We start from the raw sequence: 54,801 nt of genomic DNA, 5'->3' as shown, positions 1-54,801 counted from the left end.
ACCGATCGGCGTATTCACCGCGACGTTCTCGGTGCCGTCGGCGACCAGGATCTTCGCAAGGATGCCCTCGTCGACCGCCTCGACCTCCATGGTCGCCTTGTCGGTCTCGATCTCGGCGATGATGTCACCCGCCTTGACGCTGTCGCCCTCGGCTTTCAGCCACTTGGCGAGCTTGCCCTGCTCCATGGTGGGCGAAAGGGCAGGCATGAGAATGTCGATCGGCATGAACGCACCCGGAATGATTGGACGAGGCGAAAGGGGAAGGCGGTGCGGCTCCGGCCCTCAGGCCTTCGCCGGCTCCAGCAGGATGTCCGTGAACAGTTCCGACGGATCGGGCTCGGGGTCGTGCGTCGCGAATTCGGCCGCGTCGTTGACGATCTCGCGGACCTTTGCGTCGATCGCCTTGAGCTCGTCCTCGCCGACCTTGAAGTCGCGGGTCAGGCGGCCCCTCACCTGCTCGATCGGATCGTGCTCCTCGCGCATGCGCTGAACCTCGTCCTTGGAGCGGTACTTCGCCGGGTCCGACATGGAGTGGCCGCGATAGCGATAGGTCTGCATCTCGAGGATGTAGGGGCCCTTGCCGCTGCGGGCGTGTTCGATGGCGCGGGTCGCGGCGTCACGGACGGCGCGGACATCCATGCCATCGACCTGCTCGCCGGGAATGCCGAAGGAGACGCCGCGGCGGGAGAAGTCGGTCTGGGCCGAGGCGCGGCTGACGGCCGTGCCCATGGCGTAGCGGTTGTTCTCGATGATGAACACGACCGGCAGCTTCCAGAGCTGGGCCATGTTGAAGCTCTCATAGACCTGGCCCTGATTGGCCGCGCCATCGCCGAAATAGGCGAGCGAGACGCGCCCGTCCTCGCGGTACCAGTTGGCGAAGCCCAGCCCGGTGCCGAGCGAAACCTGGGCGCCGACGATGCCGTGGCCGCCGTAGAAGTTCTTCTCGCGGGAGAACATGTGCATCGAGCCGCCCTTGCCGCGCGAATAGCCGCCGCGCCGCCCGGTGAGCTCCGCCATCACGCCGCGCGATTCCATGCCGCAGGCGAGCATGTGGCCGTGGTCGCGATAGCCGGTGATGACCTGGTCGCCCTCCTTGGACGCCATCTGCATCCCCACGACGACCGCTTCCTGGCCGATATAGAGGTGGCAGAAGCCGCCGATCAGCCCCATGCCGTACATCTGGCCGGCCTTCTCCTCGAAACGCCGGATCAGCAGCATCTCGCGATAGGCGTGGAGGTCTTCCTCCTTGGTGAAGGTCGCCATGTTGCTCGGCGCGGGAGCGGCCGCCTTGTCGCCGCCGGCCTTGGCTGATCGTGCCTTGGCCGGCTTGGCGGCGGGCTTGGCTGGGGCGGGGGCTTTCGTCTTGCGCGCGGCAACGGCCATCGGCGGTCCTCCAAGGTCATTCAACCTTGGTTGTAGAGGATCGCAAAACCCTTGGCGAGGCGGCTATCTCGCATTGCAGCATCGGCCAAGCCCTTGCAAAGGCTTGTCATTTTCTACGTAACTGAAATCGAGTTAATCGATACGTCCGGGACTATTTGCCGGCAATCGGCAGGGCCTCAGCGGCCCATCAGGATGACGTCGTTCTTGTGGACGCGGCCGAGGCTCTCGCGAGCGCGTTCCTCGAGCACATCACGGTCCACCGCCTCGTCGCGCACCAGCGACAGCCGATGCTCCCAGAGCTTGCGCTCTGCGGTGAGCCCGGCGAGTTCCGCTTCCACATCGCGCAGCGAGTCGTGCAGCGTGTCGCGGGCCTCGAGGCCGCGCGAGCCGTGCTGGGCGTGGAACATGAAATAGCTCACCGCCGCGCCCGACACGAGGTAGAGCGCGAGAGTGACGAGGAAGGATCGGACGCCGCGGCGGATGACCATGCCCGCAAGCGTTAGGCCGGGTTGGTTTCCGACCGGTTAACGGGCGGGCACGATCACGCGTGCGGCCCCGTCGGGTTGGACCGGCCCGCCCTTCGCCAGCGAGGTGATCTCCCCCTCCAGCCGCCGCGCGATCGGCAGGCGGAAATGCAGCGGGTCCCAGTAGTTGTCGTCCCGCAGGGTGATCGGCGAGGGCCGGGCATAGTCGATGAGCGCCGCACCGCGGCGCTTCGCAAGCGCGGCGACAGCGTCCTTGCAGGCGGCCCAACGTTGGGCGGCAACCGAGCCCTCGCGCGGCGATGTCGCATGATGCGCCGGCGGCAGCACGAGCAGCAGCCGCGTGCCGGCCGGGAAGCGTGCCAGCGCGTCGTCGAGCCAGGCCAAGGCCGGGAAGCGCCATCCGGCTCGGGTTTCGGGCGCGACCGTCTCGGCGGGGACCAGCGGCCCAGAATCGGGCGGAGGCTCGGCACCGCCATAGAGATGCCAGCGCGCACGCGCCGCGTCATAGAGCTCTTCGGGCGGGGTGAAGACCTCGTAGCCGTCGCCGCGGATCCGCTCCGGCATCAGGCCGAGCCGGTGTGCCAACAGGCGGCCGGCGATCTCGAGCGTGGTCAGGTTCATCAACTCCGCCCAATCGCGCCAGCGGATGCCGTCATAGAGCCAGGGGGGAAAGGGCCGCGGCGTCAGGCGCTTGGCCTCGTCGGTGGCATCGGCCTCGCACCAGGTCGCGTCGATGCCCCAGAGAACCGTCCGCGGCACGGCGACCTGGCGGGCGAAGAGCCCGGCCATCTGCAGCTGCTCCCAGGGCGTGGCGGCGTTCATCGCGAGATTGGCGAAGCGTCCGCCAAGTCCCTGAGAGAGGATCGCCGGGTCGAGCAGGCGCATGGTCGAAGTGCCGAACACGGCCGAGTCGAAGCTGCCCGAGCGGACGAGCTGCGGGTACATGAAGCGCTGGTTGATATCCATGATCGGCCGCGCCGGCTGGCCGGCGGAAACGCGCAGGCCAAAGGGATCGAGGGCCGCGGCGAATCCCCAGAGCGTCAGAAGCGTCGCCAGCGCCGCCCCGAGAAACCACGCCGTCCAGCGCGTCCAGGCCGCCTCCGCCCGCGTTTCCCGCGCCTGCTCCATACCGCTTTCGTCCCGCGTCCCAGCACCATCAGGCCGCGCCGGGATGGCCGGCGCGCCGCAATGCCGCGCTTCTGGCACGGATTCCGTCGCCGGAACAATGTTGACCCGCGGGCGGGGCGTCCGTATGTCAGCGCCGGTGAGGGCGGGTAGCTCAGTGGTAGAGCACGTGACTTTTAATCATGTGGTCGAGGGTTCGATCCCCTCCCCGCTCACCACGCGCCGGGCTCTGACAGCTGCAGGCGCCTGAGGCTCAGCAGCCTCGCCCTCCCGATTTCCGCGTTCGAGAGCCCGCCAGCCGGGCGCCCCTCACCCCAGCCGCTTCGTCGGCGCGCGCTGGCCCGGTGCGACGCCGGGATGAGGCCCGCGGTAGAGCTTCCCGCGCTCGTGATAATCGCGGTAGCTCCCGAGCCCGAGCGCCGGCCAGCCGGGATCGACATAGCCGAGCAGTTCGTCGCAGCGGTGCCGCTGGCGCTCGGCGGCCGAGGTCGCGTCGGCGCACATGATCACCTGGCCACGCTGCCAGAAGGCGTCCGCCGGTGTGACCTGAGCGAGGATGAGCCCCAGCGCGACCCCGCAGCTGGCAGCCATTGATCGCGTCATGAGGTGCCCTCCTGGCCCGGCCGACGGCCGTATCGCGCCGTCCTTCACGGGCGCATCACGCCCGAAACCCTTTGAGGAAGGCTTAAGCATCGGGATCGCCGGTGCACGGGAACAAGCCCCGCGCCCGCGGGTAGACGAGAGAGCGAAGCGAAACAGGAGTCATCGCCATGCGCGTCGATGTCAGCCAGCCCACCAACCCCGGCGAGCCTCACCAGCCGAGGATCCGAATCGAATCGGTGGAAGATTACGAGCAGGCGACGCGGCGGATCGCGGCGCTCGATTCGAGCAGCTGCGGCGAGACGGAGAAGCGGGAGCGCGCGGCACTTGTCGAGGCCGTCGCCGCCTGGGACAGGCGCCACGACGACGCCTCGGGCTGGACCGATACGCCCTGAGCGCGCCTCTCCCTGCCGCGTTCGGTCAGATATCGTTGCTGGAGTTCAGTTCGCTCGGCCGCAGCCCCTCATCGATCGCATCGATCGCATTGTTCGGATCGGCCGGGCTCGTGGATGACTGGCTGATCCACTCGCGCAGGATTGCCGACAGTGCATCCGAGCGGGTCGCAGAGGGCCCCAACTCGTGGCGGTAGCGATCGAGCGCAGCCGCTTCGTCAGCCTCGAGCGCGATGGTCACGGCGGTGTCGCTCATGTCGATTGTCTCTCCGCGGCCCGCAGGGTTCGGCCATGCGGGCGCAACGCCCGGATATCGTCCTGGTTCCCGCGCAAACGGGGCCGTTAGCGACCCAATTCCTGCAAAAAGATCAAAGCGAGGATGAACCTTCGCTCCTCTCGCCGGTTGATCCCACAAGCCGCCGAGAGGCGGACCGATCTGCAACACGATCCCGAGGAGGACCTCATGTTCAAGCACCCCATCGCCGCGACCTCGCTGGCCCTGGCCCTGATGAGCGCGACGGCCATCGCCCAGACCTCCGCTCCGGCTCCGAGCGCCCCGAGCGCTGCGCCGAGCACCACCGCGCCCTCGACGGCGGCGCCCGCCGCGACCGGCACCCAGACCCTCGCCGCCCAGAATCAGGCGATGCGCGGCAACTGGCGCGCTTCGAAGCTGATGGGCGTCGACATCTACGGCCCCGACAATGAGAAGGTCGGCGATGTCACCGAAGTCCTGATCGACCAGTCCGGCAAGATCACCGGCGTCACGGTCGGCGTCGGCGGCTTCCTCGGCATCGGCACCAAGGATGTCGCGGTCAAGTTCGAGGAGGTGACCTGGAGCATGCAGCCGATGGCCTCCACCGCCTCGGGCACCGCTGCGACCGGCACCAACGCGACCGGTACGACGGCAACCGGCACCACGGCGACGGGTACGGCCGCCACCGCGCCGCGCGCGACGGGCACAGCCTCCACCACCGCGATGGACCAGATGTATCCGGACCATGGCAAGATCAACATGACCAAGGATCAGCTCAAGGCCGCCCCGGCCGTGACCTATTCCAACACCTGATCCGGCCCTCCAGCCGTCAGGCGTGAGGCCCGCCCGCGAGGGCGGGCCTTTTGCGTCAGCGCTCCGCGCCGCTCCAGTCTTCCGGCCCGGCGTCCTGCAGCTCGCGAAGGAGCGGCGGGATCGCCTCTGGCAGATCGTCGGCGACGAGTCCCACGCCCCTTGCCTCGCCCGCCCGTCCATGCAGCCAGACGGCGGCACAGGCCGCCTCGAACGCCGGCATCCCTTGAGCCAATAGCCCCGCGACCATACCGCCGAGTACATCGCCCGATCCCGCGGTCGCCAGCGCCGGGCAGCCGGTCGCGTTGATCGCGGCGCGCCCCTCCGGGGCGGCGATGACAGTGTCGGCCCCCTTCAGGACGACGACCGCACCGATCTCAGCCGCGGCGCGGCGGGCGCGATCGAGCTTCGACCCGCCACCCGAGTCGCCGAAGAGCCGGGCGAACTCGCCCTCGTGAGGCGTCAGCACGCATGGGGCGCCGCGCCGGGCGATCTGGCGCCCGGCCCGTGCGGCCGACCCCGCCAGGATCGTCAATGCGTCGGCATCGAGCACCGCGGGGACGGACGAACGCAGCACCGCCGCGACGGCTTCCCGCGCCTCACCATCCAGCCCTAGCGCCGGCCCGACCAGCACGGCCGAGAGGCGCTTTTCGGCCAGAAGTCGCTCCAGCGCTGCGCCGTCCGCCACCGCCCGCTGCATCAACGCGTCCGGTCCGCGCGCCGCATGAGCCGCCAGCGCCTCCGGCCGGCAGGCGATCGTCGCCAGCCCCGCCCCAATCCGCAAGGCGGCTCGAGCGCTGAGCCGGGGAGCGCCGACGCCCGCAAGGCCGCCTGCGACGACCAGAACGGCGCCGCGGCGGTACTTGTGCGTATCCGGCGCCAGCACCGGGAAGCTCGCGCGCCACAGACCGGGCGCGTTGCGAAAGAGCACGGCAGGCCGCTCCGGCGTGAAGACGACGTCGGCGCGGATGCCGATCTCGGCGAGGGTGACGAGGCCGCAGAGCGAGCGGCCCGGCATCAGCAGATGGCCGGGCTTGAGGCGGAAGAAGGTCACCGTCTCGGTGGCGCGGATCACGGGCCCTTCGCTCCCACCCGTATCGCCCGAGAGTCCGCTCGGCACGTCGACGGCGACGACGGGGCGGCCAGCGGCATTCACCGCCTCGACCAGCTCAGCCACCGCCCCCTCGAGCGGCCGGTTCAGCCCCGCGCCGAACAGCGCATCGACGATGAGCCCGTAATCGGCTGGCCTGACGCCGTCGATCGGCTCGATCGGCCCGGTCCAGGCCGCGGCCATCCCGGCGGCATCGCCGGAGAGCCGCTCCCGCTCGCCCGCCAGCGCGAGCGTCACCGGCCTGCCTCGCCGGGCGAGCAGGCGCGCCGCAACGAAGCCGTCGCCGCCATTGTTGCCGGGACCGCAGAGAACGAGGATTCGCGCGCCCGGCGGTGTCCGGCGATCGACCGCGTCGGCCACTGCGCGGCCGGCCCGTTCCATCAGGGCGGCGCCGGGTGTGCCGGCCGCGATGGTGAGCCGATCGGCCTCGGCCATGCCGGCGACATCGAGGAGGGCGAGATCAGAGTCGACAGCAGCGGCCATGTCGCATCTTCCCGGAGTGCCCCACGCCCCGCAAGACCTCTGCGACTGCAGATAATTGATTACCGATTGGGCATTTGCCTATTTTATTGCCCGTTTTCTGCCCCATCATCGCGCAGCCGGCTCAGCGGTGTTGCGTAGCGAGAGCGCGACGCCGATGCTATGAGCAGAGACGAAATGTCGTACGCCGACGCTGGCGATCCGGGCGGGGCTCGCGCCGGCGCATAGGTGGCGGCAATTCGGCGGAAACGGCGGGTCCCGGACCATCCGGAACCCCTTTCGGCGCAAGGAGGCCGGTCGGCGCATGAAGAAGATCGAAGCGATCATCAAGCCGTTCAAGCTGGACGAGGTGAAGGAGGCGCTTCAGGAGGTCGGCCTGCAGGGCATCACCGTTCTCGAGGCCAAGGGCTTCGGGCGGCAGAAGGGCCACACCGAGCTCTACCGCGGCGCCGAATACGTCGTCGACTTCCTGCCGAAGGTCAAAATCGAGATCGTCCTGGCCGACGAGATGGTCGACGGCGCGATCGAGGCCATTATGAAGGCCGCCCAGACCGGCCGGATCGGCGATGGCAAGATTTTTGTATCGACGGTGGAGGGGGCGATCCGCATCCGCACCGGAGAAACCGGCGCGGACGCGATCTGAGGGCTCATCCCGACCCGCAAGTTCGTCGGCCCGGCGGTCATAGGACCCCGCGGATCGCATGAGTTGAGAAACGACCATAAGAGGAATGCTGAGATGAAGAACGCCAAGGATGTCCTCAAGGCGATCAAGGACAACGACGTCAAATATGTCGACTTCCGCTTCACCGACCCGCGCGGCAAGTGGCAGCATGTGACGTTCGACGTCACGATGATCGACGAGGACATCTTCGCCGAGGGCACGATGTTCGACGGCTCCTCGATCGCCGGCTGGAAGGCGATCAACGAGTCCGACATGCTGCTGATGCCCGATCCGACGACGGCCGTGATGGATCCGTTCTTCTCGGCGGCCACGATGGTCATCACCTGCGACGTGCTCGAGCCGGCGACCGGCGAGCCCTATGGCCGCGACCCGCGCGGCATGGCCAAGAAGGCCGAGGCCTATCTGAAGTCAACCGGCATCGGCGACGCCATCTATGTCGGCCCCGAGGCCGAGTTCTTCGTCTTCGACGACGTCAAGATCGCCGCCGACCCGTACAACACGGGCTTCAAGCTCGACAACGTCGAGCTGCCGATCAACGGCATGACCGAGTACGAGGGCGGCAATCTCGGCCACCGCATCGCCACCAAGGGCGGCTACTTCCCCGTCCCGCCGCAGGACTCGGCGCAGGACATGCGCGGCGAGATGCTCGCGGCCATGGCGGCGATGGGCGTCAAGGTCGAGAAGCACCATCACGAGGTCGCTTCGGCCCAGCACGAGCTCGGCATGAAGTTCGACACGCTGACGCTGATGGCCGACCAGATGCAGGTCTACAAATACGCGATCCACAACGTCGCGCAGAGCTACGGCAAGACCGCGACCTTCATGCCGAAGCCGATCTATGGCGACAACGGCTCGGGCATGCACGTCCACCAGTCGATCTGGAAGAACGGCAAGCCGATCATGGCCGGCAACAAGTATGCCGACCTGTCGCAGGAGTGCCTCTGGTACATCGGCGGCATCATCAAGCACGCCAAGTCGCTGAACGCCTTCACCAACCCGTCGACCAACTCCTACAAGCGTCTGGTCCCGGGCTATGAGGCGCCGGTGCTGCTGGCCTATTCGGCCCGTAACCGCTCGGCCTCCTGCCGTATTCCGTGGACGACCTCGCCGAAGGCCAAGCGCGTCGAGGTCCGCTTCCCCGATCCGATGGCGAACCCCTATCTCGCCTTCGCGGCCATGCTGATGGCCGGCATCGACGGCATCGTGAACAAGATCGATCCGGGCCCGGCCATGGACAAGGATCTCTACGACCTGCCGCCGCGCGAGCTGAAGAAGATCCCGACGGTCTGCGGCTCGCTGCGCGAGGCGCTGGAGGCGCTCAAGAAGGACAACGCCTATCTCAAGGCCGGCGGCGTCTTCAACGACGACTTCATCGAGAGCTATATCGAACTGAAGATGCAGGATGTGGCGCGCTTCGAGATGACGCCGCACCCGGTCGAGTTCGCGATGTACTACTCCTACTGAGGATTTCGGCCGGCCTCCGAGGCCGGCCGCGAGCTTCCTCCCGACCGTGCGTTTCGCGGTCCACCTTTGCGGCCGGGGTGGCGACACCCCGGCCGTTTTTTGTCTCGATGCGCCAGCGGCGCAGGCTATCGCTGCGGTCAGGCGGCCGCGACCGCCGTCTGCGATGCGTCGGCAAGGGTCGCGTAAGCGGCGATGGTGCGCGCGACATGGCGCTCGACCGTCAGCGGGTCGGCCCAGTAGTGCCGGTAGGCTGCGGCTCCCATGCGGGAAACCGTCTCGTCGTCTTGCAAGCGGGAGAGCGCGGCGGCGAGGCCGTCGGCATCGCCGCCCTCGATCAGGATCCCGTCCTCGCCGTCGCGGATCCAGCCGGCCGGCCCGGTGGTGCGGGACAGCACGACCGGAACGCCGCGCGAGCGGGCCTCGGCCACGACCAGCGGCCCGGGCTCGTACCAGAGCGACGGCAGGACGAGACAACGGGCCCGTTCGATCTCCTCGAAGACGCGGTCGGCCGGCAGCCAGCCGGCGATTTCGGCGGCGGGATTGGCCTGCAGGATCTCGCTACGAAGCGGGCCTTCGCCGACGAAGCGTACCGGCATGCCCGCCTGCTGCGCCGCCCGGGCCAGGATGTCGCCGGCCTTCTCCTGGGTGAAGCGCCCCAGAAACAGCGCATGCCGGTTCGCGCCGACATCGGCCGGCGGGCGCTTCTGCGCCTCCATCATGTTCTCGACGACGATGTGACGGGCCTGGCGCGGCAGGAACGGGCGGGCGACGTCCCGGGCGAAATCGCTGACATGGATGAAGAGCGGCCGGGCCAGCGCCCTCATCGATTCGTCGGAGCGCCATTGCCGCGCGATGCGGACGAGCTTGTGGGCGTAGCTCTCGCGGTCGCAGTTCGCCGCCATGCAGCCGCCCGACATCGGTCGGCGTCCGCAGGGGCGCCCCACCTTGAAGTCGAAATAGCCGCCGGTCGGGCAGAACGAGAAATAGTCGTGCATCGTGATGGTAACGGGCAGTCCGCTGCCGCCCGCGGCTGCGATGGCCGCGGGGCTGAAGGCCTTGGTCCACTGATGCAGATGAACGATGGTACCGGGCGGCTGCTGCCTGAGCAGCGTGGTCAGGAACGCATGCGCCGCGCCGTTCCAGATGCCCTGCCGGGCGGCGGCGATGCGGCCGCCGACCTTCCAGATCTCCTCGCCCTCGAAACGTCGGACCTCGATACGAGGATGGTCGAGGCGAGGCGAAACGGGGCCGATCGCACAGGCAAAGACGATATCGACGCCGGCTTCGGCGAGGCCGCGTGCGCTCTCGATCGCCACCTTGGCCGCGCCGCCATTGACGGCACCGAAATCGCTGACAATGACGCAACGCATGGGCACAGCATCCCCTTTTGCGCGCAGGCTAGCGCGAAAAGGTTGATGGTTTGCCGTGGCCGCGCGGCTGTATTCCCGGACAGGCGGGGTCAGCGGATGCCGGGAACCAGCCTTCCGACCATGGCGGACAGCCCCGCCGAGAGCCTAGCCCGCCAGCCGGTCTGCGAAGGACCTTCGCCGGTGCCGACGACATCATGGCCGAACGCCTCGCCGGCGCAGCGCGCCGCCCGTTCCAGACCCTGCAAGGTGATCCGCGATCCCATCTGGGCCATGTCGTTCCCCCTCACCTCGGCGCCGGCGTCGTGACCGCTGACAGCGGCCGCCGGTCGTCATTGCGACAACATTGCCGCACCCTGCCTTAACGCGGCTTGAACAGGCCGGTTCCCAGCGAGGCGGCGTCGCTGTAGGACAGGGCCCAGACGCGTCCGGGGAGCCATCTGGGCTATCATCACCCCTGGCGAATCGGGGACTGCGGACCGACATGGCGGATAATGGCGATCTCTTCGGCGGCCAGCCCGATGGTGCGGCGCCTATGACCGCAGCTGCGGCGTCGAAGCCGGCGCGCGCCGCGACCGCGGCTGCCGTGCGCCAGCAGCCGGCCGCCGCCGCGCCGCCGCGCAACGGCACGCTGTCGGAGACCGGCTACGACGCCTCCGCCATCGAGGTGCTGGAGGGTCTGGAGCCGGTCCGGCGCCGGCCCGGCATGTATATCGGCGGCACAGACGAGCGCGCCCTGCACCATCTCTTCGCCGAGGTCATCGACAACGCCATGGACGAGGCGGTGGCGGGCCATGCCAGCTTCATCGATGTCGAACTGCTGGAGGACGGCTCGATCGCGGTGACCGACAATGGCCGCGGCATCCCGGTCGATCCGCACCCGAAGTTTCCCGGCAAGTCGGCGCTCGAGGTCATCATGACCACGCTCCATGCCGGCGGAAAATTCGACTCCAAGGCCTATGAGACCTCCGGCGGCCTCCACGGCGTCGGCGTCTCGGTGGTCAACGCCCTGTCGGACCGGCTCGAGGTCGAGGTCGCGCGCGGCAAGGTTCTGTATCGCCAGGTGTTCTCGCGCGGCCTGCCGCAGGGACCGCTGGAGACGGTCGGGCCCGTCGCCAACCGCCGCGGCACCCGCGTGCGCTTTCATCCCGACGCCGAGATCTTCGGCGAAGGCGCGCATTTCGTGCCGGCGCGCCTGTTCCGCATGGCCCGCTCCAAGGCCTATCTCTTCGGCGGCGTCGAGATCCGCTGGCGCTGTGCACCGTCACTGCTGAAACCGGAAGGCGATGTCGCGGCGGAGGCGGTGTTCCGCTTCCCCGGCGGCCTGCGCGACTATCTCGCCCGCGAGATCGAGGGCAAGGACCTCGTCGCCGAGCCGATCTTCGCCGGCAAGATCACCCGCGAGGGGAGCCATGGCTCGCTCGAATGGGCGGTCGCCTGGCTGGCGACGGGCGAGGACGGTTTCGCCTCCTCCTACTGCAACACCATTCCCACGCCCGAAGGCGGCACCCATGAGCAGGGCCTGCGCATCGCGCTGCTGCGCGGCCTGCGCGACCATGCCGAGCGCATCGGCCAGTCGAAGCGCATGGCGCAGGTCACCTCCGACGACGTGATGGCGACCTGCGCGGCGATGCTCTCCGTGTTCATCCGCGAGCCCGAATTCCAGGGCCAGACCAAGGACAAACTCGCGACGCTCGAGGCCGCGCGCATCGTCGAGAACGCAGTGCGCGATGCCTTCGACCACTGGCTCGCCCAGGCGCCGCAGCAGGCGCTCAAGCTGCTCGACTGGTCGGTCGACCGGGCCGAGGAGCGTCTGCGCCGCCGGCTCGAGAAGGAGGTCTCGCGCAAGACCGCGACGCGCAAGCTCAGGCTGCCCGGCAAGCTCGCCGATTGCTCCAATGCCGGCGCCGCGGGCTCCGAACTCTTCATCGTCGAGGGCGATTCCGCCGGCGGCTCCGCCAAGCAGGCGCGCAATCGCGCGACGCAGGCGATCCTGCCGCTGCGCGGCAAGATCCTCAACGTCGCCAATGCGACGCGCGAGAAGCTCAACCAGAACCAGCAGCTCGCCGATCTCATCCTGGCGCTCGGCTGCGGCATCGGCAGCCAGTTCCGCGAGGACGATCTGCGCTACGAGAAGGTCATCGTGATGACCGACGCCGATGTCGACGGCGCGCATATCGCCTCGCTGCTGGTCACCTTCTTCTGGCGCCAGATGCCGCGGCTGATCGAGAAGGGGCATCTCTATCTCTCGATCCCGCCGCTCTACCGGCTGCGCCATGGCGGCAAATCCGTCTATGCCCGCGACGACGCCCATAAGGACGAACTCTTGGCGACGGTGTTCAAGGGCAAGAAGCCCGAGATCGGCCGCTTCAAGGGTCTCGGCGAGATGATGCCCGCCGAGCTCAAGGAGACGACAATGGACCCGTCCAAGCGCATCCTGCTCAAGGTCATGGTCGACCATGAGGCGCGCGAGGAGACCTCCGACACGGTCGAGCGGCTGATGGGCAACAAGCCGGAGGCGCGCTTCCTCTTCATCCAGGAGCGTGCCGCCTTCGCCGGCGAACTGATCGACCTGTGATTTGGGCGGAGGCCCCGCGGCGCGTTGAGCCCCGCATTCCTGCCGGGTTGGCCGGCAAAGCTGTCGGGCTGCCGGGCACGCTCGCGCCGGCCATGATCCGGGCATGTCGCACGAACCGCCTTGCCCCGCCCCACCCCGAACGCCCCTGCCCCATGATCCCGACGGTCTCGCCGACCATCCTTTCCGCCACGGGGCGCTGATCCGATGGGGCCCGCTGCTTCCGCTGCATCTCGACGCGACGGCGATCTGGCGGCGCCCGGCTGGGACGACATCGGCATCTTCCACGCCATCGCCGAGAGCGGGTCGCTGGCCCTGGCTGCGGTCCGGCTCGGGCTGAGCGAGGCGACGACGGCACGCCGGCTCAAGGCCTTCGAACAGCGTCTCGGCCTGCAGCTCTTCCGCCGCGGCGCCAACCGGCTGATCCCGACGGAGGCCGGCGCGGCGCTGGCGCGTGAGGCGGAGGGTGTCGCGGCCGCGGTCGCCCGCTTCGCCAGCCGCGCCCGGGCGGAGCGCCCGGAGGCCTCGGCTCCGGTGCGGGTGACGGCGACGACCTCGATCAGCCTGTTCCTGACCAAGCATGCCGGCACGATCTCGGCCGGCGCCGGCGGCGTCGAGATCGTCATCATCAGCACGCGGCAACGTCTCGATCTCGCGCGGGGCGAGGCCGACATCGCGGTGCGGATGAGCCGCATCCCGCAGGAGCCGGGTCATTTTGGTCAGAAGGTCGGGCGCCTCGTCCAGGCGCTCTATGTCCGCCGCGATGTCGATCCCGCGCGCGCGCCGATCATCTCGGTCAGCCGCGAGACCTCCTCGCGCATCGACGAGCACATCCTCGGCTATGCGGCCGGGCGGCCGATCGCGGCCCGGGTCGGCGATTCCGCCGCGCGCTACGAGAGCGTGCGCTCGGCCGGCGCGGTCTCGATGGTCCCCTGCTTCATGGGCGACACCGACCCGCTGCTGCGGCGCCTCGAGCCGCCGCCAGACCTCACCGCCGACGAGATTTTCCTGGTGACGCACGAGGTCTCGCGGCAGCGGCCGGCGGTCGTCGCCGTGCTGGCGGCGCTGCGCCGGCTGTTCCGCGACCATCGCGCCGCGCTCGAGGGGCTAAGCCCGCCGGGCGCATGAGATCAGCCGCATTCGAGCGATCGCTGGAAGGTTTCGCTAACCCTCCCTTTACGGCTGGCGGCGCACAATCTCCGCATCGGGGCTGGGGGATGCCCCCTGATGCGGGAGGGCCCGATGCGGCTCGTCGAACTCTTCTGGAAGAACGAGCGCGGCACGCTCGTCGCCAACATCGCCAAGGCCGGCGCGGCGATCGCCTTCCTCTCCGTGCTCGCCGCCAATTTCGTCTCGAACCAGACGGCCCATTTCGACCGCGAGCGGCTGGCGCAGGTCGCCGCGGCCGCCACCGGCAACAAGAGCGACCCGATGACCACAGGCTCGCTGCGCAAGGCGGCGGAGACGAAGCTCGACCCCTGCGTCGTCCCGCGCTGATCTTCAGCCGAGCCAGGCTAGCAGTTCTGCCGTCACGGCCTCGGGCTGCTCCAGCGTCGCGAGATGGCCGCAGCCCGGCAGAATGACGAGCCGCGCCTGCGCACCGATACCTTGGGCAATCTCCGTCGCCTCGGCCGGCGGCGTAATCGCATCCTCCTCGCCCACCAGCACCAGAGTCGGCACGGCGATGGCCGAAAGGCCAGGCCGCGAGTCCGGCCGGCCCATGATGGCGCGCTGCTGACGGATGAAGCCTTCGGGCCCCACCGTCTCGGCCATGGCGCGCACCAGCAGACGCAATTCCTCGTCGGCGAGGCGCGACGGCGCCACCAGCTTCTGCCAGAGCAGCGTCGTGACGTTGTCGAAGGCGCCCTTCTCGGCGAGCGCAATCATCTGCTCACGCGGAGCATTGGTTTCCGGGGTCGGAGGCTTGGCGGTCGTGTCGAGCAGGGCAAGGCGCGTGACGCGCTGCGGCGCCTGCCGCATCACCTCGAAAGCTGCATAGCCGCCCATGGAGAGCCCGCAGAGGGCGAAGCGTTCCGGTGCCGCCGCCAGCAGGCGTCCGACCAGTGCTCCCAGGCTCTCGTCGCGATCATTGTGGGCGACCATGACCGAGCGTCCCGGCGCAAGAGCCGGCCACTGCGGAGCGTAGAGACGCGCATCGCAATTCAGTCCCGGAATGAGGACAAGCGGTTCAGTCATGGTATTCGGGCTCCTTAGGGCGCTAGTTGATTGACTTTGCCCTGCTTTTTCTGCATTGCACAGCAGTCCGAAGGCGCGCAGGCACAGACGTCGCGCCACCGTCGCGGTTGATCAGGTCATCCCGCCACGTGTCACCGACCCTTGAAGAAGCGCAATCATCGATGTCCTTTGCCGAACTCGGCCTGAGCGAAAAGGTTCTGACAGCCGTCACGACCGCAGGCTATGACACGCCCACCCCGATCCAGGCGCAGGCCATTCCGCATGTACTGGCCCGCCGCGACGTCCTCGGCATCGCCCAGACCGGTACCGGCAAGACCGCCGCCTTCACCCTGCCGATGCTGACGATCCTCGAGAACGGTCGCGCCCGGGCCCGGATGCCGCGGACTCTCATCCTCGAACCGACGCGCGAACTTGCAGCCCAGGTCGAAGAAAACTTCACCCGCTACGGCGTCAACCAGAAGCTCTCGGTCGCGCTGCTGATCGGCGGTGTCTCCTTCGGCGACCAGGACGCCAAGATCACCCGCGGCGTTGACGTGCTGATCGCGACCCCGGGCCGCCTGCTCGACCATGTCGAGCGCGGCAAGCTGCTGCTCACCGGCGTCGAGCTGCTCGTCATCGACGAGGCCGACCGCATGCTCGACATGGGCTTCATCCCGGACATCGAGCGGGTCTGCAAGCTGGTGCCCTTCACCCGGCAGACCCTGTTCTTCACCGCGACGATGCCGCCCGAGATCACGCGCATCAGCGAACAGTTCCTGCACAATCCCGTGCGCGTCGAGGTTTCGCGCCCGGCGACGGCGGCGAAGACGATCACGCAGCGGCTGATCGCCTCCAACGGCCAGGATTTCGAGAAGCGCGACACGCTGCGCAAGCTCATCAAGGAAGCCAAGGACCTGCAGAACGCGATCGTGTTCTGCAACCGCAAGCGCGATGTCGCGACGCTGCACAAGTCGCTCCAGAAGCACGGCTTCCCGGCCGTCTCGCTGCATGGCGACATGGACCAGTACGCCCGCATGGCGGCGCTGGATTCCTTCCGCACCGGCGAGAATCCGATCCTCGTGGCGAGCGACGTCGCCGCGCGCGGGCTCGACATTCCCGCCGTGAGCCACGTCTTCAACTACGACGTCCCGACCCATGCCGAGGATTATGTCCACCGCATCGGCCGTACCGGCCGCGCCGGGCGCCTCGGCGCCGCCTTCACCATCGTCACGCGCCATGACGAGAAGCTCGTTGCGGCGGTCGAGAAGCTGATCGGCCAGTCGATCACCTGGGAAGAAGGTCGCGGTCTCGACGACCTGCCGCCCGCTGCCCCGCGTGAAGACCGCCCCTCCCGCGGTGGTCGGGGCGACGAACGTCGCGGTCGTGGCGGCGAGCGTGGTCGCGGCCGCTCCGAGCGCGGCCCTCGTGCGGAACCCGAAGCCGCGCCGCGTCCGATCCGGGTCGAGCGCCCCGCCGGCGAGGAGGATGCCGCTCCGGCGCGCCGCCGCGGCGGTAGTGATGGTCCGACCCGTACCAAGATCCGCGGCGAGGCCGCCGTTGCAGCACCGGCCGCCCGCGAGGAGCGTGCGCCTCGAGAGCAGCGCGCCCCGCGCCATGCCGAGCCGCGTGCGCCCCGCGTCGAGCCGCGCCGCCGCGACGAGGATGACGGCCCCAAGGTGAAGGGGCTCGGCGACCATGTGCCGGCCTTCCTGCTGCGCCCCGTGCGCGTCGGCTGAGCGCGGGCGATCAACGGCATTTTAACCGGCCTTGCCTAAGGTCACGTCGTGAGGCGGCCAGCGGCCGTCCCACGGACGGGCGCATGCCACCGGTCAGACGGACAGGATGTCCCGCTTCGATTTGCAATCGAGGCTCTCGCGGCTCCCGCCGCGCTCTGGCCTCGCGTCCGGACCGACGAAGGCATGAGCGAGCACGCGCAGCCCCCCTCTCCGCAGGACGACCTCGCCGAGCGCGTCGTGGCGGCCATGCGCGAGCACGGATCGCCGACCTACCCCCGTGCCTTCGAGGTCTGGTACGCCCATCTCAGTGGCGAGATGCCGGCGATCAGCATGGCGATGAACGCCATCATCACCGGCAGCGAAGGCAAGGTCGGCGTCGCCGATATCGACCACCTCTATGACCGCTTCATCAGCACGGAACGTCTGGCGCGCCACGCCGAGCGCACCAGCCTGCAGGTGCTCGGCGAGATCGACGGGCTGATGGCGCTCGTCGACAAGGCGCTCGATTCCAGCGAGCGCTACCATGGACGGCTCTGCGCCATGTCCGAGGACGTGCCGCCGCCGGCCGACCGGCAGAAGCTGCGCGAATGGGTCGAGGCGCTGGTCATGTCGACGCGCGAGGAGGTCACGCGCAAGACCAAGCTGGAGGCGCAGCTGCGCGACAGCTCCAACGAGATCCGCAATCTGCGCGAGGCGCTGGAATCGACCCGGGCCGAGGCGTTGACCGACCCGCTGACCGGCCTCGCCAACCGCCGCCATTTCGAGGAGATGCTCCAGAAATCGATCGATCAGGCGACGCTGCGGCGCGAACCCTTCGCCCTCGTCATGGCCGATATCGACTTCTTCAAGCAGTTCAACGATGCCCATGGCCATCTCACGGGCGACCAGGTGCTGCGCCTGGTGGCGCGGACGATGAAGGACAAGTTCAAGGACAAGGCGATCATCACCCGCTTCGGCGGCGAGGAGTTCGCCGTGATCCTGCCGGATGCGGATCTGATCGCCGGCAAATTCGGAGCGGAGACGGTGCGGCAGGCCCTGCTGACCCGAGAACTGGTCAAGCGCTCGACCAACGAGAATCTCGGCCGCATCACGATCTCGCTCGGGGTCTCGGCCTATGCCCGCGGCGACACGGCCGCCTCGCTGACCGAACGCGCCGACCAGGCGCTGATGGCCGCCAAGCGCGCCGGCCGGAACCGCACCGTCACCGAGGACGCGATCGACTCGGCCAGCCGCGTCGCCTGAAACCGCGTCGCCGTGCTCAGGGCGCGGCGGCGGCAGCCGTCTGGGGCCTGATCTCGACCGATTCGCCGCAGCCGCAGGCCGAGACCTGGTTCGGGTTGTTGAAGACGAAGGTCGAGGAAAAGCGGTCGGTCTTGAAATCGAGCTCGGTGCCGAGCAGGAACAGCACGGCCTTGGCGTCGACGATGACCGTCGCGCCCTTCTCGGTCACGACCTCGTCGCCCTTGGCGGCCTCGCGCGCGACCTCGAAGGTGTATTCCATCCCGGCGCAGCCGCCCTTCTTCACGCCGACGCGCAGCCCGAGAGCCGGCGTGTCGGCGGCGGATTGGGCCATGATGTCGCGAATGCGCGCGGCGGCGGCATCCGTCAGCGAAACGACCTTCAGGCCGGGTATCGAAAACATCCGTCGTCCCTCCCCAATCGGGTTCAAGGCCCGATGAAGCAAGATTGCACCGCATTACATAGGGATTGGTGAAGCAAAGGTCGAGAGACGGGCGCGCAGGGCCGGCCGCCACGACCGCTGTTGCGTGCCACCGGCTGCCATGCACTGTGACGCCATCCCCTTTCTCGCTCGGCACGGCACCATCCCTCATGGACTATCGCACTCATCGCCCCGAATCGCTGCGCCGGCTCGTCCGGGAGATGATCATCGCGGCAGGATGGCCCGTGGCCGCCGCCGCCGAGACTGCCGACCATCTCGTCCTGGCCAATCTCAGCGGCCATGACAGTCATGGCGTCGGCATGCTGCCGCTCTATTTCCAGTCGCTGGCCGACGGAAACCTCTCGCCGCAGTCGCAGCCGACGACGCGGCTCGAGGTGGCACCCTTCCTGATCATCGATGCGGCTGTCGCGCTCGGCCAGCCGACCGCCCGGTCTGCGGTCGACCGCGCATCGGCCATGGCGAAGACGAGCGGCGTCGCGATCGTGAACCTGCTCGACGCCCACCATATCGGCCGCATCGGCCATTATGCCGAGGCGGCCGCCGCGCAGGGGCTGATCTCGCTGTTCTGGGTCAACGTCGCCGGGCGCCCGCCCATCGTGGCGCCGCATGGCGCGAAGGAAGCGCGCTTCGGCACCAATCCCCATGCGATCGGCATTCCAGTCCCGGGCGGCGAACCGATCATCCTCGATTTCGCCACCAGCCGCATGGCGCATGGCAAGGCGCGCGTGGCGCTGAACAAGGGCGTGCCCGTGCCGCCGGGCTTCATCATCGACGGCGAGGGCCGCCCGACGACGGAGCCCCGTCATGTCTTCCCGCATGCGCTCGCCGAGGGCGAGGCGCTGGGTGCGCTTTTGCCCTTCGGCGACCACAAGGGCGCGGGCCTCTCGCTGATCGCCGAGCTGCTCTCGGCGGGGCTGATGGGCGCGGCTCGCATCGACCAGAAGCCGGCGAAAAGCTGGATCATCAATTCGCTCTTCGGCATCCTGATCGACCCGGCCCGGCTGGAGCCGGACGAGGCGCTGCGGCGCGAGCGCATCGAGAGCTATCTCGCCTTCGTCCGGGCGGCGAAGCCGCAGGACGAGAGCCAGCCCGTGCTGACGCCGGGCGAGAGCGAGCGAGCCACCCGGATCGCCCGGGAGCGCGACGGGATCCCGCTCGACGACGAGACCTGGTCTCAGATCGTCGCGGCCGCCGCGGCCCATGGCATCGACGCAGAGCGCTATTGAAGCAGGCGGGGCCAACGATGACGCTGGATGGCTACAACGCCTTCTGTGCCGGCCTGCCGGCCACGAGCAGCGTCGTGCAATGGGGCGGCGCCCATGTCTGGAAGGTCGGGGGCAAGGTCTTCGCGATCGCCCGCACCGATGACGGCGTCGCGCTCTCGGTGACCTTCAAATGCTCCTGGGCGAGCTTCGACATCCTGAAGGAGCAGCCGGGCCTGCGCCCCGCGCCCTATCTCGCCTCGCGCGGCATGAGCTGGATCCAGCGCCTGACCGACGAGACGATGCCGGATGACGCGCTGCAGGATTATCTGCGCGAGAGCCACCGTCTGGTCGCGGCGGGGCTGACGAAGCGGGCGCGGGCGGAGCTGGGGCTCACGCCCTGACGCTCTCCGCCGTCATGGCGAGCGAAGCGACGCCATCCAGGGGGCGGCCATGCTCGACGTCGCTTGGATGGCTTCGTCGGCCGAAGGCCTCCTCGCCATGACGGCTTACAGCAGCGCCTCGCCCCGGAACACCGGCACGCAGGAGCCGCCGACGGTGGCGCGGATGCCGTCGTCGCCACGCTTGGCCGTCAGTTTCAGCAGGCTCGGGCGGCCCATCTCGACGCCCTGCGTCAGGGTGAAGCTCGCGCTGTCGCCACCGTCGAGCTTCAGCAGCAGGGCCGCCAGCGTCGCGCTGGCGCTGCCCGTCGCCGGGTCCTCCCAGGTGCCGCTGATCGGCGCGAACATGCGGGCGCGGATCGACTGGCCGTCGCGGACATAGAGAAACAGCGACAGTCGCCCTTCCAGACCGGGCGTGGCGTCGCGCAGGGCGCGGAAGGCGGTGAGATCGGGCGTGGCGCGGGCCAACGCCTCGGACGCCACCTCCGCCAGCACGAAAAAGACGCCGACCGAGGCGCGGACCGGCTTGTGCCGGCCGGTGAGCACCTGCTCGGGCTTCAGCCCGGCGCAGGCCGCGATCGCCTCGGCCGGCAGTTCGACGCCGGTCGAAAGCGGCTGCGGCGCGGCGATGGTGGCGCCGGTGATCTCGCCGGTGGCGTCACTGGCGACCTTCACCGTGACGAGGCCGGCGATCTCCTCGAAGCGCAGCACGCCGCCGCTGTCGCGGCCATGGCGGGCGAGCACGAAGGCGGTGCCGACATTGGGATGGCCGGCAAAGGGCATCTCGTGGGTGCGGGTGAAGATGCGCACCCGCGCCGTGTTGGCGGGGTCGGCCGGAGGCAGGACGAAGGTCGTCTCGCTGTAGTTCATCTCGGCGGCGAGCGACTGCATCTCGGCGTCCGACAGGCCGCGCGCATCGGTGAAGACGGCGAGCTGGTTGCCGCCGAAGCGGGTTTCCGTGAAGACGTCGACGGTCTCATAGGCATAGCGGCGCATGGTCGTCTCCCCGCCGCGAGAGATGCGGCCCTGGCGCGCTTGATGCCACCGATCGCGCCGCCGCGATAATCAAGCTCGCAGATGCGTTCGATCACCGCCGCTGATCACGGCGGCGGAACAGAGCCCCTCGCCCGCCGGTTGCTCTTCTGACAGCGGCAGAAGGACCAGCGCCATGAGCGATCGCGACCGCACCCATCACGCGACAACCCAGCACCACCCCGGCCCCGATACGCCGCGGCGTCCCGGCCAGCCCGGCGAGCAAGATCAGCACCGTCCGGGACCGAGCCCGGATTCACCCCACCAGACGGGGCCGCACGCGCCCTATGATTCCGATTCCGGCGCGGTCGCGCAGCGCATTCGTCAGGATGCGGCGGGGCAATACGGCGAAGGGACACCCGATCCCAACAAGGATGGTCTCACCAGCGCCAACCCGGTCGTCCTATCGGGGGATGGCGACGCGACCAGCGGCAACGGCCATGGTCGCAATCGGGATGGGTCGACGACCAAGCAGGAATAGCCCGACCGGCCCGATGTCGCTCGATCAGAGCAGGAAGTGGAAGCCAAAGCCAAAGATGACGAGCCCGGCCGCAACGACCTGCGCGACGAAGAGTGGCTTCAGCCTTGCCGTCTGACCGGCCTGGAAATCAGCCCGCTCCGCGCGCGACAGGCGGTCGCGTGCCTTGAATTGCTCTTCGAGCACGCGCGGATCGGAACTCGCCGCGTCACGCTCGAGATCCATCCGCACCGAGATGAAGCCGATGACGAGGCCAATGATGCCGAGGCCAAAGAAACCGACCAGCCGCAAAGCACCATAGAAAACGCCGATCGCGAGAGCCGCGAGCAGGGGAAATGCGACATAGTCCCATTTCGTGAAGCGCATGGTCGCGACTATGGCGGCCCGCTCAGGGACCGTCCAGCCTCACCACATGTCGAGCGCGACCCTCGCCTCGTCGGACATGCGCGACTGGTCCCAGGGCGGGTCGAAGGTCATGTTGACGCTGACGCCGGAGACGCCGTTCACCGTCGAGACGGCGTTCTCGACCCAGCCTGGCATCTCGCCGGCGACGGGGCAGCCCGGCGCGGTCAGCGTCATGTCGATGGCGACGTGGCGGTCGTCGGAGATATCGACGCGGTAGATCAGCCCGAGTTCGTAGATGTCGGACGGGATCTCGGGATCGTAGACCGTCTTGAGCGCGGCGATGATGTCGTCGGTCAGACGGTCGATCTCCTCCGGCGGCAGAGCCGTGCCGGCGCCCATGGTCGGGGCGTTCGGCTTGATGTCGTCTGCGACGGTGTCGGTCATGATCGCAATCCTACTCAGGCAAACAGGCTTTCGGCCTTTTGCAGGGCTTCGACGAGCCTGTCGACCTCATCCAGCGTGTTGTAAAGGCCGAAGGACGCCCGGCAGGTCGATGTCACTCCATATCGGGCCATCAGCGGCATGGTGCAATGGGTGCCGGCGCGCACCGCCACCCCCGCCCGGTCGATGACGGTGGCGACGTCATGGGCATGGGCGCCCTTCATCTCGAAGGCGACGATGGCGCCCTTGTTCTTCGCCTTGCCGAAGATGCGGATCGAGTTCATCTCGCCGAGCCGCTGCATCGCGTAGGCGCCGAGACGCGCCTCATGCGCGGCGATGTTCTCGCGGCCGAGCGCCATCATGTAGTCGAGCGCCGCGCCCAGACCGACGGCTTCGATGATCGCCGGCGTGCCGGCCTCGAAGCGGTGCGGCGGGTCGTTATAGGTCACCGTGTCTTCGGTGACGGTGACGATCATCTCGCCGCCGCCTTCATAGGGCGGCAGCTTCTCCAGCCATTCGCGCTTGCCCCAGAGGATGCCGGAGCCGGTCGGCCCATAGGTCTTGTGGCCGGTGAAGCAGTAGAAGTCGCAGCCCAGCGCCTGGACATCGACCGGCAGGTGCACGGCGCCCTGGCTGCCGTCGACGACCAGCGGGAGGCCGTGCGCGCGGCAGATCGCGGCGATCTCGGGAATCGGCAGGATGGTGCCGATCGCATTCGAGAGATGAGTCAGCGAGACGACCTTCGTCCGAGCTGAAATCAGCTTCTCGAACTCTTCGATGAGGAAGTTGCCGTCCTCGTCGACCGGCGCCCATTTGATCACGGCGCCATGGCGCTCGCGCCAGTAGTGCCAGGGCACGATGTTGGAGTGGTGCTCCAGGATCGAGAGGATGATCTCGTCGCCCTCGCCGAGCTGGAGATGGCGACCGAGCGCGGAGGCGATGGTGTTGAGCGCGCCCGTCGAGGAGCGCGTGAACACGATCTCCTCGAGATGGGCGGCGTTGAGGAAGCGGCGCGCGCTTTCGCGAGCCGCCTCATAGGCTTCGGTCGAGGCGTTGGCGAGATAGTGCAGCCCGCGATGGACGTTGGCGTAGTCCTCGCGCATCAGCCGCGACATCGCCTCGATCACCACCTCCGGCTTCTGGGCGGAGGCGGCGTTGTCGAGATAGACGAGCGGTTTGCCGTAGACCTCGCGCGACAGGATCGGGAAATCCCGGCGGATCGCCTCGATGTCGTAGGGCTTCACCGGCGCGTTCATGTCCTCAAGCCTTTCCCGGCGAAGCGGGTGCCTTGTCGGCGACCAGCTCGCCGCCATGGCCCCAATCCTCGCGCTCGATCTCCTGGATCACGATATGGGTATTCTGCGGGTTCTTTCCCAGCACGCGGACCAGCGTGTCGGTGAAGGCCTTGACGATCTCGGCCTTCTGGGCCCGCGTCGCGCCCTTGGTGATCTGCAGATTGACGTAGGGCATCAGATCGCACTCACCACGGAGGAGGCCTCGCGCGCCGCGAGCCAGGCCTCGATCTCGCCCATCACCATCTCGCGCAGCGCCTCGTCCTGCACGAACTCGACCGCCTCGCCGGCGAAGGCCTGCAGCACCAGCGCCTCGGCCTGCGGCCGCGGCAGGCCGCGCGCCATCAGGTAGAAGAGCTGCTCGCCGTCGATCTGGGCGACGGTGGCGCCGTGGCCGCAGACGACGTCGTCGGCGAAGATCTCCAGCTCGGGCTTGTTGAACATGGTCGCGCCGTCGTTCAGCAGCAGCGCGTTGCTCTTCATGCCGCCATCGGTCTTCTGGGCATGCTGGCGCACGATGACCTTGCCCTGGAAGACGCCGGTGCCCTCGCCGCCGATGATCGACTTGAACAGCTCGCGGCTGGTGCCGTGCGGCACCTCGTGATCCATCACCAGCGTGACGTCGGAATGCTCGCTGCCGCCGAGCAGGCTGACGCCGCGCAGGCCGATCTGCGTGTGCTCGCCTGCATAGCGGACGAAATGCTGCTGGCGCAGCGTGCCGGCATTCCAGACCAGTGCGAAGGATTCGAACTTCGCCTGGCCGCCGACGGTCGCCAGCAGGCTCTGGACCTGCACGGTCTCCGGCCGGTGGCGCGTGATCACGCGGACATGCTGCACGTCGCTCTCGTCGCCGGTCTCGAAGACGATGGCACCGTTGATCTGCGAGGCGGCGCTGCCGACGCTCTCGCTGATCTCGACGATCGTCGCCTTGGCACCGGCACCGGCCAGCACGACCGAGCGGTGGAAGATCGCGCGCTCCTCCTCACCCGAGGCGAGCGAGAGGATGGTCAGCGGCTGCGCCAGCTCCGTGCCGGCCTCGATCTCGACGAAGACGCCATCGCGCATCAGCGCGGTGTTGAGCATCAGCCCGGCATCGGTGCTGGCGACGCCCGGACCGGAGAGGATGCGGGCGAGGTCGTCGCGACCCGACACCAGCGCATCGGCGAGGCTGTGGACCGCAAGACCGTCCGGCAGGCCCTCCAGCGTGGAGAGTTCCGGCACGAAGACACCGTCGACCAGGACGAGCCGGACGCCGCCGGCGGGCAGCGCCGCGACGCGGGCGCGCACCGCGGCGCTGACCGTCGCGGTCTCGGCCAGCGGACGGGCCTCACGCAGCAGGCCGCGCAGATCGGTGTAGCGCCAGGTTTCCAGCCGGCGATGCGGCAGGCCGCGGACCTCGAAGCCGGCGAAGGCATCCTCGCGCAGCTTGCGGACCGGCAGGGCGCCGGGCAGCTCGGCCTTGGCAGCGGCAAACTGGGCGCTCAGCGCCTGTTCGGCCGCCGTCTTCAGCGGGGTGACGACGGACATCAGGCCGCCTCCACATAGGCCGCGTAGCCGGACTTCTCGAGTTCGAGGGCCAGCTCCTTGCCGCCGGTCTTCACGATGCGGCCCTTCGACATGACGTGGACCGTGTCGGGGACGATATGGTCGAGCAGGCGCTGGTAGTGCGTGATGACCAGGAAGCCGCGGCTCTTGTCGCGCAGCGCGTTGACGCCCTCGGCGACGATGCGCAGCGCGTCGATGTCGAGGCCGGAATCGGTCTCGTCGAGGATGCACATGGAGGGCGAGAGCAGCGCCATCTGCAGGATTTCCATGCGCTTCTTCTCGCCGCCGGAGAAGCCGACATTGAGCGGCCGGCGCAGCATGTCCTTGGCGATGCCGAGCTTGTCGGCGGCACCGTTGACGGCCTTGATGAAGTCCGGCGTCAGCAGTTCGGCCTCGCCGCGCGCCTTGCGCTGGGCGTTCATCGCAGCCTTCAGGAAGGTCATGGTGGCGACGCCGGGGATTTCCAGCGGGTACTGGAAGGCGAGGAAGATGCCGGCAGCGGCGCGGGCATCGGCCTCCATCTCCAGCACGTTCTCGCCATTGAGCAGGATCTCGCCGTCGAGGACCTCATAGTCCTCCTTGCCGGCGATGACATAGCTCAGCGTCGACTTGCCGGAGCCGTTGGGGCCCATGATGGCCGCGACCTCGCCGTCGTTCACGGTGAGGTTGAGGCCGTTGAGGATCTGCTTGTCTTCGTCGGCGATCTTGACGACGAGGTTACGAATTTCGAGCATGGTTTTCAGGTCCGGATTTCCGTCGCGTCATGCTCGGTCCTGTTCCGAGTATCCGCGACTTGAACGTTGAAGAGTGGCGAAACGGTTGGCACAAGCCCGACCGTGGCGGGTCGGTCGATGTGCTTCATTCGACCAGGTCGAGGCGCTTTTCGATCCGATCCACCCGGGATTTCAGCGCGGCAATGTCGCCGTGGTCATGCTCCTGCAGGGTCACGACACCAGCGAGATGCTGGCGCATCGCCGACATCTCTGTCTGCATGGTGCGCATGCTGTCGGCGAGCCGGGCCATGTCTGCGCGGATCGCCCGTAAATGTTCGAGCACGAGGTTTTCCACGTTCTCGTTCATCACCCCACGCTCCCCTCGAGCGAGATCGTGATCAGCTTCTGCGCCTCGACGGCGAACTCCATCGGGAGCTGCTGCAGCACCTCCTTGACGAAGCCGTTGACGATCAGCGCCACCGCCTCCTCCTCGGAGAGGCCGCGCTGCTGGCAGTAGAACATCTGGTCCTCGCCGATCTTCGAGGTGGTGGCCTCGTGCTCGAAGACGGCGGTCGCGGTCTTGGCCTCGATATAGGGGATGGTGTGGGCGCCGCACTGGTCGCCGATCAGCAGCGAGTCGCAATTGGTGAAGTTGCGCGCACCCGTCGCCTTGCGGTGGGCCGAGACCATGCCGCGATAGGTCGAGTCCGACTTGCCGGCCGCGATGCCCTTGGCGATGATCTTCGAGGTCGTGTTCTTGCCGAGATGGATCATCTTGGTGCCGGAATCGACCTGCTGGGCGCCGTTCGACACCGCGATCGAGTAGAACTCGCCGCGCGAGCCGTCGCCGCGCAGGATGCAGGACGGGTACTTCCAGGTGATCGCCGAGCCGGTCTCGACCTGCGTCCAGGAGATCTTGGAGTTCTTGCCCCGGCAATCGCCGCGCTTGGTGACGAAGTTATAGATGCCGCCCTTGCCCTCGGCATCGCCCGGATACCAGTTCTGGACGGTCGAGTACTTGATCTCGGCATCGTCGAGCGCGATCAGCTCGACCACCGCGGCATGGAGCTGGTTCTCGTCCCGCTTGGGCGCCGTGCAGCCTTCGAGATAGCTGACATAGGAGCCCTCGTCGGCGATGATCAGCGTGCGCTCGAACTGGCCGGTGTTCTGCTCGTTGATGCGGAAATAGGTCGACAGCTCCATCGGGCAGCGCACGCCCTTGGGGATGTAGACGAAAGAGCCGTCGGTGAAGACGGCGCAGTTCAGCGTCGCGAAATAATTGTCGGTCACCGGCACGACGGTGGCGAGGTACTTCTTCACCAGCTCCGGATGCTCGTGGATCGCGTCCGAGATCGAGCAGAAGATCACGCCGGCCTGGGCCAGCTCCTTCTTGAAGGTCGTCACCACCGACACCGAGTCGAACACCGCATCGACCGCGACGCGGTTCTCAGGCGCCACGCCGGCCAGGATCTCCTGCTCGCTGAGCGGGATGCCGAGCTTCTTGTAGGTCTCGAGGATCGCCGGATCGACCTCGTCGAGCGACTTCGGCGCGGCGCCCTTCTTCGGCGCGGCGTAGTAGTAGATGTCCTGATAGTCGATCGGCGGGTATTGCACGCGCGACCAGGCCGGCTCGGTCATCGTCTTCCAGCGACGGAAGGCGTCGAGGCGCCATTCCAGCATCCATTCCGGCTCGTTCTTGCGCGCCGAGATGTAGCGGACGGTGTCTTCGGTCAGCCCCTTGGCCGGCTTCTCGACCTCGAGCTCGGTGACGAAGCCGTATTTGTATTCGGTCACGTCGATCGACTTGACCTGATCGATGGTCTCCTGGACCGCTGCCATGTCTGCTCTCCTGTCGCGGGTTCAAGGCCCGCCGGTCTGGTCTTGGTGTTGCGGAACGCGTCAGGCGGCTGCCCGTGCGCTCCGATCCGGGATCGCGGCCAGCGCTTTCGCATAGGCCGCGAGAAAAAGGTCGATCTCCTGCTCGCAGGTGGTCCATCCCAGCGACGCCCGCAAGGCCCCTGCGCTCATGACGGGGTCGACGCCCATGGCGGTCAGCACATGCGAGCGCTTCACCTTGCCCGACGAGCAGGCCGAGCCGGAGGACAGGGCGACGCCCGCGAGGTCGAGCTTGATCAGCGTCGTCTCGGCGCTCAGCCCCGGCGTCGCGAAAGCGGAGGTGTTGGGCAGGCGCGGCGCGCCACGGCCGAAGACCACGCTCTGCGGCGCCAGCGCCGGCAATCCGGCCTCCAGCCTGTCGCGCAGGGCGGCGAGGCGCGCGCCCTCCTGAGCGAGGGCCTGGGTCGCGAGGCCGGCGGCGATGCCGAATCCGACGATGCCCGGCACGTTCTCGGTGCCGGCCCGCCAGCCGCGCTCCTGCCCGCCGCCACGCAGCGGCTTGTCGGCGAGTTCGAGCGCTCCCGTCCGGAAGACGATGGCGCCGACGCCCTTCGGCCCGCCGAGCTTGTGGGCCGACAGCGTCAGCACATCGACGCCGAGCGCCTCGATATCGATCGCGATCTTGCCGGCAGCCTGGACGGCGTCGCTGTGAAGCAGCGCGCCGAAGCGCTTCGCGATCGTCGCGATCTCGGCAACCGGCTGGATCACGCCGGTCTCGTTGTTGGCGAGGTGGACGGAGACCAGCGCCCGAGCGCCCGTATGCTCGGCTGCGAAGCGCTCCAGCCGCGCCGCGAGCCAAGCCGTATCGACGATCCCCTCGGCGTCGACGGGGATCGCTTCCGTCGCCTGCGACGGGAAGCGATGGCCGTCGCGCACGCAAGCATGTTCGGTGGCGCTGTGGAGCAGCAGCGAGGCGGGTGTGCGGACGCAGTCGCGGCCGCCGTCGCAATCCATCAGGCCAGGCGACAGGATCGTCGCGTTCGCCTCGGTGCCGCCGCCGGTGAAGACGACATTCGCGGCCTTCGCCCCGACCAGGCCCGCAACCGCGACGCGCGCAGTCTCGATCGCGCTGCGCGCTGCCCTGCCCTCGGCATGAACGGAGGACGGGTTGCCCGTGAGTTCGAGCGCGCGCAGCATCGCCTGCACGACCTCGGGGCGAACCGGGGTCGTGGCATTGTGGTCGAGATAGGCGCGCGTCGCGACGGACAAGGTTACGGATGCTCCTGCTTCACCGGGCCGCCGGCACGAAAGGCTTGAATTCGCACCCCTGCGCCGTGCTATAGCCGCCCGTCCGAACCGGCCATCGCCGGGAGCGGTGCTGCCTCCGTTCAGAGGATCGCGCCGATGTTCCCGACTTGTTCACGGCCGTTAGAACCATTCTAAGCGCCTGATGTAGGGCGCGAGCGGCGGGGCCGTCAAGGGCGACCGGGCCATTCCGGCGGCTTCCTGCCGCCGCAGGGCCCGCCTTGAAAGCCCGGGCCCAACACAAAGGCGACGAGACGATGCCAGAGGTGATTTTCAACGGCCCGGCCGGACGGATCGAGGGACGCTACCAGCCCGCCAAGAAGCGGGGGGCGCCGCTCGCGATCATCCTCCATCCGCACCCGCAATTCGGCGGGACGATGAACAACCAGATCGTCTACAACCTGTTCTACACCTTCGTGAATCGCGGCTTCTCGGCGCTGCGCTTCAACTTCCGCGGCGTCGGCCGCAGCCAGGGGCATTTCGACCACGGCGCGGGCGAGCTCTCGGATGCCGCCGCCGCGCTCGACTGGATGCAGGCGCTGAACCCCGAGGCCAAGAGCTGCTGGATCACCGGCGTCTCCTTCGGCGCCTGGATCGGCATGCAGCTCCTGATGCGCCGCCCCGAGATCGAGGGCTTCCTCTCGATCGCGGCAATGGCCAACCGCTACGACTTTTCCTTCCTGGCGCCCTGCCCCTCCTCGGGCCTGTTCGTCCACGGCTCCGAGGACCGCGTCGCGCCGGTGAAGGAGGTCATGGCTGTGATCGAGAAGGTGAAGACACAGAAGGGCATCCAAATCGAGCACACGGTCGTTGAGGGCGCCAACCACTTCTTCGACGGCAAGGTCGACGTGCTGATGAGCCAGGTCGGCGCCTATCTCGACCGCATGGTCGGCCCCGAGATCATCAAGAGCGAGCAGGAAAGCGTCTGACGCTTCCCTCCGTCATGCTCGCCCTTGTGGTGAGCATCCACGTCCTGGACCCCGCGCCCGGCGCCAGAAGACGTGGATGGTCGGGACAAGCCCGACCATGACGGTGGACGAGTTGTCGGCCCCGACGAGAACCCAGCCATGACCACCTACAAGTCCGACTTCCTGCGCGTGCTCGACGAGCGCGGCCTGATCCATCAGGTCTCAGATCCGGAGGGCCTCGATACGCTCTGCCGTCAGGGCGTGCAGACGGCCTATGTCGGCTACGACGCGACCGCGACCTCGATCCATATCGGCAACCTGATCTCGCTGACGATGCTGTACTGGTTCCAGGAGACCGGGCACCGGCCGATCACGCTCATGGGCGGCGGCACCTCGATGGTGGGCGACCCCTCCTTCCGCGACGACCAGCGCAAGCTGCTGACCGTCGAGGAGATCGCGACCAATATCGAGAGCATCAAGCGGGTCTTCGGCCGCATCCTGCGCTATGGCGAGGGCCCAACCGACGCGCTGATGGCCAACAATGCCGACTGGCTGTTGAAGCTGAACTATGTCGAGTTTCTGCGCGAGGTCGGCCGGCATTTCTCGGTCAACCGGATGCTCTCCTTCGACTCGGTCAAGCTTCGGCTCGACCGCGAGCAGTCGCTGTCCTTCCTCGAATTCAACTACATGATCATGCAGGGCTACGACTTCGTCGAGCTGAACCGGCGCTATGGCTGCCGGCTGCAGATGGGCGGCTCCGACCAGTGGGGCAACATCATCAACGGCGTCGACCTCTCGCACCGGATGGGCGGGCCGCAGCTCTACTGCGTGACGACGCCGCTCTTGACGACCGCCTCCGGCGCCAAGATGGGCAAGACCGCCAATGGCGCGGTCTGGCTGAATGCTGACGTCTTCAGCCCCTATGATTTCTGGCAGTATTTCCGCAACACCGAGGACGCCGATGTCGGCCGCTTCCTCAAGGTGTTCACGCGCCTGCCGCTCGCCGAGATCGCAAAGCTCGCTGCGCTCGGCGGCTCGGAGATCAACGAGGCCAAGAAGATCCTGGCGACCGAGATCACCGCCATCGTCCATGGCCGCGAGGCGGCGGAAGCCGCCGCCGAGACCGCGCGCAAGACCTTCGAAGAGGGCGGCACCGCGGCCGATCTGCCCAGCGTCGCGATCGCGCGGGCGGAGCTGGAGCCGGGGCTCGGCGTGCTGACCGCCTTCGTCAAGGCCGGCCTTGTGCCCTCGACCGGCGAGGCGAGGCGTCAGGTCAAGGCCGGCGGCCTGCGCGTCAACGACACGCTCGTCACCGACGAGCGCGCCACGCTCGGCCCCGCCGACCTTGCCGAGGGCGCGATCAAGCTCTCCTTCGGCAAGAAGAAACACATCCTGCTGCGGGCGGAGTAAGCCTCAGCGCGTCGGCGGCGGCTGATCAGGCTGGTTGGGCTGGATCGGCCGCTGGTTCGGCGTACCGCCGAGCGGATCGACGAAGCGGCGCAGGATACCGGGCGCGATCGCCGAGAGCGGGTTGATCGTCATGGTCGGGGCGCTGGCCGCCCCGGCGATGCGGAAATTGACTGCGAAGAGCCCGCCATACTGGCTGCCGCCGCCGAGCAGAGCCCCCACCACAGGCACCTGCGCGAAGGCGTTGTTGAAGGCATAGCCCGGCACGAAGGTGCCGCCGATATCGACGCGGTCGCGGCCGTAGTCGACGTTGCCTTGCAGGGTAAAGCCGACCTGCTGGCCCCAGATCACCATGTCCGAGACGTCGAGCCGGCTGGCGGAGCGGGTGAACTCGGCCCTGAGCTTGGTGAACGCCACTTCGCTGACATTGATCGGCAGCGGCGGGGCGGCGTTGTCGGCCCGGTCGCCCGCCAGCGCCTGAACCGACTGGCCGCCGAGGACGCGGCGCAGCGCGGGCTCGTCGCGCACCACGAAATTGCGGAACAGGAGCTCGCCGCTCTGGCGGGTCTCGCCGGGGCCGATATTGAGCACGAAATCGCCGCCATAGGCGCGGCGATAGAGATCGACGAAGCGCAGCAGGGCGCCGCCGTTTTCCGACTGCACCAGCAGCCCGCCCGCCGTCTCGCCGACGCGCGAAACCTGGCGTGCGGTGACCTCGGCCCGGCCGATCCGCCCCTGGAAGGCGACGGTGCGCAGGTCGCCGGAGCGCTTCTGCAGCTTCAGCGTCGCGTTGGTGATCGCCTCGTTGTTGAAGCCGGTCAGGATCGGCACGTCGAGATCGAGGTCGAGATCGCCGCCCTTGCCCTTGTCGCCGCGGGCGGCCGGCCCAGACGCCGTCTGGAGATCGCGGATGAAGGGGCGGACGTCAGCGACGGCGCCGCGGATCACGAGTTTGGTCAGCGCACCCTCGCGACGGGCCTCGACCTTGAGGTTGTCGCCGGCCGAGAGCCTGAACTGGGAGAGGCTCGCGGCCTCGAAACCATTCTGGCGCCCGAGTTCGACCTTTCCCCGGATCTGCACCGGGTTGGAGTCGAAGACGAAATCGTCGAGATCGGGACCGTCCGGATCCGCGACATAGGTAAAGCTCAGCTTGGCGGGCCGGCCCGCAGGCTTGCTGAGCCCGGGAAGGACGCCGTCGAGCGAGGCCTTGGTCAAGTCGTTCTCGACCCGCGGCGCCCCTGGCGCGCCCTTGCCCAGCGCCTTCGTGACCTTGACCTGTACGGGGCCGTTAATACCGGCTTCGGGGCCCAGCCCGCGCTTCTGGCGGGCGGCGTTATCGAGCGTCATGAACAACGCCGCCTCGCCCTTGCCCTTCGGGTCCTGCCGGATCTCGATCTGCGCCCGGTCGCCGCTCACCTTCGCCTCGCCCTTCACCGTCAGGCCGGCCTTGTCGAAGGTCACCGCCAGATTGCCGCCCTCCAGCTTCTCGGGCGCGAGCAGCGTGTCGGAGGCGATGCCGGAGAGCGTGCCGCTGCTGGTGACGACCACCTCGCCCGGCCGCGGATCATCGACGAGGGCGAGCGACACCACGCTGCGGAGATCGCTATTGCCGCGCAGGCTGGCGGGATCGATGTCGCCGGGTGCAAAATCCTTCAGCGCCGGAAAGGCGAAGAGCGCAGCCAGCGACTCCATCGAGCCGGTGCTGCGGAAGCTCGCGCGAGCCGGGGCCCGCTCCATCCAGGTCTCGGGAATCTCGAAGGCACCGTCGCTGAGCTGCAGCTGGCGGCCATTGCCGAGATCGGCGGTCGCGCCGGCGATGGCGAGCTTGACGGCGCGCCCTGTCGCCTTGCCGGTGACGCGCGCATCGATCAATGGCGGCAGGCCGGGGCCGGGCTCGAAGCGCACCTGCGAGGCATCGACGAGCACGGTCAGCGCGTCGTCCGGAATGCCGGCGCCGCGCATCAACCGGGCGTGATCCTCCGCCGGCAGGTCCATCTCGACCCGCAGCGAGGCCAGCCGCCCACTGATGAACTGGCGCGACAGGGTCCTGTGGACCTCGGGGGAGGTCCAGCGCGGCCACAGTGCCAGCGCTGCGCGGGGGTCGGAGTCCGTCGCCAGGATCGAGAAGCGCTGCAGCGGCGAGGGTCCGACCTGCTGGATCAGCCCCTTGCCCTCGGCCTTGATCGCCGGACCCTGGACGGTCATCGAATCGATCACGACTTCGTTGCGGCGCGGGTCGATGCGCAGATCCGCCCGGGCGCTGTCGATCACGACCGGAGGATCGGAGTCCGTTCCGGCGAGCTGTCCGCCGCCGGCGAGAGCGACCCGCCAGGCGCCGTCCTCGGCCCGGAGGGTCCCCGTCCCCTTCAATCGGGTCGGCCCTGCGGCGAGTTCGACCGAGCCGACGTCGATCGTGGAGAGGTCGCCGCTGCTGCTGATCTCGAGATGCGCTGCATCGACGGCGATCGCCTGCATCGGGCCGTCCGGAATCCGAATGACGCCTGGCAACACGTCCAGACGTGCCGTCACCGAGCGGCGTCCGTCCGGAGCCTGGCTCAGACTGGCCTTGCCGCGCAGCGGCAGACCCTCGACCGTCATCCCGCCCGTGCCCAGCGCCAGCGCCACGACTTCGGCGGGCTCGAAGCGGACGATATCGATGTCGGCGCGCTGCGTCCCGTCGGGCTGGTTCGACAGATCGATGGCGAGTTCCTTCCAGCGCTGGCCGGTGCGGCCGCGCACGGTGACGCGCGTCACGCGCTCGGCCGCCCGCGACAGGCGGATCTCGACATCCTCGAAGCCGGCGCGCTGGCGGCCTTCGGGGTCGATGAGGGCGAGCCGCGCGCCGTTGATGCCGGCGGTCTCGAGCGCCCCGAGCAGCCCTTCTCCCTGGGCGAGCGTCGTCACCGCCGCCATGATGCCGGTGAAGGCGTTCCACTGCGCGGCGTCGGGCAGGGTCGCGGCCGGCGTCGGTTCGGCGGGGGCGGCATCGGCATTGACGATCAGCGCCCCGTTCCTGTCGACACCGAGACGGACATTGACGCCGCGCAGATCGACCGAGGTCAGCCGGATGTCGCCACGCAGCAGCGCCAGCGGCTCGTAGCCGAGCACGGCCTCGGGCGCGCGAATGGTCGCGCCGCTCTTGTGGCGGAAGGAGACCTGGCGGACGCGCAGCTGCGAGTGGCCGTCGATGCGGCCCAACTCGGCCGCCGCAGCCTCGACCGTCCAGTCGGCACCGAGACGATCCTCGATCGCCTGGGCGATCCGCCCCTCCAGCCCCGAGAGCGGCACCAGCCCGGTCACGAGCAGCGTCGCGGCGGCGCCGGCGAGGGTCACGACGGCGACGACGATCGCCACGGCGATGGTCACCAGACCGGCCTTCGCCCGCCGCTTGACCTCTGCCGCGTCGCAATCGGGCGTGCCCGGCGCCCCGGTCACGGGCGCGGCAGCGTCCGGCTTGTTCGCGTCCTGGTCCAGCAAGGCGACCTTCGATCCTCTCGGGCGGATGATCCGTCACGGCTTCGGCGGCGTAGTGCGACCGACGTGGCCATGACGGCTTCGTCGATGCAGCCGGGCCAGGCGATTCGGCAAGGCGCGCCGTTCCCGGCGGTGCTGCCCTACCGTATCATGGCGCGCGAACCCGCGTTGCGCCATGCAGCGCGAAGGCGACGAAAGGAAGGCGGATCAATGGCTCTTCAGGATGGTGACGAGGCTCCGGCCTTCACGCTGGCGCGGGACGGGGGCGGCACGGTGTCGCTGGGTGATTTTCAGGGCCGCAAGCTGGTGCTCTACGCCTATCCCAAGGACGACACGCCGGGCTGCACGCAGGAGGCCATCGCCTTCAACCGGCTCAAGGCGGAGTTCGCCGCGGCCGGCACCGAGATCCTCGGCATCTCGCCGGATCCGGTGAAGAGTCACGACAAGTTCAAGGCCAAGCACGGGCTCGATTTCGCGCTGGCCGCCGACGAGACCCAGCAGGCGCTGCAGGCCTATGGCATCTGGGTCGAGAAGAGCATGTATGGCCGGACCTATATGGGCGTGGAGCGCACCACCTTCCTGATCGGCGCGGACGGCAAGATCGCCCGCATCTGGCGGAAGGTGAAGGTCCCCGGCCATGCCGAGGAGGTCCTCGCCGCGGCCAAGGCGCTGTAACGGCCGTCCCGTTTTGCGAACAATTAACCTTAACGGGGTCTAATCCAGGGATCGGCAGCGTCTCTTTCCGGTCCCGCGTTCATGACAGCATCCGCCTCGACTGGCCCCGCCCTCCCCATCTCGGGGCTGGTCTCGCAGAAGAGCTACACGATCCGCCGCTCGACGGCGATCATCGGCCTCGCCTGGCTCGGCCTGACAACCGCCGGCTGCGGCGCCGGCGCCTGGTATATCCTCAGCAAGGACGATCTCGCGGCGCGGCTGATTGCCCGCGAGACCTCCCGCCAATACGCCTATGAGGACCGGATCGCGGCCCTGCGCGCCGATGTCGACCGGCTCGCCAGCCGCGCCTTGCTCGACCAGGACGGCGTCGAGGCGCGCGTCGACGAACTGGCGACCCGTCAGGCGGAGCTGGAATCGCGTCAGTCGCTGGTGACGGCGCTGGCCGATACGCTCCAGGCCGGCGGCATCGTCAATGCCGGCAAGGCGCCGCTGCGGCCCCGCCTGATCAAGCCGGAGGAGCCGATCCGCGCCTCGGGCGTCACCAGCTTCGCTCCGATCATGCCGGGCAAGCCGACGCCGGCTCCCGATTCGCCGACGCTGCGCGGCGCCGGCGAGCCGCAGACGACGCCCTGGCGTTCGGGGCAGGCCGAGCCGGAGCCGCCAGCCAAGCGCGTCGAGACGGCGCTGGACCGGCTCGACCGGGCCCTGTCTCAGACGGCGGGCGCACAGCTCGCCGCGCTCCGCGACATGGATGCGACGCTAACGGAATCGCACAAGCGCCTGCGCGGCGCGCTCGCCGAGACGGGCCTCGATACGGACCGCATGGCCGCGCCGAGCGGCGCCGCCAAGGGCGTCGGCGGTCCCTTCGTACCCTTCAAGATCGACCCGAATGCCGGCCCCTTCGAGGCGACGCTGAGCGCGCTGCAGCCGCGCATCGCCGCGGTGATGCGGCTACGGGGTCTCGCCGAGCAGCTCCCGCTCGCCAAGCCGATGGCCGGCGAAGCCGATTTCAGCTCCAATTTCGGCTACCGCGTCGATCCCTTCACCCGCGGCCCGGCGATGCATACGGGCGTCGACTTCCGGGCCGAGACCGGCTCGCCCATCCGCGCCACGGCACCCGGCAAGGTCATCGCCGCCGAATATTCCGGCGGCTATGGCAACATGGTCGAGATCGAGCACGCCAACGGCATCACCACGCGCTACGCCCACATGTCGGCGATCCTCGCCTCGGTGGGGCAGAGCGTGGCGACCGGCACGGTGATCGGCCGCGTCGGCAGCACCGGCCGCTCGACCGGGCCGCACCTGCATTACGAGACCCGCATCGACGACGAGCCGGTCGATCCGACGCGCTTCCTGCGCGCCGGCGGCAAGCTCGCGGATCTGCGCTGAGCTGCACGCCGAGCGCTTTCCGCGGCTTTTGCACCCCGACGCCTTGCAAGGCGGCGCCCGCTTGCCTATCGCTCCCCGGCAACGGAAGCGAGGCGATACCCCCATGAGCAAGCCCGGCGCGAACGGACTGACCTATGCGCAGGCCGGTGTCGACATCGACGCCGGCAACGCCATGGTCGACGCCATCAAGCCCCTGGTGCGGGCGACGCGCCGGCCGGGCGCCGATGCCGAGATCGGCGGGTTCGGCGGGCTGTTCGACCTGAAGGCCGCGGGCTTCAGCGATCCGATCCTCGTGGCGGCCAATGACGGCGTCGGCACCAAGGTCAAGATCGCGATCGAGAGCGGGCTGCATTCGACGATCGGGATCGATCTCGTCGCGATGTGCGTCAACGACCTGATCGTGCAGGGCGCCGAGCCGCTGCTCTTCCTCGACTATTACGCCACCGGCAAGCTCGACCCCAAAGTCGGCATCGAGATCGTGCGCGGCATCGCCGATGGCTGCCGCCAGGCGGGCTGCGCGCTGATCGGCGGCGAGACGGCCGAAATGCCCGGCCTATATGCCGAGAAGGATTACGACCTCGCCGGCTTCGCCGTCGGTGCGGCCGAGCGCGGGGCGCTGCTGCCGCGGGCGGATCTGCAGCCGGGCGACGTCGTCTTCGGCCTGCCCTCCTCCGGCGTCCACTCGAACGGCTATTCGCTGGTGCGCAGGATCGTTGCGTTGTCGGGGCTTGCCTGGGACGCGCCCTCGCCCTTCGCGCCCGGCAGCAGCCTCGCCGAGGCCCTGCTGATCCCGACACGGATCTACGTCAAGGCGCTGCTGCAGGCGATCAAGGCGACCAGCGGCATCAAGGCGCTGGCCCATATCACCGGCGGCGGCTTCCCGGACAACATTCCGCGCGTGCTGCCGGAGAACCTCGGCGTTTCGCTCGACCTTGCGGCGATTCCCGTCCCGCCGGTCTTCGGCTGGCTCGCCAAGGTCGGCGGCGTCGCCGAGCGCGAGATGCTGCGCACCTTCAACTGCGGCATCGGCATGGTCGTCGCCGCGGAGGCGGCCAAGGCCGAGGAGGTCCTGGCGGCGCTGGCGGCGGCGGGCGAGGCTCCGGTGCGGCTCGGCGAGGTCGTGCCCGTCGCGGCGGGCGAGGAGCCCGTCGCCTATCGCGGCAAGCTTGCGCTGTGAGCAGCCCGGCCAACCGCCCGCGCGTCGGAATCCTGATCTCCGGGCGCGGCTCCAACATGGTCTCGCTGGTCGAGACGGCGCGCCAGCCCGGCTACCCGGCCGAGATCGCGCTCGTGCTCTCCAACGTGCCCGACGCGCCGGGGCTGGACCGGGCGAGCGGTTTCGGCATTGCGACCGCCACGGTCGATCATCGCACCTTCGGCAAGGATCGCGAGGCCTTCGAGCGGGCGATGGACGAGGTGCTGCGCGCCCACCAGATCGATCTGGTGGTGCTAGCCGGTTTCATGCGGATCATGACGGCCTGGTTCGTGAAGCGCTGGGAAGGGCGGATGATCAACATCCACCCTTCCCTGCTGCCGCTTTTCAAGGGCACCCATACGCACCGCCAGGCGCTCGAGGCCGGCGTCAGCGAGCATGGCTGCAGCGTACATTTCGTCGTGCCCGAACTCGATGCCGGCCCGGTGATTGCGCAGGCGAAGGTGCCGGTGTTGCCGGGCGACGACGAGAACACGCTGGCCGCGCGCGTCCTCACCCAGGAACACGGGCTCTATCCTCAGGCGCTCGCGGCCGTCGCCTCCGGCGCCGTGGCGCTGGTGGACGGCGCACTCGTCAGGCGCTGAGCCGGCGCGGGCTCCGCCGGCTGCCCTTCCGCCTGCCGGGCCCGGCGCTCCGAATCCGCCCGGCAACGCGCCTCCTCCTCTTTCTGCCAGCGCCGGAAAAGATCGGCCCGGCGCGCGGGATAGCGCTCCTCGCGCGCGACGAGATCGGTGATGCGGTCGGTGCGGAAATGGCGGAAGTCCTGGCGCAGCTCGCACCAGGCGATCACGATGCGGACGCGATCGTAGAAGGTCATGCCGATCGGCCAGATCATCCGCTGCGTGTCCTGACCGCTCTCGTCGCGGTAGCGGACCTCGAGCTTGCGGCCCTGGCGGATGGCGGCGCGCACGGCGGCGATGTCGACGAGATCGGTCGGCGCGTCGCGGCCATAGAGCGGGGCGAAGAGCGCGCCGTCGAGCAGGATCGGGCGCAGATGCGGCGGCAGCACGGCCGCAACCTTGCTGACGACATCCTCGGCCGCGCGTGCGAGCACGGGGTCGGCCCGCTCGCCGAGCCAGCGCATCCCGACCAGCACGGCCTCGATCTCGTCCGGAGACAGCATCAGCGGCGGCAGGTCGAAGCCGGCATCCAGCACATAGCCGATGCCGGCCTCGCCGCGGACCGGCACGCCCTGTCGCACCAGCGCGGCGATGTCGCGATAGACCGTGCGCACGGAGACATCGAGTTCGGCGGCGAGCGTTTCCGCCGTCACCGGCCGGCGGCGGCGGCGCAGGCTCTGGATCATGTCGAGCAATCGTTCGGCGCGCTGCATCCCGGTTCTTCCCGCTGGCCTCGGACGATCGGAGACTAGCCTGTTGTGCTGACAAATCCTGTCAGGACTATGTCAGTAGCGTCAAATCGTCCTGCGGCATCGCGAAGGGGGAAGAGCATGATCACACTGCACCATTTCGGACCGGCCTTCGGCCTGCCCGATCCGAGCCCGTTCTGCATCAAGGCCGAGATCCTGCTGAAGCTCTCCGGCCTGCCCTACGAGACGCGGATCGGCGACCTGAGGCGGGCGCCGAAGGGCAAGCTGCCGCTGATCGTCGAGGATGGGGTCACCATCTGCGATTCGAGCTTCATCCGCTTCCATCTCGAGGAGCGGCACGGCATCGATTTCGACGCCGGGCTCGATGCCGAGCGGCGGGGCGCCCTCTGGGCCCTGGAGAAGATGCTGGAGGACCAGATCCACTGGATCATGGTGGCCGAGCGCTGGCTCGACGACGGCAATTTCGCCCGCGGTCCGGCGCAGTTCTTCAAGCCGGTGCCGGCGCCGCTGCGGCCGCTGGTCTGTGCGCTGGTGCGCCGCAAGGTCCGGCGCAATGTCGACGGCCATGGCATCGGCCGCCACAGCCCCGCGGAGCGGCTCAAGCTCGCGGAGCGGGCGCTCGACGCGATGGTCGCAATTCTGGGCGAGCACCGCTATTTCGGCGGAGACGCGCCGGTGGGCGGGGATGCCGCGCCCGGCGCCTTCCTGATCGCGGCGCTGACGCCGCTGTTCGATTCGCCCTTCCGCGGGCTGGTCGAGCAACGGTCGGCGCTCACGGCCTATGCCGGGCGGATGCGCGAGCGCTTCTTCGCGGAGGAGCAGCCGCTCAGATCGGCCGCTTGAGCTTGCAGCGGTCGATGAAGCCCAGGCCCTTCTCGCGGGCCGAGTCGTTGAAGTAGCCGGTGTCGCGGAAGGCCTGGATCTCGTCCTTGGTCATCGCGGCGACGGTGCCCTTGGCGTAGCAGCTGCAGGGCGTGTGGACGGCCTCGCGCGTCGTGCCCATCAGGCGCGACTGCGTCACCAGGCAGGCATCGAAGGCGCGCAGCTGGATCATGTAGGGGGTCAGGTTCTTGGCCGTCGGGTCCGGCGGCGGCAGGGCGCTCGTCCCGCTCGCGGCCTGGGCGCCGAGCGTCGCCAGCACAGAGATTCCACCGGCCAGCAAGACCGCACCCATCCGCCGCATCATCATGATTTCGTTCGTCCTTCGAGAGCAGGCGCATCAGTTCCGGAGCCGTCCTGCCTGCGCGAGGGATGGTCCATAGCACCGCCGAAAAATCAAGGGAGCGCGGTCACGCCCTTGTGATCCGGAACGTCTTTTTTGATCCAGACCTTGTTGTCGTGGAAGGCCGCGCCTCCGAAAGGCGCCGGGCCGTCCGCTCCGGTGATCGTGTTGATGCCGCGCCCATGCTTGTGGGCGGCGTTGGGCCAGATCGATTCGGCGATGACGACGCCGCGCACCACACCCTCGAACAGCACCGCCTTGAGATGGACGCTGCCGCGCTGGTTGCCGACGACGACCTCGTCGCCGGCGACAACGCCGAGCCTCGCGGCGTCCTCGGGGTGCAGCATCAGCGTCGGGCCGCCCTCCTTCTTCACCGAACCCGGAGTCTCGGTGAAGGTCGAGTTCAGGAAGCTGCGGGCCGGGCTGGTCGCGAGACGGAAGGGATGCTCGGCATCGACATTGTCGAGCACGTCCCACTGGTCGGGCAGCACCGGCATGTCCTGCCAGGGGCCGACCGGCCCGGCATTGGCGTTGGGGACCTTCGGCCAGTCCGGCTTGAAGCGGAACTTGCGGTCGCGATAGCCGAAGCCGTCGAGGTAATGCGCCGTGCGAAAATCCGGCTGCACGTCGAGGAATTCGTTGGCGATGAGCTCGTCGAGCGTGCCGCGGCCGCTCTCGCGCATCGTCCAGTCGACGATCTCGCGCGGGGTCATGTCGAAGCCGCGATGCTGCGCGCCGAGGCGCTTCGCCAGGGCGCAGATCACCTCATGGTTCGAGCGGCATTCACCCGCCGGCTCGACCAGCTTGCCGCCCCACATGATGTGCTGGTGGCCGCCGCCCTGATAGATGTCGTCATGCTCGAGGAACTGCGTCGCCGGCAGCACGATGTCGGCCATCTGCGCCGTCTCGGTCATGAACTGCTCATGGACGACGGTGAAGAGGTCCTCGCGGGCGAAGCCCTGCTTGACCAATTCCTGCTCGGGCGCGACCGAGACCGGGTTGGTGTTCTGGATGAGGAGTGCCCTGACCGGCCCGCCCTGCCGCAGAGCCTGCGCATCCCCGGTCAGGATGCGCCCGATCTGCGACTGGTCGAGTTCGCGCACGCCCGGGTCGCGAACGTCGAGTCCCTCGATCAGGCTCTTGCGCCAGCGATAGATGCCGCTGTTGCTGTGGAAGGCGCCGCCGCCCTCGTATTGCCAGGCGCCGGTCACGGTTGGCACGCACAGCGCCGCGTGCATCGAGACGGCGCCGTTGCGCTGCCGGGCGAAGCCATAGCCGAGCCGGAAGAAGCTCTTCTTGCGCGTCCCGACGAGCGCGGCGAATTCCTCGATCTGGGCGATCTCGAGCCCGGTGATCGCCGCCGCCCATTCGGGCGTCCGGCTCTGCAGATGCGCCTCGAGTTCGTCCGGGGCGTCGGTGTGGGCCGCGAGATAGGCACGGTCGGCATGCCCGTCGCGGAAGAGGATGTGCATGACGGCGCAGGCGAGCGCGGCGTCGGTGCCCGGCCGCAGCACGAGGGCGAGATCGGCCTGGGCCAGCGTCGCATTGTGGTAGATGTCGATGCCGACGATCTTGGCGCCGCGCGCTTTGCGGGCCTTGATCGCGTGGTGCATCACGTTGACCTGGGTGTGAACCGCATTGGTGCCCCAGATCACGATGCAGTCGGACTGCGCCATCTCGCGCGGGTCCGGCCCGGCGAGGCGCCCCGTGCCGGCGATGAAGCCCGTCCAGGCCGTGGTGGTGCAGATCGTCGAATACTGGCCCGAATAGCGCTTGGCATGGCGCAGGCGGTTGATGCCGTCGCGCATGACCAGGCCCATCGTGCCTGCATAGTAATAGGGCCAGACGGCCTCCGCCCCGTGCTCCGCCTCGATCGCGAGGAAGCGCCGCGCGATCTCGTCCAGCGCCTCGTCCCAGGAGATGCGCGCGAACTGCCCGGAACCCTTGGGCCCGGTGCGGCGCATCGGATGCAGCAGCCGATCGGGATGGTGAATGCGCTCGGCGTAGCGCGCGACCTTCGCGCAGATCACGCCATCGGTGTAGCTCTGGCGCTTGCTGCCGCGGACGCGGCCGATGCTGCGCCCGTCGATAACCTCCACCTCCAGCGAGCAGGCCGAGGGGCAGTCATGCGGGCAGGTCGAGGGGTGGTGCGCGATGCGTGGCAATTCCGTCATAGCGCCTTGGTAACGCATGGCGAAAAAAAGGAAACCGGCCTCTGCGCTGGCCCGGTCCGCGCCGCCGCGGCATGGTCGCCGCTTCCCGCCGCATGCGGCGCATCGTCAACCCGGAGTTAATCCTAATGCTTCATTCTGCGGGTCTGTGGTCATGAGTGGCGCCGTTGCGCCGGAGTTGAGTGCCATGCGTCGCGTTGCGTTACTGGCGGGTCTCGTCGCCTGCCTCCTGTCCTCGCCCGAGCGGGCGGCGGCCCAGTCATCCGAATACAGCACCCTCACCTCGCCTCAGTCCGCCCAGAACTGGACGCTGACGCTCGGCGCCGGCCTTCATCGCCAGCCAGACTATCTCGGCTCGAACGACTATATCTTCCGGCCGAAGCCGATCATCTCGCTCGGCCGCGGGCTGAAGAGCACCTGGTGGTCGGCCGAGGACGACGCGATCTCGATCGGCTTCTTCTCCGGCACCGCCTGGCGCGTCGGCTTCTCCGGCAATCTGCTCTGGGAGCGGAAGTCGAGCGTCAATCCCGCGCTGGTCACCGTGCCCAATGTGAAGTTCGGCGCCGAGGCCGGCGCCTTCGCCGAGTTCTACCCGGCCTCCTGGCTGCGCGCGCGCGTCGACCTGCGCCGCGGCATCGTCGCCCATGACGGGCTGATCGCGGAGGTGAAGCTCGACGCCTTCGCCCGCATCAACGACACCTGGAAGCTCGGCATCGGCCCACGCATGACGGTCGCCAGCGCCGATTACGTGCGCACCTATTTCGGCGCGATTCCAGGCGCCGCCGGCACCGGCGGGCTGCTGCAGCGCTTCAACAGCGGCGTGCTCTCCTATGGCGCGATCGCGCAGGCGACCTACAACTGGTCCGAGCGGTTCCAGACGACGGCCTATGTCGAGTACAAGCACCTCGTCGGCGATGCCGCGAAGTCGCCGGTGGTCCGGACCTTCGGCTCGCGGGATTCGATCACGATCGGCGTCTCGGCGAGCTATGCCTTCGATCTGGGCTTCTGACACGTCAGGCTGCCGCTGCGGACCGCCGGGGCGACATGAAAAAGGGGGCGGGTCGATCGCGACCCGCCCCCTTTTCGTTTGAAAGCCGGGATGGCCGTCGGATCAGCCGACGATCTCGTTGCCGGCGAAGAACTGCGCGATCTCGACCGCCGCCGTCTCCGGGGCGTCCGAGCCGTGCACGGTGTTCTCGCCGACCGACTCGGCGAAGAGCTTGCGGATGGTGCCCTCGGCAGCATTGGCCGGGTTGGTGGCGCCCATCACCTCACGATATTTGGTGATGGCGTCCTCGCCCTCGAGGACCTGCACGACCACGGGGCCGGAGGTCATGAACTCGACGAGCTCGCCGAAGAAGGGCCGCGCCGAATGGACCGCATAGAAAGTCTCGGCCTGGACCTTGGTCATGTGGATGCGCTTCTGCGCCACGATGCGCAGACCGGCCTTCTCGATCACCGCGTTGACCGCGCCGGTGAGGTTGCGACGGGTCGCGTCGGGCTTGAGAATGGAGAAGGTACGCTGAACAGCCATCGATGAATCCTCGGGGATTTTCTGGGGAATGCGGCGCGCTTATAGCTGCGCCCTCCCCGCCCCACAAGGCTCGTCGGCCATCCCGGCGGAACCGGCTTAATGGCGGGTCAGGAAGGTCCTCGCCTCGCGCAGCGCCTTGGCGATCTCGTCGCGCGTCATCTCCAGCGCCAGCTCCTGGCGGTGGGCGGCGGCCCGGCCGCAGCCGCGGGCCTGGGCGACGTTGAACCATTTCTGCGCCGTGACCAGATCGACCGGGATGCCGCGACCCGAGGCATACATCAGACCCAGCTCGTAATAGGCCTCGGCCGAAGCCTCGCTCGGGACCACCAGCGAGGCCGGGATCGCGCTCATTTCCATGCGTGCCATGACAACCACCCTTTGTCTTTCGTTGGCGCCGGCCACCCGTCCAAAGGCCCCGGCTCGTGAGGTGAAGACTGGCGGCGGCGCTTAAAGGGCTCGCTAAAATTCGCGATGAATCGAAGCTCAACGAGGAATGAGCGAGCGGTTAAATCAACGCTCGATTCAGCCTTCGATCCCGAAAACCGCAGTCTTTTCAATGGGCTTTCGGGCAAATGCGAAACCGCCCGTCAACGGAGGATTCACCCTGCGCTGCGGAAGCGAGGGCTGCGGCGCAGCGGCAGGGCCTTGGAAGCGCTCCGGTTCCGGCTTAAGGTTCACATCTGAACCATGCAGCATAGCGTGGTCTGACAGGGAGGTATTGATGACCATCGGATCGCGTCTTTCCCGCGCGGGCCTCGCCGGTTTCGGCCTGCTCGCGCTCGGCCTCGCCTCGGGCGCACCGGCCCAGGCGCAGGACGTCACCGGCACCTGGCTGCGCGACAGCGGCGCCTCGCGGGTGCGCTTCGCCAAATGCGGCGAGGCGATGTGCGGCACGCTGGCCTGGCTCAAGGACCCGAACGGCCCGGCCAAGGTCGGCCAGCGCATCTTCTACGACATGAAGCCGTCGGGCGACGGCAAATGGACCGGCAGCGCCTTCAATCCCGAGGACGGCAAGACCTATTCCGGCACGATGACGCTGGCCGGCGACAAGCTCACCACCTCGGGCTGCGTGCTGGGCGGGCTGATCTGCCGCTCGGTGGTCTGGAACCGGGCCAACTGAGGCGCGACGGCAAACTTATCCCCGCCGCGCGGTTCCATGCCTATCCTACCCGCGCTGCACCCGACCAAGGGGGCTGTCGCGAGGCGTCGTGCGGCCGGGTGTGGTGGCGGGTTTCGGGAGGCGTCGCCGTCGCGGGCGGCGTCTCCCGGAGGTCGAGCGGTCGGGAGTTCCTTCGCCAAGGACGAGCGACCGCGACGCCCAAAATCCCCGCGCGCGGAGCCGGGCGGCGTGAGATCGGCGCTGCATCGACATTCGACATCGACACTCGACATCGGCACGCGGCTTTGGTCCACGCGCCACCCGGCTCCGCGCATCCCCTCTCGGGGGCCATGATGCGAACCCCGCGGCTCAGGCCGGTCGGGGCTTTCGGCGCGCCTCATGATTATTCCCCGCCCCCCCTCGTCATCCTGGGCGGCCGCAGGCCGACCGGGATCCATCGGAGGGCACCGACCAGCCCGATGATGGATCCCGGCCTGCGCGGCTGCGCCGCTTGTCCAGCATGACGCGCGGGGTGGAGTGGGTGACGCTCAGCGGGCCTTCTGACCGAAGAGGATCGCCTTCTCCTCCGGCGTCGAGATGCCGGCGGGGTTGCGCAGGGCCTCGCCGACCTTGAGGCCGCGCTGCACGGCGGGACGCGCCATCATCGTCTCGATCCAGCGGGCGACATGGGGGAACTGCTTGAGGTCCTGACCCTGCTTCTCCCACCCGCGGGCCCAGCCGATGCAGGCCATGTCGGCGATGGAGTAATCACCGCAGATGTAATCGCGGCCGTCGAGGCGCTTGTTCAGCACGCCATAGAGGCGGTTGGTCTCGTTGGTGTAGCGGTCGATGGCATAGGGCACCTTCTCGGGCGCGTAGAGCCGGAAATGGTGGGTCTGGCCGAGCATCGGCCCGAAGCCGCCCATCTGCCAGAACAGCCATTCGTCGACGGCGACGCGGCCGCGCTCGTCGGCGGGATAGAACTGCCCGGTCTTGCGGCCGAGATACTGCAGGATCGCACCCGACTCGAAGACCGAGATCGGCTTGCCGTCCGGCCCTTCGGGATCGACGATCGCCGGCATGCGGTTGTTGGGGGAGATCGCGAGGAAGTCCGGCTTGAACTGGTCGCCCTTGCCGATGTTCACGGGAATGACCGTGTAGGGCAGCCCGCACTCCTCCAGCATGATGGTGATCTTCCAGCCGTTCGGAGTCGGCCAGTAATGAAGTTCGATCGGCTTGCTCTGGCTGGCTGGCATGGCGCGGTCCCGGTCCCTGATGCAGAGGAGGAAGCGCGATGTTTAGGCCGCTTCTCGCGCGGGAGAAAGAGCCGGTCCGCCCTGTGCGGGTTGCATCGCCCCTTTGTGAAACCGGCGGCGCTCAGAGCTCGATCTTGAAGCCCTCATGGCTCTGGGCAAAACCGAGGTTCACATAGAAGCGGTGTGCGTCGAGGCGCGACTTGTTGGAGCTGAGCTCGGCCATGCCGGCGCCGTGCTCGCGCGCGAAGGCGAGCGCATGGGCGATCATGATGCGGCCGATGCCATGGCCGCGCCGCTCGGGCGAGACATGGACGCTCTCGAACTTGGCCCGCATCCGGCCGCGCGCCACCAGTCCGGGAATCAGCGTGACCTGGAAGGTGCCGACCACCAGGCCCCCCGCTTCCTCGGCGACGAAGAGCGCGTTGTGGGCGGAGGCCTCGATGGCGGCGAAAGCCTCGGCATAGCCGGGGTGGCGCGCCTCCGCGCGGATCGCGTCGGCCGTCATCGTCTGCGTGGCGGCGCCGAGCATGATCAGCTCGGCGATGCGCTCGACGTCCTCGCGTCGGGCGCGGCGGATGATGACCGCGGTCGCGGTCTGCGTCGAGGTGGTCATGCGGCGTCCCGTCCGGTGGAGGCGAGACGCCGCTCTATCAGACCAGCTCGGGGAACGGAACGATGGTGGACTTCACCGTCTTCATCGCCATCGCATCGGCGACGGCCTGGGTCACGCCGGCTTCCGTGAAGGGGTAGATCGTCTGCATCTCCAGGAAGGGGTACTTGTCGCGGGCGCGGTAGAGCATGTCGACGCCGAGCGGCAGATCATTGCCGGTGAAGGCCCAGGAACCGAGCACGTTCAGATCCTTGGTGCAGATGCGGTGCCAGTTGGTCTGGATCGACCCGGCATCGGTGAACTGCCCCATCTCGACATAGGTGCCGCCGTCGCGCAGGAACTCGATGCCCTCGGGCCCCGCCGTCGGATGGCCGGAGCAGTCCATCACGAGATCGGCGCCGAACCCGCCGACGATCTCGCGGACGCGGGCGATGCGCGCTTCCGCGGTGGTGTATTCCTCCAGATTAACCGTCGCCTCTGCACCGAACTTGCGGGCGAGCGCGAGCCTCGGCTCCTCCGGCGCGCCGACGCAGATGACGCGGCCGGCGCCCATCTCCTGCGCCGCCGCCACCGCCAGGATGCCGATCGGCCCCGAGCCCTGGATCACCACCGTGTCACCCCAGTTGAAGCCGCCGGCGCGCTTGGCCCGGTTGAAGGCGCGGATGCAGGAGGTCAGCGGCTCGGAGAGCGCGCCCAGCCGCAGCGACATGTCGTCGGGCAGCTTGTAGACCTTGGTCCCGGGCAGCATCTCGAGGTCGACATAGACATATTCGGCCCAGCCGCCCCAGAGATGCGGCGCCTTGTCGAAGCCGAGATAGCGCCCGTAGTAGACCGGGGTCAGGCACTTGTTGGCGCTTTCGGGATAGTGGACGCAGTAGTGGCAGTGCCCGCAGGGCATCAGCGGCGGGATCATCACCTTGGAGCCGACATCGAGCGGCTTGCCCATGAAGTCCTCGGTGAACTCCGCCCCCTTCTCGACGATGACGCCGCCGATCTCGTGGCCGAGCGTGAAGGGCCAGGGCAGCTTCTTCGGCCAATGGCCCTTGAGGATGTGCTGGTCGGTGCCGCAGACGCCGCAGGCGCCGATCTTAATCAGCGCGGCCTTGGCCGGGACCGCCGGCCAGGGCACCTCCCGGATGGTCGGCTTGCCGCCGGGGCCGTCATAGGTCGCGACGCGGATGGGCTGGCGCTGCATGGTCGTCTCTCCCTGAAGTGCCGCTTTGGCGCGGCTTGGGGAAGAGTGAGGCATGGCGGGCGGGCCGCGGCAACTGGCTCGTACGCACAGGCCCGTTGCGGCAGCTGCTATGCCGCGAAAAGGCGCTTCGCCATCAGCAGCGTGTTGGGGGTGTCGTCGCGGCCGTCGAAGCGGGCCTGGCGCTGCAGGAAGAAGCCCATCCGCTCGTAGAAGGTGATCGCCGGCTCGTTCTGGCTCTCGACCTCGAGGCGCGCCACCGGCGCCTCCGGAAAGCAGGCCAGCGTCACCTGCAGCAGCGTGCGGCCGATGCCGACGCCCTGCCAGGCCGGCAGGACATAAAGCCGCGTCAGCAGCGCGGCGCGGTCGCGCTCGGTGCGGGCGCTGGCGGTGGCGACGATCTCGCTTCCCACCAGCGCGACGAGAAAGGCCCCGTTCTCGCGCCCGAGCTGGGCGCCGAGGTTCTCCAGGGAATGCCAGGCATTGGTGATCTCGGCGACGCGCTGCCAGCCATAGATGCCGTCATAGGTGGCGTGCCAGGTCTCGACCAGCAACGCCCGCACCGCCGGCAGATCGGCGGCTTCGGCGTCGCGGATGACGAGATCGGCAGGGGTCATGGAGAGGCACCCGGACGGCTCGTCCTTCCACGGCGCGCCTCAGACGCGAAGTCCCGGAAAGACGGCGTGTTGCCAGCGCCGCCCATCGCTCACTCGATCCCCAGCTTCGCCTTCAGGATCTCGTTCAGCGCCTGCGGGTTGGCCTTGCCGCCCGAGGCCTTCATAGCCTGGCCGACGAACCAGCCCAGCATGGTCGGCTTGGCCTTGACCTGCTCGACCTTGTCGGGATTGGCGGCGATCAGTTCGTCCACCGCCTTCTCGATCGCGCCCGTATCGGTGACCTGCTTCATGCCGCGGGCCTCGACGATCTCGCGCGGGTCGCCGCCTTCGGACCAGAGGATCTCGAACAGATCCTTGGCGATGCGCCCGGAGATCGTGCCCTCGCCGATGAGATCGACCAGCCCGCCGAGCTGGGCGGCGGAGACGGGCGAGGCCGTGACGTCCTTGCCTTCCTTGTTGAGGCGCCCGAACAGCTCGTTGATGACCCAGTTGGCCGCGGCCTTGCCGTCGCGCCCCTTGGCGACGGCCTCGAAGTAGTCCGCCTGCTCGCGCTCGGCGACCAGCACCGAGGCGTCATAGGGCGAGAGCCCGTATTCGGCGATGAAGCGGGCCTTCTTGGCATCGGGCAGTTCCGGCAGATGCGCCTTCAGCTCAGCGACGAAGGCGTCGTCGAATTCGAGCGGCAGCAGGTCCGGATCGGGGAAGTAGCGGTAGTCATGCGCCTCTTCCTTGGAGCGCATCGAGCGCGTCTCGCCCTTGCCGGGATCGTAGAGGCGGGTCTCCTGGTCGATCGTGCCGCCATACTCGAGGATGCCGATCTGGCGGCGCGCCTCGACATCGACGGCCTGGCCGATGAAGCGGATCGAGTTGACGTTCTTGATCTCGCAGCGCGTGCCGAAGGGCTCGCCCGGGCGGCGCACCGAGACGTTGACGTCGGCGCGCAGGTTTCCCTTCTCCATGTCGCCGTCGCAGGTGCCGAGATAGCGCAGGATGGTGCGCAGCTTCGAGACATAGGCCTTGGCCTCGTCGGCCGAGCGCAGATCGGGCTTGGAGACGATCTCCATCAGCGCGACGCCCGAGCGGTTGAGGTCGACGAAGCTCATCGTCGGGTGCTGGTCGTGGATCGACTTGCCGGCGTCCTGCTCGAGATGCAGCCGCTCGATGCCGACGGTGATCTGCTCCGTCGGCGAGAGATCGACGATGATCTCCCCCTCCCCGATGATCGGGCTCTTGTACTGGCTGATCTGATAGCCCTGCGGCAGATCCGGATAGAAATAGTTCTTGCGGTCGAAGACCGAGCGGTTGTTGACCTGCGCGTTGAGGCCGAGCCCGGTGCGCACCGCCTGGCGGACGCATTCGGCGTTGATCACCGGCAGCATGCCCGGCATGGCGGCGTCGACGAGGCTGACATGGGCGTTCGGCTCGGCGCCGAAGGCGGTCGAGGAGCCGGAAAACAACTTGGCGTTGGAGGTGACCTGTGCATGAATCTCCATGCCGATCACGATCTCCCAGTCTCCCGTCGCGCCCTTGATCAGCTTCTTCGGATCCGCGGGGCGGGCATGCGCATTCATCGTCTTGTCTTCCGGCTTCAGTGAGATGCCTGACGGTTACGACCTCGGCGCGCAGGCGGCAAGCTTCTGTTGCGCTCCCGACACCGGATGGCGGGATTGTGGCGCAGAGTGCCGCAATCTCGCCTTGTGAGGGGTGACGGATCTTGACAATCGTCAGTCGGCTCCCCTTGTAGCGGCAAAGGCCGGAAACACGCCTACTGTGCCGGCTAGACCCATCCGGAGCCATCCCATGCCCCATCGCCGCCCGGCGCCGATGTCATCGATCCTTTCGGCCGGGGGCCTCGTGCTCCTTGCTGCGCTCAGCCTCGGCGAGGCGCGCGCCCAGGGCGGGCCGCCGCCGGCCCCGCCCGTCCAGGTCTCGGCGCCGCTGGCGCAGCGCGTCACCAACTGGGACGAGTTCACCGGCCGCTTCGAGGCCAGCGAGCAGGTCGAGGTCCGGGCCCGCGTCTCGGGCTTCCTCGACTCGATCCACTTCAAGGACGGCGACCTGGTGAAGAAGGGCGATCTGCTCTTCACCATCGACCCCCGCCCCTACCGGCTCTCGGTCGACGCCGCGCGGGCCGAGGTCGCCCGCGCCAAGGCGCAGGTCGAGCTCGCCCAGAACGAGGTCGAGCGCGCCGAGGGCCTGACCCAGAACCGCACCATCACGGCGCGCGACGTCGATCAGCGCCGCGCCAATCTCAACAGCGCCATCGGCTCCCAGCAGGGGGCGGAGGCCAATCTCAAGACGGCCGAGCTCAACCTCGAATGGACCGAGGTGCGCGCCCCGCTGTCGGGCCGCATTTCGAACCGCCGCGTCGATGCCGGCAACCTGATCGCCGGCGGCCAGTCCGGCGCGACGCTTCTCACGACGATCGTCGCGGTCGATCCGATCTACTTCACCTTCGACGCCTCGGAGGCCGACTATCTGCGCTGGCAGCGCCGCAACAACGATTTGCGCGCGACCGCCTCGCGCGAGGCCGGGATCGTTGCCGAGGTGCGCCTGTCCGACGAGCAGGAGTGGAAGCGCCGCGGGCGGATCGACTTCGTCGACAACACGCTGAACGCCCGCTCGGCCACGATCCGCGGCCGCGTCGTGTTCCCCAATTCCGACCAGTTCCTGACGCCGGGCACCTTCGGGCGGCTGCGCGTCTTCGCCGGCGAGGCGGACGCCCTGCTGGTGCCCGACAGCGTCATCGTCTCCGACCAGGCGAACAAGATCGTGCTGACCGTCGGACCCGAGAATAAGATCGTGCCGAAGCCGGTCACGCTCGGCCAGATCACGCGGGGGCTTCGCGTCATCCGCACCGGGCTGTCGCCGGAGGACAAGGTCGTCGTCGGCGGCTTCGCCAATCCGATGGTGCGCCCCGGCGCCGCCGTCACGCCGCAGCCCGGCGAGATCAAGCCCAACGGCAGCAACTGAACCGCGCCTCGAACCAGCCCCGGGCGGCCGCCGGCCGCCTGCCCTGACGCCAGGCCAGGACACCCTTCATGTTCCGCTTCGCCCATTTCTTCATCGACCGGCCGATCTTCGCCACCGTGCTCTCGGTGCTGCTGACGATCGCCGGCGCCATCGCCCAGCGCGGCCTGCCGATCGCGGAATATCCCGAGATCGCGCCGCCGACGGTCTCGATCACCGCGACCTATCCCGGCGCCTCGGCCGAGGTCGTCGCCGCCACGGTGGCGACGCCGATCGAGCAGGAGGTCAACGGCGTCGACGACATGCTCTACATCCAGTCGCAGTCGACCGGCGACGGGCGCGTGACGATCAACGTCGTGTTCAAGGCCGGCGTCGACATCGACCAGGCGCAGGTGCTGGTGCAGAACCGCGTCGCCGCCGCCGAGGCCCGTCTGCCGGCGGATGTGCGCGCGCTCGGCATCCAGACGCGCAAGGCCTCGCCCGACCTGATGATGGTCATCAACATGATCTCGCCGGACGGGTCGCGCGATGCGCAATACGTCTCCAACTACGCGACGCTCTATGTGAAGGACGTGCTGACCCGCATCGACGGCGTCGGCAACGTCCAGGTCTTCGGCGCGCGCGACTTCTCGATGCGGATCTGGCTCGACCCGGCCAAGGTTTCCTCGCGCAACCTGACCGCGGGCGACGTCGTGACGGCGCTGCGCGCGGCCAACGTCCAGGTCGCGGCAGGCGCGATCAACCAGCCGCCGGCGACGCAGGGCGGCGCCTTCCAGCTCTCGGTCAACACGCTCGGCCGCCTGACCGACATCGCCGAGTTCGAGAACATCGTCGTCCGCGCCGACCCCAACGGCGGCACGATCCGCATCCGCGACATCGCCCGCGTCGAGCTCGGCTCGCAGGATTACACCACCAACGCCTATCTCGATAACAAGAACGCCGTCGCCATCGGCATCTTCCAGCGTCCGGGCTCGAACGCGCTCGCCACCGCCGAGACGCTGATCAAGACCATGAACGACATGGCCAAGCAGTTCCCCTCCGGCGTCGAGCACCGCATCATCTACAACCCGACCGAATTCATCGGGGAATCCGTCAGCGCGGTCATCCACACGCTGGTGGAGGCGGTCGCGCTCGTCGTCGTGGTCGTCATCCTGTTCCTGCAGACCTGGCGGGCGGCGATCATCCCGATCATCGCGATCCCGGTATCACTCGTCGGCACCTTCCTGGTGATGAGCGCGGTCGGCATCTCCTTCAACACCATCTCGCTGCTGGCACTCGTGCTCGCCATCGGCATCGTCGTCGACGATGCGATCGTCGTGGTGGAGAATGTCGAGCGCTATCTCGCCGAGGGCATGACGGCCAAGGAGGCCGCGCACAAGACCATGGACGAGGTCGGCGGAGCGCTGCTCGCCATCGCGCTCGTCCTCTGCGCAGTCTTCATCCCGACCGCCTTCATCAGCGGGCTGCAGGGCACCTTCTACCAGCAGTTCGCCGTCACCATCGCGGCCTCGACGGCGATCTCCTGCTTCGTCTCGCTGACGCTGTCGCCGGCGATGGCGGCGCTGCTGCTGAAGCCGCATGGCCATGCCGAAGGAAAGCAGCACGGTTTCCTCTACAAGCTCGGCGCGCCCGTGCGCGGCTTCTTCCACTACTTCAACAAGGGCTTCGACTGGCTCTCGCGCAATTACGGCTCGCTAACCTCGCGGCTGATCCGCTTCTCAGTCATCCTGCTGATCGCCTATGCGGGGCTGATCGCGCTGACCGCGAACCGCCTCTCGGTGACGCCGACCGGCCTCGTGCCGCAGCTCGACCGCGGCTACTACATCGTCGCCTTCCAGCTGCCGCCGGGCTCCTCGCTGCCGCGCACCGACGCGGTCATCCGCAAGGCGACCGACGTCGTGCTGTCGCGGCCGGGTGTCGCCCATGCGGTCGCCTTCGCGGGGCTCGACGGCGCGACCTTCACGATCGCGCCCAACACGGGCGTCATTTTCGTGACGCTCTCCTCCTTCGACGAGCGCCAGAAGCTCAACCTGACATCGGACGGCATCCTCGCCGATCTGCGCCAGCAGATGTTCGCGATCAACGAGGCCTTCGCGCTGGTGATCCCGCCGCCGGCCGTGCCGGGCATTGGCACCGGCGGCGGTCTCAAGGGCTATGTCCAGGATCGCTCCGGCCGCGGCCTGCCCGCGCTCGAGGGCGCGACCTGGGTCGTCGCCGGCTCGGCGGCGCAGGTGCCGGGGATCCAGCAGCCCTTCACGCTGTTCTCGACCAAGACGCCTCAGGTCTTCGCCGACATCGACCGGACCAAGGCCGAAATGCTGGGCGTGCCGATCACGCGCGTCTTCGAGACGCTCTCGGTGTTCATGGGCTCGGCCTATATCAACGACTTCAACCTGCTGGGGCGCACCTACCGGGTGACGGCGCAGGCGGACAATCCGTTCCGGCTCGACCTCAACGACGTCGCCAACCTGAAAACCCGCAACAGCGATGGCGAGATGGTGCCGATCGGCTCCGTCGCCTCCTTCTCGGACACGACGGGCGCCTATCGCGTGCCGCGCTACAACCTCTATCCGGCGGCCGAGGTGCAGCTCTCGATGGCGCGTGGCTTCTCGACCGGACAGGGCATCGCGGCGATCGAGAAGATCGCGGCCGAGCGCCTGCCCTCGGGCTTCGGCTTCGAATGGACCGAGATCGCGCTGCAGGAGAAGCTCGCGGGCAACACCGCCATCATGGGGCTCTGTGGTCATTTCTACATTAATACACGCTAAGGGCATTTTGCAGGTGACGGGAAACACATGATTTCCGCTCACCGTGATCGCGGGGCA

The 54,801-nt window shown here is 68.3% G+C and carries 54 protein-coding genes, 1 tRNA gene and 1 pseudogene (1 of these 56 only partly in view); 24 read left to right on the top strand and 32 right to left on the bottom strand.

The window, feature by feature from the left end:
- The 4 genes from ACFPN9_RS28240 to ACFPN9_RS28225 all read right to left on the bottom strand — a co-directional run.
- Window positions 1-225, bottom strand: partial view of a pyruvate dehydrogenase complex E1 component subunit beta gene (locus ACFPN9_RS28240; protein ID WP_066717510.1) — the 5' portion only. Its footprint begins 1,209 nt before the window's first position; only the first 225 of its 1,434 coding nucleotides appear in the window; the start codon lies at window positions 223-225; its stop codon lies beyond the left edge, outside the window.
- A gap of 57 nt (window positions 226-282) precedes the next feature.
- Window positions 283-1,263: a pyruvate dehydrogenase (acetyl-transferring) E1 component subunit alpha gene (gene pdhA / locus ACFPN9_RS28235; protein ID WP_245282463.1), complete on the bottom strand. Its 981-nt coding sequence runs from the start codon at window positions 1,261-1,263 to the stop codon at window positions 283-285.
- Window positions 1,264-1,559: 296 nt separating this feature from the next.
- Entirely contained in the window at window positions 1,560-1,871 is a 312-nt protein-coding gene (locus tag ACFPN9_RS28230; protein ID WP_066717524.1) for an FtsB family cell division protein, read from the bottom strand.
- A 36-nt stretch (window positions 1,872-1,907) separates the two neighbouring features.
- On the bottom strand, window positions 1,908-2,996 hold the full coding sequence (locus tag ACFPN9_RS28225; RefSeq protein ID WP_066717526.1) for a hypothetical protein: 1,089 nt from the start codon (window positions 2,994-2,996) through the stop codon (window positions 1,908-1,910).
- Between the two features lie 140 nt (window positions 2,997-3,136).
- Here ACFPN9_RS28225 and ACFPN9_RS28220 point away from each other — a divergent pair.
- A tRNA-Lys gene (locus ACFPN9_RS28220) sits at window positions 3,137-3,211 on the top strand.
- Between the two features lie 91 nt (window positions 3,212-3,302).
- Here the strand turns inward: ACFPN9_RS28220 and ACFPN9_RS28215 are convergent.
- Window positions 3,303-3,596 carry a hypothetical protein gene (locus ACFPN9_RS28215; protein ID WP_156446424.1) on the bottom strand — a complete coding sequence of 98 codons (294 nt, stop codon included), beginning with the start codon at window positions 3,594-3,596 and terminating at the stop codon, window positions 3,303-3,305.
- A 167-nt stretch (window positions 3,597-3,763) separates the two neighbouring features.
- Between ACFPN9_RS28215 and ACFPN9_RS28210 the strand changes: the two genes are divergently transcribed.
- Window positions 3,764-3,988, top strand: coding sequence for a hypothetical protein (locus tag ACFPN9_RS28210; RefSeq protein WP_066717530.1), 225 nt, complete (start codon window positions 3,764-3,766; stop codon window positions 3,986-3,988).
- A 25-nt stretch (window positions 3,989-4,013) separates the two neighbouring features.
- Here ACFPN9_RS28210 and ACFPN9_RS28205 read toward each other — a convergent pair whose 3' ends face one another.
- Window positions 4,014-4,241 (bottom strand): hypothetical protein, encoded by a 228-nt coding sequence (locus ACFPN9_RS28205; RefSeq protein ID WP_066717533.1) that lies wholly within the window; start codon window positions 4,239-4,241, stop codon window positions 4,014-4,016.
- A 207-nt stretch (window positions 4,242-4,448) separates the two neighbouring features.
- Between ACFPN9_RS28205 and ACFPN9_RS28200 the strand changes: the two genes are divergently transcribed.
- Entirely contained in the window at window positions 4,449-5,051 is a 603-nt protein-coding gene (locus ACFPN9_RS28200) for a PRC-barrel domain-containing protein (protein ID WP_066717538.1), read from the top strand.
- Between the two features lie 55 nt (window positions 5,052-5,106).
- On the opposite strand, the gene ACFPN9_RS28195 is transcribed toward ACFPN9_RS28200, so the two are convergent.
- On the bottom strand, window positions 5,107-6,642 hold the full coding sequence (locus ACFPN9_RS28195; RefSeq protein ID WP_067254880.1) for a bifunctional ADP-dependent NAD(P)H-hydrate dehydratase/NAD(P)H-hydrate epimerase: 1,536 nt from the start codon (window positions 6,640-6,642) through the stop codon (window positions 5,107-5,109).
- 301 nt (window positions 6,643-6,943) lie between these two features.
- Between ACFPN9_RS28195 and ACFPN9_RS28190 the strand changes: the two genes are divergently transcribed.
- Together ACFPN9_RS28190 and glnA are read left to right on the top strand one after the other, a co-directional pair.
- Window positions 6,944-7,282 (top strand): P-II family nitrogen regulator, encoded by a 339-nt coding sequence (locus ACFPN9_RS28190; protein WP_066724541.1) that lies wholly within the window; start codon window positions 6,944-6,946, stop codon window positions 7,280-7,282.
- A gap of 93 nt (window positions 7,283-7,375) precedes the next feature.
- Window positions 7,376-8,785: a type I glutamate--ammonia ligase gene (gene glnA, locus ACFPN9_RS28185; RefSeq protein ID WP_066724542.1), complete on the top strand. Its 1,410-nt coding sequence runs from the start codon at window positions 7,376-7,378 to the stop codon at window positions 8,783-8,785.
- Between the two features lie 137 nt (window positions 8,786-8,922).
- Here the strand turns inward: glnA and ACFPN9_RS28180 are convergent, their stop codons facing one another.
- Together ACFPN9_RS28180 and ACFPN9_RS28175 are read right to left on the bottom strand one after the other, a co-directional pair.
- The gene (locus ACFPN9_RS28180; protein WP_377817967.1) at window positions 8,923-10,155 is read right to left on the bottom strand and encodes a glycosyltransferase; all 1,233 of its coding nucleotides are present in this window, start codon (window positions 10,153-10,155) and stop codon (window positions 8,923-8,925) included.
- 89 nt (window positions 10,156-10,244) lie between these two features.
- Complete coding sequence (locus ACFPN9_RS28175) at window positions 10,245-10,427, bottom strand: hypothetical protein (protein ID WP_066724552.1); 183 nt, start codon at window positions 10,425-10,427, stop codon at window positions 10,245-10,247.
- A gap of 209 nt (window positions 10,428-10,636) precedes the next feature.
- Between ACFPN9_RS28175 and parE the strand changes: the two genes are divergently transcribed.
- From parE to ACFPN9_RS28160, 3 genes are all read left to right on the top strand, one after another.
- The gene (gene parE / locus ACFPN9_RS28170; RefSeq protein WP_066724554.1) at window positions 10,637-12,730 is read left to right on the top strand and encodes a DNA topoisomerase IV subunit B; all 2,094 of its coding nucleotides are present in this window, start codon (window positions 10,637-10,639) and stop codon (window positions 12,728-12,730) included.
- 204 nt (window positions 12,731-12,934) lie between these two features.
- Window positions 12,935-13,855: a LysR family transcriptional regulator gene (locus tag ACFPN9_RS28165; RefSeq protein ID WP_066718385.1), complete on the top strand. Its 921-nt coding sequence runs from the start codon at window positions 12,935-12,937 to the stop codon at window positions 13,853-13,855.
- 114 nt (window positions 13,856-13,969) lie between these two features.
- A complete protein-coding gene (locus ACFPN9_RS28160; RefSeq protein WP_156446459.1) occupies window positions 13,970-14,224 on the top strand; it encodes a hypothetical protein in 255 nt (84 codons plus the stop codon).
- A 3-nt stretch (window positions 14,225-14,227) separates the two neighbouring features.
- Here ACFPN9_RS28160 and ACFPN9_RS28155 read toward each other — a convergent pair whose 3' ends face one another.
- Window positions 14,228-14,923: an alpha/beta fold hydrolase gene (locus ACFPN9_RS28155; protein WP_066718390.1), complete on the bottom strand. Its 696-nt coding sequence runs from the start codon at window positions 14,921-14,923 to the stop codon at window positions 14,228-14,230.
- A 161-nt stretch (window positions 14,924-15,084) separates the two neighbouring features.
- On the opposite strand from ACFPN9_RS28155, the gene ACFPN9_RS28150 reads away from it, so the two are divergent.
- On the top strand, window positions 15,085-16,638 hold the full coding sequence (locus ACFPN9_RS28150) for a DEAD/DEAH box helicase (RefSeq protein ID WP_066718393.1): 1,554 nt from the start codon (window positions 15,085-15,087) through the stop codon (window positions 16,636-16,638).
- A gap of 183 nt (window positions 16,639-16,821) precedes the next feature.
- Entirely contained in the window at window positions 16,822-17,880 is a 1,059-nt protein-coding gene (locus tag ACFPN9_RS28145) for a GGDEF domain-containing protein (RefSeq protein ID WP_066718395.1), read from the top strand.
- Between the two features lie 16 nt (window positions 17,881-17,896).
- Here the strand turns inward: ACFPN9_RS28145 and ACFPN9_RS28140 are convergent, their stop codons facing one another.
- Window positions 17,897-18,280: a HesB/IscA family protein gene (locus ACFPN9_RS28140; RefSeq protein ID WP_066718398.1), complete on the bottom strand. Its 384-nt coding sequence runs from the start codon at window positions 18,278-18,280 to the stop codon at window positions 17,897-17,899.
- Window positions 18,281-18,468: 188 nt separating this feature from the next.
- On the opposite strand from ACFPN9_RS28140, the gene ACFPN9_RS28135 reads away from it, so the two are divergent.
- Together ACFPN9_RS28135 and ACFPN9_RS28130 are read left to right on the top strand one after the other, a co-directional pair.
- A complete protein-coding gene (locus ACFPN9_RS28135) occupies window positions 18,469-19,545 on the top strand; it encodes a malate/lactate/ureidoglycolate dehydrogenase (RefSeq protein WP_377817966.1) in 1,077 nt (358 codons plus the stop codon).
- 17 nt (window positions 19,546-19,562) lie between these two features.
- Window positions 19,563-19,925 (top strand): MmcQ/YjbR family DNA-binding protein, encoded by a 363-nt coding sequence (locus ACFPN9_RS28130; RefSeq protein WP_066718404.1) that lies wholly within the window; start codon window positions 19,563-19,565, stop codon window positions 19,923-19,925.
- 105 nt (window positions 19,926-20,030) lie between these two features.
- On the opposite strand, the gene ACFPN9_RS28125 is transcribed toward ACFPN9_RS28130, so the two are convergent.
- On the bottom strand, window positions 20,031-20,918 hold the full coding sequence (locus tag ACFPN9_RS28125; RefSeq protein ID WP_066718407.1) for a PhzF family phenazine biosynthesis protein: 888 nt from the start codon (window positions 20,916-20,918) through the stop codon (window positions 20,031-20,033).
- A gap of 172 nt (window positions 20,919-21,090) precedes the next feature.
- On the opposite strand from ACFPN9_RS28125, the gene ACFPN9_RS28120 reads away from it, so the two are divergent.
- Window positions 21,091-21,435 carry a hypothetical protein gene (locus ACFPN9_RS28120; RefSeq protein WP_156446460.1) on the top strand — a complete coding sequence of 115 codons (345 nt, stop codon included), beginning with the start codon at window positions 21,091-21,093 and terminating at the stop codon, window positions 21,433-21,435.
- Window positions 21,436-21,459: 24 nt separating this feature from the next.
- Here ACFPN9_RS28120 and ACFPN9_RS28115 read toward each other — a convergent pair whose 3' ends face one another.
- The 9 genes from ACFPN9_RS28115 to ACFPN9_RS28075 form a co-directional block, all read right to left on the bottom strand.
- Window positions 21,460-21,798 (bottom strand): hypothetical protein, encoded by a 339-nt coding sequence (locus ACFPN9_RS28115; protein WP_066718410.1) that lies wholly within the window; start codon window positions 21,796-21,798, stop codon window positions 21,460-21,462.
- A gap of 39 nt (window positions 21,799-21,837) precedes the next feature.
- On the bottom strand, window positions 21,838-22,176 hold the full coding sequence (locus tag ACFPN9_RS28110) for an SUF system Fe-S cluster assembly protein (RefSeq protein ID WP_245282388.1): 339 nt from the start codon (window positions 22,174-22,176) through the stop codon (window positions 21,838-21,840).
- 59 nt (window positions 22,177-22,235) lie between these two features.
- Window positions 22,236-23,474 carry an aminotransferase class V-fold PLP-dependent enzyme gene (locus ACFPN9_RS28105; protein ID WP_066718418.1) on the bottom strand — a complete coding sequence of 413 codons (1,239 nt, stop codon included), beginning with the start codon at window positions 23,472-23,474 and terminating at the stop codon, window positions 22,236-22,238.
- Between the two features lie 4 nt (window positions 23,475-23,478).
- Window positions 23,479-23,688 carry a tautomerase family protein gene (locus tag ACFPN9_RS28100; RefSeq protein ID WP_066718420.1) on the bottom strand — a complete coding sequence of 70 codons (210 nt, stop codon included), beginning with the start codon at window positions 23,686-23,688 and terminating at the stop codon, window positions 23,479-23,481.
- Entirely contained in the window at window positions 23,688-25,037 is a 1,350-nt protein-coding gene (sufD, locus tag ACFPN9_RS28095) for a Fe-S cluster assembly protein SufD (protein ID WP_377817965.1), read from the bottom strand. Before sufD ends, ACFPN9_RS28100 begins: the two co-directional genes overlap by 1 nt.
- Complete coding sequence (sufC, locus tag ACFPN9_RS28090) at window positions 25,037-25,789, bottom strand: Fe-S cluster assembly ATPase SufC (protein WP_066718426.1); 753 nt, start codon at window positions 25,787-25,789, stop codon at window positions 25,037-25,039. The genes sufD and sufC overlap by 1 nt, the downstream gene beginning before the upstream one ends.
- Before the next feature lie 124 nt (window positions 25,790-25,913).
- Window positions 25,914-26,135: a hypothetical protein gene (locus ACFPN9_RS28085; protein ID WP_066718428.1), complete on the bottom strand. Its 222-nt coding sequence runs from the start codon at window positions 26,133-26,135 to the stop codon at window positions 25,914-25,916.
- Window positions 26,135-27,607 (bottom strand): Fe-S cluster assembly protein SufB, encoded by a 1,473-nt coding sequence (gene sufB, locus ACFPN9_RS28080; RefSeq protein ID WP_066718431.1) that lies wholly within the window; start codon window positions 27,605-27,607, stop codon window positions 26,135-26,137. Before sufB ends, ACFPN9_RS28085 begins: the two co-directional genes overlap by 1 nt.
- Window positions 27,608-27,667: 60 nt before the next feature.
- Window positions 27,668-28,873: a cysteine desulfurase family protein gene (locus tag ACFPN9_RS28075; protein ID WP_377817964.1), complete on the bottom strand. Its 1,206-nt coding sequence runs from the start codon at window positions 28,871-28,873 to the stop codon at window positions 27,668-27,670.
- A gap of 293 nt (window positions 28,874-29,166) precedes the next feature.
- Here ACFPN9_RS28075 and ACFPN9_RS28070 point away from each other — a divergent pair, with 293 nt between their 5' ends.
- A complete protein-coding gene (locus ACFPN9_RS28070; protein ID WP_066733696.1) occupies window positions 29,167-29,838 on the top strand; it encodes an alpha/beta hydrolase in 672 nt (223 codons plus the stop codon).
- A 138-nt stretch (window positions 29,839-29,976) separates the two neighbouring features.
- Window positions 29,977-31,227, top strand: a complete 1,251-nt coding sequence (gene tyrS / locus ACFPN9_RS28065) for a tyrosine--tRNA ligase (protein ID WP_066718440.1) — start codon at window positions 29,977-29,979, stop codon at window positions 31,225-31,227.
- A gap of 3 nt (window positions 31,228-31,230) precedes the next feature.
- Here tyrS and ACFPN9_RS28060 read toward each other — a convergent pair whose 3' ends face one another.
- Window positions 31,231-34,701: a hypothetical protein gene (locus ACFPN9_RS28060; RefSeq protein ID WP_066718442.1), complete on the bottom strand. Its 3,471-nt coding sequence runs from the start codon at window positions 34,699-34,701 to the stop codon at window positions 31,231-31,233.
- Between the two features lie 207 nt (window positions 34,702-34,908).
- On the opposite strand from ACFPN9_RS28060, the gene ACFPN9_RS28055 reads away from it, so the two are divergent.
- From ACFPN9_RS28055 to purN, 4 genes are all read left to right on the top strand, one after another.
- On the top strand, window positions 34,909-35,373 hold the full coding sequence (locus ACFPN9_RS28055; protein ID WP_066718452.1) for a peroxiredoxin: 465 nt from the start codon (window positions 34,909-34,911) through the stop codon (window positions 35,371-35,373).
- An 81-nt stretch (window positions 35,374-35,454) separates the two neighbouring features.
- Window positions 35,455-36,762: a M23 family metallopeptidase gene (locus ACFPN9_RS28050; protein ID WP_066718454.1), complete on the top strand. Its 1,308-nt coding sequence runs from the start codon at window positions 35,455-35,457 to the stop codon at window positions 36,760-36,762.
- Between the two features lie 103 nt (window positions 36,763-36,865).
- A complete protein-coding gene (gene purM, locus ACFPN9_RS28045; protein ID WP_377817963.1) occupies window positions 36,866-37,939 on the top strand; it encodes a phosphoribosylformylglycinamidine cyclo-ligase in 1,074 nt (357 codons plus the stop codon).
- The gene (gene purN, locus ACFPN9_RS28040) at window positions 37,936-38,559 is read left to right on the top strand and encodes a phosphoribosylglycinamide formyltransferase (protein ID WP_066718463.1); all 624 of its coding nucleotides are present in this window, start codon (window positions 37,936-37,938) and stop codon (window positions 38,557-38,559) included. Before purM ends, purN begins: the two co-directional genes overlap by 4 nt.
- 80 nt (window positions 38,560-38,639) lie before the next feature.
- Here the strand turns inward: purN and ACFPN9_RS28035 are convergent.
- Window positions 38,640-39,308: pseudogene (locus ACFPN9_RS28035) on the bottom strand (helix-turn-helix transcriptional regulator); the annotation flags it as partial.
- 117 nt (window positions 39,309-39,425) lie between these two features.
- On the opposite strand from ACFPN9_RS28035, the gene ACFPN9_RS28030 reads away from it, so the two are divergent.
- Window positions 39,426-40,148 (top strand): glutathione S-transferase family protein, encoded by a 723-nt coding sequence (locus tag ACFPN9_RS28030; RefSeq protein WP_066718466.1) that lies wholly within the window; start codon window positions 39,426-39,428, stop codon window positions 40,146-40,148.
- Here ACFPN9_RS28030 and ACFPN9_RS28025 read toward each other — a convergent pair.
- Together ACFPN9_RS28025 and ACFPN9_RS28020 are read right to left on the bottom strand one after the other, a co-directional pair.
- Entirely contained in the window at window positions 40,132-40,479 is a 348-nt protein-coding gene (locus tag ACFPN9_RS28025) for a hypothetical protein (protein ID WP_156446461.1), read from the bottom strand. The genes ACFPN9_RS28030 and ACFPN9_RS28025 overlap by 17 nt on opposite strands.
- A gap of 101 nt (window positions 40,480-40,580) precedes the next feature.
- Window positions 40,581-42,701: a molybdopterin-containing oxidoreductase family protein gene (locus tag ACFPN9_RS28020; RefSeq protein WP_066718472.1), complete on the bottom strand. Its 2,121-nt coding sequence runs from the start codon at window positions 42,699-42,701 to the stop codon at window positions 40,581-40,583.
- Between the two features lie 184 nt (window positions 42,702-42,885).
- On the opposite strand from ACFPN9_RS28020, the gene ACFPN9_RS28015 reads away from it, so the two are divergent.
- Window positions 42,886-43,707 carry a MipA/OmpV family protein gene (locus tag ACFPN9_RS28015; protein WP_066718475.1) on the top strand — a complete coding sequence of 274 codons (822 nt, stop codon included), beginning with the start codon at window positions 42,886-42,888 and terminating at the stop codon, window positions 43,705-43,707.
- 102 nt (window positions 43,708-43,809) lie between these two features.
- On the opposite strand, the gene ndk is transcribed toward ACFPN9_RS28015, so the two are convergent.
- Window positions 43,810-44,232 (bottom strand): nucleoside-diphosphate kinase, encoded by a 423-nt coding sequence (ndk, locus tag ACFPN9_RS28010; protein WP_377817962.1) that lies wholly within the window; start codon window positions 44,230-44,232, stop codon window positions 43,810-43,812.
- A 96-nt stretch (window positions 44,233-44,328) separates the two neighbouring features.
- On the bottom strand, window positions 44,329-44,598 hold the full coding sequence (locus ACFPN9_RS28005) for an SEL1-like repeat protein (RefSeq protein WP_066718481.1): 270 nt from the start codon (window positions 44,596-44,598) through the stop codon (window positions 44,329-44,331).
- Between the two features lie 355 nt (window positions 44,599-44,953).
- Here ACFPN9_RS28005 and ACFPN9_RS28000 point away from each other — a divergent pair, with 355 nt between their 5' ends.
- Window positions 44,954-45,352 (top strand): DUF2147 domain-containing protein, encoded by a 399-nt coding sequence (locus ACFPN9_RS28000; protein ID WP_066718496.1) that lies wholly within the window; start codon window positions 44,954-44,956, stop codon window positions 45,350-45,352.
- Between the two features lie 527 nt (window positions 45,353-45,879).
- Here the strand turns inward: ACFPN9_RS28000 and ACFPN9_RS27995 are convergent.
- The 5 genes from ACFPN9_RS27995 to gatB form a co-directional block, all read right to left on the bottom strand.
- On the bottom strand, window positions 45,880-46,587 hold the full coding sequence (locus ACFPN9_RS27995) for a glutathione S-transferase N-terminal domain-containing protein (RefSeq protein WP_067254213.1): 708 nt from the start codon (window positions 46,585-46,587) through the stop codon (window positions 45,880-45,882).
- Between the two features lie 121 nt (window positions 46,588-46,708).
- Entirely contained in the window at window positions 46,709-47,200 is a 492-nt protein-coding gene (locus tag ACFPN9_RS27990) for a GNAT family N-acetyltransferase (protein ID WP_067254209.1), read from the bottom strand.
- A gap of 37 nt (window positions 47,201-47,237) precedes the next feature.
- Window positions 47,238-48,392, bottom strand: coding sequence for a zinc-binding dehydrogenase (locus ACFPN9_RS27985; RefSeq protein WP_067254206.1), 1,155 nt, complete (start codon window positions 48,390-48,392; stop codon window positions 47,238-47,240).
- A 107-nt stretch (window positions 48,393-48,499) separates the two neighbouring features.
- A complete protein-coding gene (locus ACFPN9_RS27980) occupies window positions 48,500-49,006 on the bottom strand; it encodes a GNAT family N-acetyltransferase (RefSeq protein ID WP_067254202.1) in 507 nt (168 codons plus the stop codon).
- Window positions 49,007-49,095: 89 nt separating this feature from the next.
- Window positions 49,096-50,577 carry an Asp-tRNA(Asn)/Glu-tRNA(Gln) amidotransferase subunit GatB gene (gene gatB, locus ACFPN9_RS27975; RefSeq protein ID WP_067254198.1) on the bottom strand — a complete coding sequence of 494 codons (1,482 nt, stop codon included), beginning with the start codon at window positions 50,575-50,577 and terminating at the stop codon, window positions 49,096-49,098.
- A 229-nt stretch (window positions 50,578-50,806) separates the two neighbouring features.
- On the opposite strand from gatB, the gene ACFPN9_RS27970 reads away from it, so the two are divergent.
- Together ACFPN9_RS27970 and ACFPN9_RS27965 are read left to right on the top strand one after the other, a co-directional pair.
- Window positions 50,807-51,979 (top strand): efflux RND transporter periplasmic adaptor subunit, encoded by a 1,173-nt coding sequence (locus ACFPN9_RS27970; protein WP_067254195.1) that lies wholly within the window; start codon window positions 50,807-50,809, stop codon window positions 51,977-51,979.
- A 68-nt stretch (window positions 51,980-52,047) separates the two neighbouring features.
- Window positions 52,048-54,744 (top strand): efflux RND transporter permease subunit, encoded by a 2,697-nt coding sequence (locus ACFPN9_RS27965; RefSeq protein ID WP_377817961.1) that lies wholly within the window; start codon window positions 52,048-52,050, stop codon window positions 54,742-54,744.
- Window positions 54,745-54,801 lie beyond the last annotated feature (57 nt).

Source organism: Allobosea massiliensis (assembly GCF_042655245.1).
GTDB classification, from domain to species: Bacteria; Pseudomonadota; Alphaproteobacteria; order Rhizobiales; family Beijerinckiaceae; genus Allobosea; species Allobosea massiliensis.
This window is presented reverse-complemented; position numbering and strand designations above follow the sequence as displayed.

Coding starts and splice junctions, on each gene's coding strand:
- pdhA (WP_245282463.1), bottom strand. CDS start 1,263: ATGGCGACCTTCACCAAGGAGGAAGACCTCCACGCCTATCGCGAGATG.
- ACFPN9_RS28230 (WP_066717524.1), bottom strand. CDS start 1,871: ATGGTCATCCGCCGCGGCGTCCGATCCTTCCTCGTCACTCTCGCGCTC.
- ACFPN9_RS28225 (WP_066717526.1), bottom strand. CDS start 2,996: ATGGAGCAGGCGCGGGAAACGCGGGCGGAGGCGGCCTGGACGCGCTGG.
- ACFPN9_RS28215 (WP_156446424.1), bottom strand. CDS start 3,596: ATGACGCGATCAATGGCTGCCAGCTGCGGGGTCGCGCTGGGGCTCATC.
- ACFPN9_RS28210 (WP_066717530.1), top strand. CDS start 3,764: ATGCGCGTCGATGTCAGCCAGCCCACCAACCCCGGCGAGCCTCACCAG.
- ACFPN9_RS28205 (WP_066717533.1), bottom strand. CDS start 4,241: ATGAGCGACACCGCCGTGACCATCGCGCTCGAGGCTGACGAAGCGGCT.
- ACFPN9_RS28200 (WP_066717538.1), top strand. CDS start 4,449: ATGTTCAAGCACCCCATCGCCGCGACCTCGCTGGCCCTGGCCCTGATG.
- ACFPN9_RS28195 (WP_067254880.1), bottom strand. CDS start 6,642: ATGGCCGCTGCTGTCGACTCTGATCTCGCCCTCCTCGATGTCGCCGGC.
- ACFPN9_RS28190 (WP_066724541.1), top strand. CDS start 6,944: ATGAAGAAGATCGAAGCGATCATCAAGCCGTTCAAGCTGGACGAGGTG.
- glnA (WP_066724542.1), top strand. CDS start 7,376: ATGAAGAACGCCAAGGATGTCCTCAAGGCGATCAAGGACAACGACGTC.
- ACFPN9_RS28180 (WP_377817967.1), bottom strand. CDS start 10,155: ATGCGTTGCGTCATTGTCAGCGATTTCGGTGCCGTCAATGGCGGCGCG.
- ACFPN9_RS28175 (WP_066724552.1), bottom strand. CDS start 10,427: ATGGCCCAGATGGGATCGCGGATCACCTTGCAGGGTCTGGAACGGGCG.
- parE (WP_066724554.1), top strand. CDS start 10,637: ATGGCGGATAATGGCGATCTCTTCGGCGGCCAGCCCGATGGTGCGGCG.
- ACFPN9_RS28165 (WP_066718385.1), top strand. CDS start 12,935: ATGGGGCCCGCTGCTTCCGCTGCATCTCGACGCGACGGCGATCTGGCG.
- ACFPN9_RS28160 (WP_156446459.1), top strand. CDS start 13,970: ATGCGGCTCGTCGAACTCTTCTGGAAGAACGAGCGCGGCACGCTCGTC.
- ACFPN9_RS28155 (WP_066718390.1), bottom strand. CDS start 14,923: ATGACTGAACCGCTTGTCCTCATTCCGGGACTGAATTGCGATGCGCGT.
- ACFPN9_RS28150 (WP_066718393.1), top strand. CDS start 15,085: ATGTCCTTTGCCGAACTCGGCCTGAGCGAAAAGGTTCTGACAGCCGTC.
- ACFPN9_RS28145 (WP_066718395.1), top strand. CDS start 16,822: ATGAGCGAGCACGCGCAGCCCCCCTCTCCGCAGGACGACCTCGCCGAG.
- ACFPN9_RS28140 (WP_066718398.1), bottom strand. CDS start 18,280: ATGTTTTCGATACCCGGCCTGAAGGTCGTTTCGCTGACGGATGCCGCC.
- ACFPN9_RS28135 (WP_377817966.1), top strand. CDS start 18,469: ATGGACTATCGCACTCATCGCCCCGAATCGCTGCGCCGGCTCGTCCGG.
- ACFPN9_RS28130 (WP_066718404.1), top strand. CDS start 19,563: ATGACGCTGGATGGCTACAACGCCTTCTGTGCCGGCCTGCCGGCCACG.
- ACFPN9_RS28125 (WP_066718407.1), bottom strand. CDS start 20,918: ATGCGCCGCTATGCCTATGAGACCGTCGACGTCTTCACGGAAACCCGC.
- ACFPN9_RS28120 (WP_156446460.1), top strand. CDS start 21,091: ATGAGCGATCGCGACCGCACCCATCACGCGACAACCCAGCACCACCCC.
- ACFPN9_RS28115 (WP_066718410.1), bottom strand. CDS start 21,798: ATGCGCTTCACGAAATGGGACTATGTCGCATTTCCCCTGCTCGCGGCT.
- ACFPN9_RS28110 (WP_245282388.1), bottom strand. CDS start 22,176: ATGGGCGCCGGCACGGCTCTGCCGCCGGAGGAGATCGACCGTCTGACC.
- ACFPN9_RS28105 (WP_066718418.1), bottom strand. CDS start 23,474: ATGAACGCGCCGGTGAAGCCCTACGACATCGAGGCGATCCGCCGGGAT.
- ACFPN9_RS28100 (WP_066718420.1), bottom strand. CDS start 23,688: ATGCCCTACGTCAATCTGCAGATCACCAAGGGCGCGACGCGGGCCCAG.
- sufD (WP_377817965.1), bottom strand. CDS start 25,037: ATGTCCGTCGTCACCCCGCTGAAGACGGCGGCCGAACAGGCGCTGAGC.
- sufC (WP_066718426.1), bottom strand. CDS start 25,789: ATGCTCGAAATTCGTAACCTCGTCGTCAAGATCGCCGACGAAGACAAG.
- ACFPN9_RS28085 (WP_066718428.1), bottom strand. CDS start 26,135: ATGAACGAGAACGTGGAAAACCTCGTGCTCGAACATTTACGGGCGATC.
- sufB (WP_066718431.1), bottom strand. CDS start 27,607: ATGGCAGCGGTCCAGGAGACCATCGATCAGGTCAAGTCGATCGACGTG.
- ACFPN9_RS28070 (WP_066733696.1), top strand. CDS start 29,167: ATGCCAGAGGTGATTTTCAACGGCCCGGCCGGACGGATCGAGGGACGC.
- tyrS (WP_066718440.1), top strand. CDS start 29,977: ATGACCACCTACAAGTCCGACTTCCTGCGCGTGCTCGACGAGCGCGGC.
- ACFPN9_RS28055 (WP_066718452.1), top strand. CDS start 34,909: ATGGCTCTTCAGGATGGTGACGAGGCTCCGGCCTTCACGCTGGCGCGG.
- ACFPN9_RS28050 (WP_066718454.1), top strand. CDS start 35,455: ATGACAGCATCCGCCTCGACTGGCCCCGCCCTCCCCATCTCGGGGCTG.
- purM (WP_377817963.1), top strand. CDS start 36,866: ATGAGCAAGCCCGGCGCGAACGGACTGACCTATGCGCAGGCCGGTGTC.
- ACFPN9_RS28030 (WP_066718466.1), top strand. CDS start 39,426: ATGATCACACTGCACCATTTCGGACCGGCCTTCGGCCTGCCCGATCCG.
- ACFPN9_RS28025 (WP_156446461.1), bottom strand. CDS start 40,479: ATGGGTGCGGTCTTGCTGGCCGGTGGAATCTCTGTGCTGGCGACGCTC.
- ACFPN9_RS28020 (WP_066718472.1), bottom strand. CDS start 42,701: ATGACGGAATTGCCACGCATCGCGCACCACCCCTCGACCTGCCCGCAT.
- ACFPN9_RS28015 (WP_066718475.1), top strand. CDS start 42,886: ATGCGTCGCGTTGCGTTACTGGCGGGTCTCGTCGCCTGCCTCCTGTCC.
- ndk (WP_377817962.1), bottom strand. CDS start 44,232: ATGGCTGTTCAGCGTACCTTCTCCATTCTCAAGCCCGACGCGACCCGT.
- ACFPN9_RS28005 (WP_066718481.1), bottom strand. CDS start 44,598: ATGGCACGCATGGAAATGAGCGCGATCCCGGCCTCGCTGGTGGTCCCG.
- ACFPN9_RS28000 (WP_066718496.1), top strand. CDS start 44,954: ATGACCATCGGATCGCGTCTTTCCCGCGCGGGCCTCGCCGGTTTCGGC.
- ACFPN9_RS27995 (WP_067254213.1), bottom strand. CDS start 46,587: ATGCCAGCCAGCCAGAGCAAGCCGATCGAACTTCATTACTGGCCGACT.
- ACFPN9_RS27990 (WP_067254209.1), bottom strand. CDS start 47,200: ATGACCACCTCGACGCAGACCGCGACCGCGGTCATCATCCGCCGCGCC.
- ACFPN9_RS27985 (WP_067254206.1), bottom strand. CDS start 48,392: ATGCAGCGCCAGCCCATCCGCGTCGCGACCTATGACGGCCCCGGCGGC.
- ACFPN9_RS27980 (WP_067254202.1), bottom strand. CDS start 49,006: ATGACCCCTGCCGATCTCGTCATCCGCGACGCCGAAGCCGCCGATCTG.
- gatB (WP_067254198.1), bottom strand. CDS start 50,577: ATGAATGCGCATGCCCGCCCCGCGGATCCGAAGAAGCTGATCAAGGGC.
- ACFPN9_RS27970 (WP_067254195.1), top strand. CDS start 50,807: ATGCCCCATCGCCGCCCGGCGCCGATGTCATCGATCCTTTCGGCCGGG.
- ACFPN9_RS27965 (WP_377817961.1), top strand. CDS start 52,048: ATGTTCCGCTTCGCCCATTTCTTCATCGACCGGCCGATCTTCGCCACC.